This window comes from Halorussus litoreus (assembly GCF_003382685.1).
Classification (GTDB): Archaea; Halobacteriota; Halobacteria; order Halobacteriales; family Haladaptataceae; genus Halorussus; species Halorussus litoreus.
Genome location: NZ_QLVG01000038.1, coordinates 1 through 55303, shown reverse-complemented (window position 1 = coordinate 55303; position 55303 = coordinate 1). Strand labels below are relative to the sequence as shown.

General features: G+C 67.2%; 52 protein-coding genes and 1 tRNA gene. 18 read left to right on the top strand and 35 right to left on the bottom strand.

Translation table 11 applies throughout. The annotated features are described in order from the left end of the window. Nucleotides 1-816 precede the first annotated feature (816 nt). The 4 genes from DPQ64_RS12900 to DPQ64_RS12885 form a co-directional block, all read right to left on the bottom strand. Complete coding sequence (locus tag DPQ64_RS12900) at nt 817-1659, bottom strand: carbohydrate ABC transporter permease (protein WP_115864737.1); 843 nt, start codon at nt 1657-1659, stop codon at nt 817-819. Beyond that, nucleotides 1659-2600: a carbohydrate ABC transporter permease gene (locus DPQ64_RS12895; RefSeq protein ID WP_115864736.1), complete on the bottom strand. Its 942-nt coding sequence runs from the start codon at nt 2598-2600 to the stop codon at nt 1659-1661. Before DPQ64_RS12895 ends, DPQ64_RS12900 begins: the two co-directional genes overlap by 1 nt. Before the next feature lie 4 nt (nt 2601-2604). Further along, nucleotides 2605-4038: an extracellular solute-binding protein gene (locus tag DPQ64_RS12890; RefSeq protein WP_198662126.1), complete on the bottom strand. Its 1434-nt coding sequence runs from the start codon at nt 4036-4038 to the stop codon at nt 2605-2607. A gap of 201 nt (nt 4039-4239) precedes the next feature. Further along, on the bottom strand, nt 4240-5088 hold the full coding sequence (locus DPQ64_RS12885; RefSeq protein ID WP_115864735.1) for an aldo/keto reductase: 849 nt from the start codon (nt 5086-5088) through the stop codon (nt 4240-4242). A gap of 127 nt (nt 5089-5215) precedes the next feature. Here DPQ64_RS12885 and DPQ64_RS12880 point away from each other — a divergent pair, with 127 nt between their 5' ends. The 3 genes from DPQ64_RS12880 (at nt 5216) to DPQ64_RS12870 (ending at nt 7733) form a co-directional block, all read left to right on the top strand. Beyond that, complete coding sequence (locus tag DPQ64_RS12880) at nt 5216-6073, top strand: hypothetical protein (protein WP_115864734.1); 858 nt, start codon at nt 5216-5218, stop codon at nt 6071-6073. Between the two features lie 102 nt (nt 6074-6175). Beyond that, the gene (locus tag DPQ64_RS12875) at nt 6176-6706 is read left to right on the top strand and encodes a 50S ribosomal protein L16 (RefSeq protein WP_115864733.1); all 531 of its coding nucleotides are present in this window, start codon (nt 6176-6178) and stop codon (nt 6704-6706) included. A gap of 157 nt (nt 6707-6863) precedes the next feature. Then, nucleotides 6864-7733: an ATP-grasp domain-containing protein gene (locus tag DPQ64_RS12870; protein WP_115864732.1), complete on the top strand. Its 870-nt coding sequence runs from the start codon at nt 6864-6866 to the stop codon at nt 7731-7733. A gap of 565 nt (nt 7734-8298) precedes the next feature. On the opposite strand, the gene DPQ64_RS12865 is transcribed toward DPQ64_RS12870, so the two are convergent. Both DPQ64_RS12865 and DPQ64_RS12860 read right to left on the bottom strand, forming a co-directional pair. Further along, entirely contained in the window at nt 8299-8706 is a 408-nt protein-coding gene (locus DPQ64_RS12865) for an Hsp20/alpha crystallin family protein (RefSeq protein WP_115864731.1), read from the bottom strand. Between the two features lie 156 nt (nt 8707-8862). After that, nucleotides 8863-9876 (bottom strand): type II glyceraldehyde-3-phosphate dehydrogenase, encoded by a 1014-nt coding sequence (locus DPQ64_RS12860; RefSeq protein ID WP_115864730.1) that lies wholly within the window; start codon nt 9874-9876, stop codon nt 8863-8865. Nucleotides 9877-10044: 168 nt separating this feature from the next. Here DPQ64_RS12860 and DPQ64_RS12855 point away from each other — a divergent pair, with 168 nt between their 5' ends. The 3 genes from DPQ64_RS12855 to DPQ64_RS12845 all read left to right on the top strand — a co-directional run bounded on the left by DPQ64_RS12855 (nt 10045) and on the right by DPQ64_RS12845 (nt 12368). Further along, nucleotides 10045-10989 carry an aminopeptidase gene (locus tag DPQ64_RS12855; RefSeq protein WP_115864729.1) on the top strand — a complete coding sequence of 315 codons (945 nt, stop codon included), beginning with the start codon at nt 10045-10047 and terminating at the stop codon, nt 10987-10989. A gap of 6 nt (nt 10990-10995) precedes the next feature. After that, nucleotides 10996-11331: a CHY zinc finger protein gene (locus DPQ64_RS12850; protein ID WP_115864728.1), complete on the top strand. Its 336-nt coding sequence runs from the start codon at nt 10996-10998 to the stop codon at nt 11329-11331. Between the two features lie 296 nt (nt 11332-11627). After that, nucleotides 11628-12368, top strand: coding sequence for an SDR family NAD(P)-dependent oxidoreductase (locus DPQ64_RS12845; protein ID WP_115864727.1), 741 nt, complete (start codon nt 11628-11630; stop codon nt 12366-12368). Between the two features lie 35 nt (nt 12369-12403). Here DPQ64_RS12845 and DPQ64_RS12840 read toward each other — a convergent pair whose 3' ends face one another. The 4 genes from DPQ64_RS12840 to uvrA all read right to left on the bottom strand — a co-directional run bounded on the left by DPQ64_RS12840 (nt 12404) and on the right by uvrA (nt 18052). Then, nucleotides 12404-12847 carry a CBS domain-containing protein gene (locus tag DPQ64_RS12840; RefSeq protein ID WP_115864726.1) on the bottom strand — a complete coding sequence of 148 codons (444 nt, stop codon included), beginning with the start codon at nt 12845-12847 and terminating at the stop codon, nt 12404-12406. Nucleotides 12848-13121: 274 nt separating this feature from the next. Next, nucleotides 13122-14210: a geranylgeranyl reductase family protein gene (locus DPQ64_RS12835; RefSeq protein WP_115864725.1), complete on the bottom strand. Its 1089-nt coding sequence runs from the start codon at nt 14208-14210 to the stop codon at nt 13122-13124. A gap of 71 nt (nt 14211-14281) precedes the next feature. Then, on the bottom strand, nt 14282-14833 hold the full coding sequence (locus tag DPQ64_RS12830; protein WP_115864724.1) for a DUF7344 domain-containing protein: 552 nt from the start codon (nt 14831-14833) through the stop codon (nt 14282-14284). A 267-nt stretch (nt 14834-15100) separates the two neighbouring features. Beyond that, entirely contained in the window at nt 15101-18052 is a 2952-nt protein-coding gene (uvrA, locus tag DPQ64_RS12825; RefSeq protein WP_115864723.1) for an excinuclease ABC subunit UvrA, read from the bottom strand. A gap of 142 nt (nt 18053-18194) precedes the next feature. Between uvrA and DPQ64_RS18850 the strand changes: the two genes are divergently transcribed. Further along, a complete protein-coding gene (locus tag DPQ64_RS18850) occupies nt 18195-19148 on the top strand; it encodes a hypothetical protein (RefSeq protein ID WP_157971698.1) in 954 nt (317 codons plus the stop codon). A gap of 55 nt (nt 19149-19203) precedes the next feature. Then, nucleotides 19204-20217, top strand: coding sequence for an AI-2E family transporter (locus DPQ64_RS12820; RefSeq protein WP_157971697.1), 1014 nt, complete (start codon nt 19204-19206; stop codon nt 20215-20217). A gap of 16 nt (nt 20218-20233) precedes the next feature. Here the strand turns inward: DPQ64_RS12820 and ygfZ are convergent, their stop codons facing one another. Continuing rightward, nucleotides 20234-21349: a CAF17-like 4Fe-4S cluster assembly/insertion protein YgfZ gene (gene ygfZ, locus DPQ64_RS12815; protein ID WP_115864721.1), complete on the bottom strand. Its 1116-nt coding sequence runs from the start codon at nt 21347-21349 to the stop codon at nt 20234-20236. 741 nt (nt 21350-22090) lie between these two features. Beyond that, nucleotides 22091-22390: a DUF6432 family protein gene (locus tag DPQ64_RS12810; protein WP_115864720.1), complete on the bottom strand. Its 300-nt coding sequence runs from the start codon at nt 22388-22390 to the stop codon at nt 22091-22093. A 144-nt stretch (nt 22391-22534) separates the two neighbouring features. Between DPQ64_RS12810 and DPQ64_RS12805 the strand changes: the two genes are divergently transcribed. Further along, nucleotides 22535-23062 (top strand): PUA domain-containing protein, encoded by a 528-nt coding sequence (locus tag DPQ64_RS12805; RefSeq protein ID WP_115864719.1) that lies wholly within the window; start codon nt 22535-22537, stop codon nt 23060-23062. A 70-nt stretch (nt 23063-23132) separates the two neighbouring features. On the opposite strand, the gene DPQ64_RS12800 is transcribed toward DPQ64_RS12805, so the two are convergent. The 5 genes from DPQ64_RS12800 to DPQ64_RS12780 all read right to left on the bottom strand — a co-directional run bounded on the left by DPQ64_RS12800 (nt 23133) and on the right by DPQ64_RS12780 (nt 28931). After that, nucleotides 23133-23723 (bottom strand): hypothetical protein, encoded by a 591-nt coding sequence (locus tag DPQ64_RS12800; RefSeq protein ID WP_115864718.1) that lies wholly within the window; start codon nt 23721-23723, stop codon nt 23133-23135. Between the two features lie 4 nt (nt 23724-23727). Next, complete coding sequence (locus DPQ64_RS12795) at nt 23728-24483, bottom strand: DUF1028 domain-containing protein (protein ID WP_115864717.1); 756 nt, start codon at nt 24481-24483, stop codon at nt 23728-23730. Nucleotides 24484-24623: 140 nt separating this feature from the next. Then, nucleotides 24624-25094 carry a hypothetical protein gene (locus DPQ64_RS12790; protein WP_115864716.1) on the bottom strand — a complete coding sequence of 157 codons (471 nt, stop codon included), beginning with the start codon at nt 25092-25094 and terminating at the stop codon, nt 24624-24626. A gap of 172 nt (nt 25095-25266) precedes the next feature. Then, complete coding sequence (locus DPQ64_RS12785) at nt 25267-26841, bottom strand: S8 family serine peptidase (protein WP_115864715.1); 1575 nt, start codon at nt 26839-26841, stop codon at nt 25267-25269. A 356-nt stretch (nt 26842-27197) separates the two neighbouring features. Continuing rightward, the gene (locus tag DPQ64_RS12780) at nt 27198-28931 is read right to left on the bottom strand and encodes a S8 family peptidase (protein ID WP_115864714.1); all 1734 of its coding nucleotides are present in this window, start codon (nt 28929-28931) and stop codon (nt 27198-27200) included. A 224-nt stretch (nt 28932-29155) separates the two neighbouring features. On the opposite strand from DPQ64_RS12780, the gene DPQ64_RS12775 reads away from it, so the two are divergent. Further along, nucleotides 29156-29512, top strand: coding sequence for a cell division protein SepF (locus tag DPQ64_RS12775; RefSeq protein ID WP_115864713.1), 357 nt, complete (start codon nt 29156-29158; stop codon nt 29510-29512). Nucleotides 29513-29530: 18 nt separating this feature from the next. Here DPQ64_RS12775 and DPQ64_RS12770 read toward each other — a convergent pair whose 3' ends face one another. The 3 genes from DPQ64_RS12770 to DPQ64_RS12760 all read right to left on the bottom strand — a co-directional run bounded on the left by DPQ64_RS12770 (nt 29531) and on the right by DPQ64_RS12760 (nt 34557). After that, nucleotides 29531-30976, bottom strand: coding sequence for a DUF402 domain-containing protein (locus DPQ64_RS12770; RefSeq protein ID WP_115864712.1), 1446 nt, complete (start codon nt 30974-30976; stop codon nt 29531-29533). 462 nt (nt 30977-31438) lie between these two features. Then, nucleotides 31439-32914, bottom strand: coding sequence for an LVIVD repeat-containing protein (locus tag DPQ64_RS12765; RefSeq protein ID WP_115864711.1), 1476 nt, complete (start codon nt 32912-32914; stop codon nt 31439-31441). Nucleotides 32915-33579: 665 nt separating this feature from the next. Then, on the bottom strand, nt 33580-34557 hold the full coding sequence (locus tag DPQ64_RS12760) for an ROK family protein (protein WP_115864710.1): 978 nt from the start codon (nt 34555-34557) through the stop codon (nt 33580-33582). 167 nt (nt 34558-34724) lie between these two features. Between DPQ64_RS12760 and DPQ64_RS12755 the strand changes: the two genes are divergently transcribed. Next, complete coding sequence (locus DPQ64_RS12755; protein ID WP_115864709.1) at nt 34725-35144, top strand: universal stress protein; 420 nt, start codon at nt 34725-34727, stop codon at nt 35142-35144. A gap of 82 nt (nt 35145-35226) precedes the next feature. Here the strand turns inward: DPQ64_RS12755 and DPQ64_RS12750 are convergent, their stop codons facing one another. Next, the gene (locus DPQ64_RS12750) at nt 35227-35676 is read right to left on the bottom strand and encodes a universal stress protein (protein WP_115864708.1); all 450 of its coding nucleotides are present in this window, start codon (nt 35674-35676) and stop codon (nt 35227-35229) included. Nucleotides 35677-35855: 179 nt separating this feature from the next. Between DPQ64_RS12750 and DPQ64_RS12745 the strand changes: the two genes are divergently transcribed. Then, nucleotides 35856-36218 (top strand): NifU family protein, encoded by a 363-nt coding sequence (locus DPQ64_RS12745; RefSeq protein ID WP_115864707.1) that lies wholly within the window; start codon nt 35856-35858, stop codon nt 36216-36218. A 113-nt stretch (nt 36219-36331) separates the two neighbouring features. Here the strand turns inward: DPQ64_RS12745 and DPQ64_RS12740 are convergent, their stop codons facing one another. The 8 genes from DPQ64_RS12740 to DPQ64_RS12705 form a co-directional block, all read right to left on the bottom strand. Next, a complete protein-coding gene (locus tag DPQ64_RS12740) occupies nt 36332-36727 on the bottom strand; it encodes a DUF5611 family protein (protein WP_115864706.1) in 396 nt (131 codons plus the stop codon). Nucleotides 36728-36845: 118 nt separating this feature from the next. Next, a complete protein-coding gene (locus DPQ64_RS19630) occupies nt 36846-37946 on the bottom strand; it encodes a DUF7093 family protein (RefSeq protein WP_115864705.1) in 1101 nt (366 codons plus the stop codon). 471 nt (nt 37947-38417) lie between these two features. After that, a tRNA-Ala gene (locus DPQ64_RS12730) sits at nt 38418-38489 on the bottom strand. Nucleotides 38490-38571: 82 nt separating this feature from the next. Further along, nucleotides 38572-39198, bottom strand: a complete 627-nt coding sequence (locus tag DPQ64_RS12725) for a rhomboid family intramembrane serine protease (RefSeq protein ID WP_232820572.1) — start codon at nt 39196-39198, stop codon at nt 38572-38574. A gap of 173 nt (nt 39199-39371) precedes the next feature. After that, nucleotides 39372-39680, bottom strand: a complete 309-nt coding sequence (rpsJ, locus tag DPQ64_RS12720) for a 30S ribosomal protein S10 (RefSeq protein ID WP_115864703.1) — start codon at nt 39678-39680, stop codon at nt 39372-39374. Nucleotides 39681-39683: 3 nt separating this feature from the next. Then, nucleotides 39684-40949 (bottom strand): translation elongation factor EF-1 subunit alpha, encoded by a 1266-nt coding sequence (tuf, locus tag DPQ64_RS12715; RefSeq protein WP_115864702.1) that lies wholly within the window; start codon nt 40947-40949, stop codon nt 39684-39686. Between the two features lie 185 nt (nt 40950-41134). Further along, nucleotides 41135-42079: a homoserine dehydrogenase gene (locus DPQ64_RS12710; RefSeq protein WP_115864701.1), complete on the bottom strand. Its 945-nt coding sequence runs from the start codon at nt 42077-42079 to the stop codon at nt 41135-41137. After that, a complete protein-coding gene (locus DPQ64_RS12705; RefSeq protein ID WP_115864700.1) occupies nt 42076-42615 on the bottom strand; it encodes an amino acid-binding protein in 540 nt (179 codons plus the stop codon). The genes DPQ64_RS12710 and DPQ64_RS12705 overlap by 4 nt, the downstream gene beginning before the upstream one ends. 150 nt (nt 42616-42765) lie before the next feature. Here DPQ64_RS12705 and DPQ64_RS12700 point away from each other — a divergent pair, with 150 nt between their 5' ends. Together DPQ64_RS12700 and DPQ64_RS18845 are read left to right on the top strand one after the other, a co-directional pair. Next, on the top strand, nt 42766-43068 hold the full coding sequence (locus DPQ64_RS12700; protein ID WP_115864699.1) for a hypothetical protein: 303 nt from the start codon (nt 42766-42768) through the stop codon (nt 43066-43068). 33 nt (nt 43069-43101) lie between these two features. Beyond that, complete coding sequence (locus DPQ64_RS18845; protein WP_157971696.1) at nt 43102-43281, top strand: hypothetical protein; 180 nt, start codon at nt 43102-43104, stop codon at nt 43279-43281. A gap of 96 nt (nt 43282-43377) precedes the next feature. On the opposite strand, the gene DPQ64_RS12695 is transcribed toward DPQ64_RS18845, so the two are convergent. Further along, nucleotides 43378-45564 carry an elongation factor EF-2 gene (locus tag DPQ64_RS12695; protein WP_115864698.1) on the bottom strand — a complete coding sequence of 729 codons (2187 nt, stop codon included), beginning with the start codon at nt 45562-45564 and terminating at the stop codon, nt 43378-43380. A 251-nt stretch (nt 45565-45815) separates the two neighbouring features. Between DPQ64_RS12695 and DPQ64_RS12690 the strand changes: the two genes are divergently transcribed. Beyond that, entirely contained in the window at nt 45816-46586 is a 771-nt protein-coding gene (locus tag DPQ64_RS12690; protein ID WP_115864697.1) for a DUF5781 family protein, read from the top strand. 300 nt (nt 46587-46886) lie between these two features. On the opposite strand, the gene DPQ64_RS12685 is transcribed toward DPQ64_RS12690, so the two are convergent. Then, nucleotides 46887-48257, bottom strand: coding sequence for a PQQ-dependent sugar dehydrogenase (locus DPQ64_RS12685; protein WP_115864696.1), 1371 nt, complete (start codon nt 48255-48257; stop codon nt 46887-46889). A gap of 137 nt (nt 48258-48394) precedes the next feature. On the opposite strand from DPQ64_RS12685, the gene DPQ64_RS12680 reads away from it, so the two are divergent. The 3 genes from DPQ64_RS12680 to DPQ64_RS12670 all read left to right on the top strand — a co-directional run bounded on the left by DPQ64_RS12680 (nt 48395) and on the right by DPQ64_RS12670 (nt 51030). Further along, on the top strand, nt 48395-48721 hold the full coding sequence (locus tag DPQ64_RS12680; RefSeq protein WP_115864695.1) for a cupin domain-containing protein: 327 nt from the start codon (nt 48395-48397) through the stop codon (nt 48719-48721). 180 nt (nt 48722-48901) lie between these two features. Further along, on the top strand, nt 48902-49837 hold the full coding sequence (locus tag DPQ64_RS12675; protein ID WP_115864694.1) for an ABC transporter permease: 936 nt from the start codon (nt 48902-48904) through the stop codon (nt 49835-49837). After that, nucleotides 49834-51030, top strand: coding sequence for an ABC transporter permease (locus DPQ64_RS12670; RefSeq protein ID WP_115864693.1), 1197 nt, complete (start codon nt 49834-49836; stop codon nt 51028-51030). Before DPQ64_RS12675 ends, DPQ64_RS12670 begins: the two co-directional genes overlap by 4 nt. Before the next feature lie 202 nt (nt 51031-51232). Here DPQ64_RS12670 and DPQ64_RS12665 read toward each other — a convergent pair whose 3' ends face one another. The 4 genes from DPQ64_RS12665 to DPQ64_RS12650 form a co-directional block, all read right to left on the bottom strand. Beyond that, nucleotides 51233-51850 carry a 30S ribosomal protein S7 gene (locus DPQ64_RS12665; RefSeq protein ID WP_115864692.1) on the bottom strand — a complete coding sequence of 206 codons (618 nt, stop codon included), beginning with the start codon at nt 51848-51850 and terminating at the stop codon, nt 51233-51235. Nucleotides 51851-51852: 2 nt separating this feature from the next. Beyond that, nucleotides 51853-52281: a 30S ribosomal protein S12 gene (locus tag DPQ64_RS12660; protein WP_115864691.1), complete on the bottom strand. Its 429-nt coding sequence runs from the start codon at nt 52279-52281 to the stop codon at nt 51853-51855. A 288-nt stretch (nt 52282-52569) separates the two neighbouring features. Then, complete coding sequence (locus tag DPQ64_RS12655; protein ID WP_115864690.1) at nt 52570-54273, bottom strand: pyrroloquinoline quinone-dependent dehydrogenase; 1704 nt, start codon at nt 54271-54273, stop codon at nt 52570-52572. Further along, entirely contained in the window at nt 54270-55202 is a 933-nt protein-coding gene (locus DPQ64_RS12650) for a hypothetical protein (protein WP_115864689.1), read from the bottom strand. Before DPQ64_RS12650 ends, DPQ64_RS12655 begins: the two co-directional genes overlap by 4 nt. Nucleotides 55203-55303: the final 101 nt, after the last annotated feature.

Genomic DNA, 55303 nt, shown 5'->3' with positions numbered 1-55303 from the left:
CGGCACTCTCGAATCGCTTCTCTCTCGGCGCTGCGGTCGGTGCGACGGGTAACGCGCGCGGGGGACGAGTAAGCGTGGTCCGAAATCGGAGGTGTTCGTCACTGCGCGGGACGGCGGCCCGCGAGGTCGACGGGAGCGCCGCTCCCGTCCGATCCCAGCAATCTCCGATTGCTGGAGACAACGGAGCGAAGCGGAGGCCGAGGCTTGCGAGACGCCGCAGGCGTCTCGCTGCTCTGCGAACTGCGTTCGCGGACAACGCAGACGGCTGGGGAGGTTCGAGGCTGCGGTGCTGTTGCGGTGCGGTTGCGGCTATGCTCAAGCTGAAGCTAGCTTCACGATTTCATCTACTCTTTTCTCGACGAGTCGGAGCTAGCTATCGCTTGAGCCGAGGCGTGACCGCACAGCACCGCAACCGCGACCGTATCCGCACAGCACCGCAACCGCGGCCCTCACACCTCCCCAGCCTCTTGCGCTTCTCGCCCTCCACTCGGTTCCGGGCTGCGATGCTCGTCCACCGGCGGACAAACCGCGTCCGCCGAGCCTGCAGTCGTCGTCCGAGAGAGCTTCGCTCTCTCGTGATCACGAAAATCTCCGATTTTCGAACGACTTCGCTCCTGCAGACCTCGCGCGCTTGGGCGCGGCCACGAGAGGCCGCGACAGCACGCGCCGGAGTGGAGAGCAAAACTGGGCGTACGCCGATTCAGAAGGCCACATCAGCTGCATCAAGGCAAGCGTGAGAATCAGCGTTCGCTCGGCGAATCCACTCCGGAGTATCGGACGCGAGAAGCGTGAGAAAACCGAGAGAGTCCCCGACGACTACAGCGTGCTGACGGCGAAGCCCTCCAGCAGGTAGTCGTAGAGGAAGAAGATGAGCACCATCGGCGGGAGGCTCATGATCATCACGCCGCCGAGGATGAGCCCCCAGTTGGTCGTCGACATACCGATGAGGCTGGCGATGCCGATGGGGAGCGTCGAGAGTGCGTTCTTGTTCATCAGCAGGAGCGCGAAGAAGTACTCCTTCCACGACAGCGCCATCACGAAGATGACGGTCGCGACGATGCCCGGCAGCGACAGCGGCAGGATGATCTTCCGGATGATGGTGATCCTGCCAGCGCCGACGAGTCGCGCCGACTCGACGATGGCGGGCGAGATGTCGTTGAAGAACACCCGGAGCAACATCAGCGCGAACGGGAGCGCGAACGCCGTGTGCGTCAGCGCGAGTCCGAGCCGGGAGTTGGTGAGCCCGAGCTGCGAGAAGATGACGAACAGCGGGATGCCCAGCAGCACGAGCGGGAACATGTAGATGATGGTGCTGAGGTTGGTGACGTACTGCCTGCCCTTGAACTCGTAGCGCGTGACCGCGTACGCGGCGGGCGTGGCGATGCTCAGCGTGAACACCATCGCGAGCACGGCCACCACGAGGCTGTTGACGAAGTACTGGGTGAACTCGGTCGTCTCCAGCAGCAGCCGGTAGTTGTCGAGCGTGATGTTCGACGGGATGAGCTGGGGCGGCCACGAGAACAGCTCTTGGGACGGTCGGACCGACGACAGCACGCCCCATACCATCGGAATCATCAGCAGGACCGTCATGCCGATGACCAGCCCGTAGGTCGTCACGCGTTCGAGGTAGTGTCGCTGGCGGAGAGTGAGGTCGAACATTATGCGCTCGCCTCCCCGAACGAACGGAAGTAGATGGTGGTTCCGGCCGCGAGCACCACGAAGGTGAGGAAGGCGACCGCGGTGCCCTCACCGAGGCGGAGCCCGTCGAACGCGATGCGGTAGGCCATGATCGGGAGCGTCTCGGTCGCGTTGCCCGGTCCGCCCTGGGTCCCGAGCCAGATGATGTCGAACAGGTTGAACGTCCACAGCATCCGGAGCAGGATGGCGACGAACAGCACGCTCTTGAGCTGTGGGAGCGTGATCGAGACGAACTGACGGGTGCGCGAGGCCCCCATCAGGTCGGCGGCCTCGTAGTACTCGTCGGGAATCGTCTGGAGCTTCGCCAGCACCAACATGCAGACGAACGGATACAGCGCCCACCCGCTGATGAGGATGAGCATCGGCATCGCGTACGTGGAACTGCTGAACCACGCGATGGGTTGGTTGACGAGGCCGAGTTCGATGAACACGTAGTTGGCCGCGCCGTTCAGTCCGTTGAACAGCCACCGGAACACCAGTACGATCCCCACGATGGGGATCATGTACGGCGAGAGGACGAGCCCCGTCACGAACCGCTCGCCGAAGAACGAACGGTTGAGCACGAGCGCGGTGCCCACGCCGACGACCACGGTCACGGCGACCGAACCGACGGTGTAGACGATGCCGTTCTCCAGCGCGCCCCAGAACCGATCGGAGTTTAGCGTGTCGACGTACTGCTGCGCGCCGGCCCAGACCGGATCCGTCGCGAACAGGCTGACTTCTTGGAGGCTGAACACGAACCCGCGGAGGATGGGGTACAGGTACAGCACCATCAGCAGCACTGCGAGGGGCAGGACCAGCAGGAGCCCCATCTGGTTCTCGCTGAGATTGTCGAGCTTGTTCTTGGCCTGCGCTAACGCGCCAGTCGACGTCGCCGACGTTTGCTCGCTGACCTCTGACATGTGATTACTTGTATTCCTCGCGCATGCGGTCGGCCCACTTGGTCGCAGCGTCCATCGGGTCCATGTCTTCGAGCACCGCGTCCTGTGCCGCGCCGACGACCATGGTCTCGCTCAGCGCGCGACCGGTGATCGGGTTGACCGTTTCGGGGTTCTCGTTGACCGCGATGATGCGGCCGTAGTCCTCCGCGATGCCGACGAGGTCCCGGTAGAGGTCCTCGTACTCCTGCATGGTGTCGTTCTCCCACATCGCGTCCTCCTCGAGGACGCCCTTGACCATCGGAATCTTGGCGGTGGGGTTCGCGGTCAGCATGCGAGTGACGTTCTCGCGCTCGGTGATGTACTTGACCAGCCGCTTTGCAACTTTGGGATGCTCGGTCTCGCTGCTGACGCCGTACCCGGTCCCGGTCATCCGTGCGACCGGCTCGTTGCCCTTCGGAGCCGGAACGTGGGTGACCTGCACGTCGCCCTTCAGGTCGGGGTTGTAGCTCTCGATGTCGGCGGCCACCTGATTGGTGGAGTACCACGTCATCGCGTACTGGCCCTGGTACAGCGGCGGGCGCATGTCCGGGATCGAGGAGTTGTGCGCGCTCGTCGGACTGTACTGGTCCATGTCCTTGACGAACTGGAGCGCCTCGGCGGTCTCCTGGGAGTCGAACACGATGTCGCCGTCGGGGTTGACGACGCCACCGCCGTTCATCATGGTGAGCATCATCGGCCAGACGCCGTGGAAGTGGTTGCTCCCGAGGAAGACGGGATGGCCGTACTGGTTCTTGCTGGTGTTGGTCAGCTTCTCGGCCGCGGTCATGTACTGCTCCCAGTTGTCGAACGGGGGCATCGGCGCGCCCGCCTCCTCGAACATGTCGACCCGGTAGTTCAGCTTGATGACCGAGCCGTAGTGCGGGGCGAAGTAGTGGTCACCGTCGAGTTTGAACATGGCCTTCTCGTTCCAGTAGTCGACCCCGCGGTCGTCGACCACGTCGTTGATCGGCTGGAGCAGCCCTTCCTGGGCCGCGGTCACGTTGTTACCGGGCGACGCGAGATTCATCACGTCCCACGGCTCGCCGGCGGCCTGAGCCTGCGCGGCCTGCTGGGGCGCGTCGGCGAAGTCGACGCGGTTGTACTCGACTTCGACGTTGCCCTCTTGTTCCTCGAACTCGCTGAAGATCTCCTCGAAGACCTTCTGGACCGGCTCGTACGCCGAGTTGATGACGCGGATGGTCTTCGTGCCGCTACTGCCTGTCGTGGCGTTCCCGTTGCCCGTTGTCTCGCCGCTGCCGCCACCGCCGTCGCCGCCATCGCCGCCATCGCCGTCACCGCCACCGCCGAGACATCCCGCGAGTGCGACGACGGTCCCCGCACCCGTCGCCTCCAGGAAGCGACGGCGTGTTCTATTGGTCGAACTACTCCCGCTCGTTGACTGTTTGGTATCGCCAGCCATGACAGTTTCTCACTGAATATGCTATATAGGAGTTCTTCACCATAGAGCAGTGGTAAACGACCTTCCAGCCGTTGTCAAGCCGCAAACAAGCCTCGTAGCCGCCCAGAGCGAGCTATTTACTCGGTTTTCTGTTCTCTATTCGCTGATTCGGGCGGGGGATTCAGTCGACGAGCGAGCGGCCACCACGCTCGCCGAGCCGCCTCACGCGTCGAGTCGCTTCACGTCCTCGTCCGAGAGGTCGAGCCCGGACGCCGCCACGTTCTCCTCCAGATGGTCGACGCTCGACGTGCCCGGAATCGGGAGCGTCACGGGCGAGCGCTCGAGGAGCCACGCCAGGGCGACCTGTCGCGGGGTCGCGCCGTGGTCGTCGGCCACAGACGCCAACGCCTCGCCCGTCTCCCCGAGGTCGCCGCCGCCGATGGGGAAGTACGGGATGAAGCCTACGCCGGCGTCCTCGCAGGCCTCGAGCACGTCCTCGTGCTCGCGGTTGCCGACGTTGTACTCGTTCTGGACGGTCGCCACCTCGACGTGGTCGCGGGCGGTCTCGAACTGCTCGACGTCCACGTTGCTGATGCCCACGTGGTCGACCAGCCCATCGTCTTGCAACTCGCCGAAAGTGGTCACGGCCTCCTCGAAGTCGGCGTCGACGTTCGGGGAGTGAAGCTGGTAGAGGTCGATGCTGTCGACCCCGAGGCGGTCGAGGCTGCAGAGTACCTGATTCCGGAAGAAGTCCGGCCCGCCGTGGGGTATCCACTCGCCCCCGCGGTTCCGGAGGAGTCCGGCCTTCGTCGCCACCACCGCGTCGTCAGGGTCGAGCACCTCGCCGATGATGCGCTCGCTCACGCCCGGGCCGTACGAGTCGGCGGTGTCGACGAAGTCGACGCCCAGTTCGACCGCGCGCCGGAGCACCTCGCGGGCCTCCTCGGGGTCGTCGGGCCTGCCGACGATGTTCTCCCCGGTGAGCCGCATCGCGCCGTAGCCGAGTCGGTTCACCGTGAGTTCACCGCCGATGTCGAACGTGCCGCTCTCGTTTTCGTTGACTTCGACCATGCCGTTGGTGTCTCGCGGACCCCAATAGTCGTTCCGGCGACACCGGGCCTCACAAACGCATCATCGCCATTGGTAACTCACCCATCGGGGCGACGCTTTTGGCCCTCGCGGTCGAACGTCCGTCCGAATGAGCGACCCGAGGCCCCCGGCGGCCGCCCAGAACCCCCGCGTGCTCGGCTACCCCCGGTCTGCGGTGCTCGGCGACCTCGCGGGCGTCGCCGCGGTCGGGGGCCTCTTGCTCGCGATACAGTTCCTCCTGCCCGGGACGGTCCACGACAGCATGGCGTTCGACCACGCGGCGTTCGCGCCCGCGACCCTGCTCACGTCGGCGTACGTCCACGCGGGGACCGACCACCTGTTCAGCAACCTCGGCGGCTACGTCTCGCTGGCGGCCGTGACGTATCTGGTCTGTCTCAACGCCGACCGCCGGTCGTGGTTCCGCCGGACGGTCCCGCTGTTCCTCGTGGTGCTGCCGGTCGCGGTCAACCTCACGAGCTACGCGGTGTTGGCCGCCCGGTTCCCGGACTCGTCGCCGGTCTCTCGGGGATTCTCGGGCGTGGTCGCGGGCTTCGGCGGCTTCCTGCTCGTGGCGGTGGCGGTCCACCTCCGGGCGACCTACTCGCGCGAGACGGTGTTCTTCGTCGGCCAGTTCGCGGTCCTGCTGTTGCTCGGCGAACTCCTCTGGATATACGCGCCGCAGATCGGACTCGTGGAGGGCGGCGCGGTCGCGGTCGGGCTCGCGCTGACGGTGTCGGGCATCGTCTCGCGCGGCCGCCGGACCGCCTACGGTGACGCCCACTACCGACAGGTGGGGCAGGACCTGCTGTACGTGGGGCTGGTCCTCGCGCTGCTCGTCTGGCTGGTGTACGGACTGTTCCCGGCCGACCCCGTCTCGCAGGGGACGTTCACGAACGTCTTCGCGCACGGCGCGGGGTTCGTCGAGGGCGGCCTGCTCGCGGCGCTGACGTACGTGGTCGTGGAGTAACGGGCACCGTCGTAGAGTAGATGGCGCGAAGCTCCGGAACCCCGCCTTACCGCGCATCGAAGGGTTTATCCGCCGCGTGACCCTCAGATTCCGGTAATAACCATGTCCGAGAAACCCGCCTCGATGTACCGGGAGATCAGCAAGCCCGCGTACACTCGCCGAGAGTACATCACCGGCATCCCCGGCTCGAAGATCGCACAGCACAGCATGGGGAACCTCGAAGCCGACGGAGACGACTACCCGGTTCAGATCAGCCTCGTCACCGAGGAAGAGGTCCAGATCCGCCACGGCGCGCTCGAGGCCTCCCGGCTGTCGGCCAACCGCCACCTCATCAAGGAGCTCGGCGAGGGCAACTACAAGATGATCCTCCGGAAGTTCCCCCACCACGTCATCCGGGAGAACAAGCAGGCGACCGGCGCGGGCGCGGACCGCGTCTCCGACGGAATGCGACAGGCGTTCGGCAAGGTCGTCGGCACGGCCGCCCGAATCGGCGCGGGCGAGCGCATCTTCACCGCGTGGTGCCAGCCCGAGGAGGCGCCCGTCGTCAAGGACGCGCTCCGCCGTTCGTACAACAAGATCTCGCCGCCCTGCCGCATCAAGGTCGAGCGCGGTGAGGAACTGCTCGTCTCGTAACCAGTCGAATTTTCTTTCGATTCGTTCAGCCGGTCGTCGTCGATGGACCAACACCTCGTTAACGTAGCGTTCTGTAGGTCGATAGCAGCCGGTACGCTGGCGGTGGTCGGGCCGCCCAAGACGCACCTTTTTACTCGCACGCTCCCACCAAGCACCTATGCTGGACCTCGCGGTCGCCTACCGAGAGGAGACGTTCGAGCGCATCCGCGACCCCCTCGCCGAGCGGGGCATCGCGGTCCACCACGTCCCGAGCGAGGGCCGAACCGTCTCGCTCGCGGACCCGCCGTGGACTGGCGACGAGTTCGACGCGGGGTTCGTCTACCCCTCGCGAGCGATGGAGGGCGGCGTGCTCGACGCGCTGCTCGACGTGCCGTGGGTCAACGACCGCGAGGCGGTCCTCCGGTCGCGGAACAAGGCCGGGGTCATCGCCACGCTGGAGCGAGCGGGAATCCCCGTTCCAGAAACCGTCCTCGTCTCGAACCCCGCCGAGGAGGCCGACCTGCTCGACGCCTTCGACCGCTTCGGTTCGCCGGTGGTGGTCAAGCCCAACTCCACGACCCGGGGCGTCGGCGTGGCGAAGGTCGGCGACGCGGACTCGTTCCTCGGCGTGACCGACTACCTCGATCTGGTCCACGACTACCGCGCGACCGGCGACAAGTCGTTTCTGGTCCAGGAGTTCGTGCCCGAGGCCACCGACTACCGCGCGATGGTCGTCGACGGCGAGTGCGTCGGCGGCGTCGAGCGCAGGATTTCGAGCGACGCGAGTGAGAATCGCTGGAAGCACAACGTCCACCGCGGCGCGGTCGCGACCGGCGTGGACCTCCCGGCAGACCTGCGCGACCTCGCCGAGCGGACGGCCGACGCGCTCGATATCGACTTCCTCGGCGTGGATCTGCTGGTCTCCGGGGACCGCGCGGTGGTCAACGAGACCAACGCCCGGCCGACGGTCGACGCCGAGACGAAGTACGACGACGGATTCTACGACGGGCTGGCGGACCTGATTCGGGCGGTGGCGGAGCGCAGGTGAGGTAGTCACTACGGGGTAGCTCGACTGTGGTCTTCGGAACGGTCGCACTTGATGCCACACTTACCTCCGGCGCGCGGTGGCGCGACCTCGTGTCGCGCCAAATCGCGCGAGGTCTGCACGAGCGAAGCGAGTGCAGGCTCGGCAGTCGCAGCCCGCGCAGCCGAAGGCGAGCAGGACCGTCTGCCGGTGGCTGAGGACCGCAGCGCAGCGAGGACCGCAAGCGGTTGGGGAGGACGAGGTACGGTCGCGGTGCTGTGCGGTCACTCATGTGCCTCGGCAGTAGCTAGCTTCGTGTTCCTGATCACGTCCAATTTGAGACACGTGAAGCTAGCTACTGCCGCGGCCTAGGGGACACCGCAACCGCGAGCCTCACGCCTCCCCAGCCTCGTCGCTCACTGCGTTCGCTCCTCCCTCACGCGCGTTGCTCGCGCGCGCCGACCCTGAAAATTGGGAATTGTGCCGAGGACGGGAGGCCGAAGTAGAAGTCGAGCCGAAGACTCAGATTTTGGCCGAAAAAGACCGAAAACAGAGCCACCCTGTAGAAACCGACCCCGGTTCCGCCGAGTTACTGCACGTCGATGTCGGCCGACTCGTCGGACTGCTCGAACGTCACTTCGAGCACGCCGTTGTTGTACGTCGCGGTCGCGGAGTGCTCGTCGACCTGCGCCGGCAGGCGGACCCGCTCGTCGTACTCGCGGTGGTCGCTGGCCGCGCCGATGGTCAGGACCTCGCCGTCGCACTTGAGGTCGATGTCCTCCTTCACGACCCCGGGAAGGTCGGCGACGACCCGCACCACGTCGTCGGTCTGGTGAACGTCCACGTGGGTCTCCGAGCCGAATCCGGTTGGGCCGCCAGCAGGATTCGCGTCGCGTTCGACGCGCATGTCGAAGTCGTCGCCCATCATCTCGTTCATCATGCGCTCGATCTCGCGGAAGAGGTCGTCGAAGGGGTCGTCGCGGTCGTCTCGTCGCATGAACGGAGGTAGGGTGCAAGCCGGCAAAAGCCTTTGGCAGTCGGGGGTCGTTGCCGGACGCCCAAGACGGCCAGCCGTGAGACCGGTTCGAGTGCGACGCGTCGCCTGATGCACGAGCGTCGCGTCGATTCCAAAAAAGCAGTCCTCCACCGTCGCTCAGATGCCCATCCCGAGCGATTCGTTCGTCGTCGCGATGCTCTCGGCCGCGTCGGCCGCGTTCGTGACCGCCCGGATGGCGTCGACGTTCTCGGGCACCACGTCGCTCTCCTGGTGGATGGCCTGGAACAGGTAGAGGTCGTCGTCCTCTACGGTCACGGACTCGCCCCAGAGGCAGTTCTCCCAGATGTCCCCGCGCGGGCGGCCCACGTCCTGCGCGTACTCCTTGAGCTTGCCCGCGCCGTCGATGTCGAAGCGCTCGGGGATGACGAAGATGCGCGACTCGCCTTCGAGCAGGTCCCGGACCTCGTCGGCGTCGGGCGCCTCGTCGAGGGTGACGTTGACGCTGTGGACGTGCATCAGCGTCGCGGGCACCTTCAGCCCGAGCGTGTCGATGTCGAGGTCGGGGAAGATGGTGTTCACGTCCGGTCCGTGATGGGAGGGTAGCGTGATCGGATTCGGCAGGATGTCGTTGATCGGCCCGCGATCCGTCTGGGCCGGGTCGCCGCCCCGGCGGACCAGCGTCGTCCGGACCTTCTCGACGCCGTACTCCTCGCGGAGTGGCGCGATGAGCCGCGAAAGGCCCGTCGTGTTACAGGAGACGACGCGCACGTGGTCCGCGCCGTTGGCGTCCGAGAAGTTCGACCGGGCGTTGAAGCTGGTGTCGACGAAGTCGGCGGACTCGCCGCCCTGATACAGCGCGGGCGTGTCGTACGCCTCGTACATCTCGGAGTTCTGCTCACCGACGCCCGAGGGACAGGCATCGACCACTACGTCGCTGGCCTCGACCAGTTCCTCGACCATCCCGGCGAGTTCGATGCCCGCGTCGTCGAACAGCTCCACGCGGTCTTCGATGGCGGCGTACAGCGGGAAGCCCTTCTCGACGGCCTGCTCGGCCTCGAAGTTGGGTCGCGTCTTGGCGACCCCCGCGACCTCCATGTCCGGTTGGGCGCGCACGGCGTCCGCGACGCGCTTGCCGATGGTCCCGTACCCGTTGATTCCGACCCGTATCATGTGGCTGGATTTCCGATGCCGACGCGCATAATGGTTTCGGGGGCGCGCGACGGGAACTAACTCTCGTTCGAGTAAGTCGTTCGAGGTCACGGGTGGCTCGGCCGACCGGCGAGATTCGTCCGTTCCGCGAAGGGAAAGCCTAACCCCGACCCGGTCCACCACTCGACCATGAGTCTCAGCGACGCGGCCGAAACCGCCATCGAGCAGTGTCTCGCGCTCGATTCCGAGGAGTCGTGCTGCATCGTCACCGACGACAAGCGCCAGCCGATTGGCGAGGCGCTCTACGAGGTCGCCAGCGACGTCACCGACGACGCCAGTATCGTGCGGTTCCCGCCGGGCGCGAGCCACGGCGCAGAGCCGCCGGAGCCAGTCAGCGCCGCGATGGCCGCCAGTGACGTGTTCCTCGCACCGACGACCAAGAGCCTGAGCCACACCCGCGCTCGGAGCGACGCCAACGACGCCGGGGCGCGCGGCGCGACCCTGCCCGGCATCACCGAGGAGGTGTTCACCACGGGGCTGGACGCCGACTACGAGTCCATCGCCGCCCACTGCGACGACGTGCTCGCGCAGGTCGAGGACGCCGACGAGGTCCGGGTCACCTCGCCGCAGGGAACCGACATCACCTTCGCGCCCGGCGACCGCGAGTGGCACCTCGACACCGGTATCGTCCACGAGCCGGGCGAGTTCTCGAACCTCCCCGCTGGCGAGGTGTTCGTCAGCCCCGAGGACGCGAACGGCACCTACGTCGTCGACGGAACCATGATGCCCCACGGCCTGCTCGACGACGGCCAGACCCTCGAATTCGACGTAGAGGACGGGCAGGTCACCCGCATCTCCGACGACGAGATCCGCTCACTGGTCGAGGAGGCCGCCGAGGAGGTCGGCGACGCGGCGTACAACCTCGCGGAACTCGGCATCGGCACCAACGTCGCGGTCACGGAACTCGTCGGCTCGGTCCTGCTCGACGAGAAGGCCGGCGGGACGGTCCACATCGCGCTGGGCGACGACGCCAGCATTGGCGGCGACACCGAGGCACCCATCCACTTCGACGGCATCCTCCGGGAGCCCACAGTCTACGCCGATGGTGAAGAAGTCACGCTGCCCGAGCCCTGAACGACGATGGAGCGCGAGATCGGAGGTGTGCAGGTTCGCGGCGTCGAGGTGGACGCCGAGACGCGCTGTGCCCACTACGACACCGAGCGCGACGTGGTAGCGCTCAAATTCGCCTGCTGTGACGCCTACTACCCCTGCTTCCGGTGTCACGAGGCCGTCGAAGACCACGACCCGGAGCGACTGTCGGTGGAGAGTTCGGCGTCCGCGGTGCTGTGCGGTGCGTGCGGTGCGGAGCTGACGCCGCGGGAGTTCGTGAATGGGGATCACGAATGTCCGGACTGCGGGGCGGCGTTCAACCCTGGCTGTGCGGACCACTACGAGCGCTACTTCGCGTTCGACTGAGTTTTGGGTTCGACGTGATCGGTTTCTCCGCGATACCAGTAGGAGGAGTGTCATAGAGAGTTTCGAAAGCCCTCGGTCGCTCGACCGGCCGGGACTCGCTGTGCGCTTCCCTCGCTCCCTGCGGTCGTTCGGTCCAGTACTTACATCGTCCGGGCCGGGTCGAGCGCCCTCGCCCTTTCAGTCCGCCAGGGTGGTTGTTGTTCCGTCGACCGAAACCAGTCAGATGGTCGCGCTCGTCCGAACACGGCTATGCTACAGCCTCAACAACGATATGGCCCGAGTCCCAACTCCGGAGCGTGATACGACCAGACCTGACCGACCGGATCGCGCTCGTCACCGGGAGCGCCGGGGGCGCCGGTCGCGAACTGCTGTACGCTATCGCCGAGCAGGGCGCGTCGGTTGCGGTCCACTACCGGTCCAGCGCCGACGCCGCCGAGGAGGTGGCCGCCGAGGCTCGCGAGCGCGGTGCGCCCCGAGCGACGACCGTGCAGGGCGACGTAATGGACCCCGACGACGTGGACGCGATGTTCGACGCGGTCGAGGACTCCCTCGGCACGGTGGACGTGCTGGTGAACAACGTCGGCCCGTTCGCGCCCGACCACTGGGAGTCGATTTCCTTCGAGCAGTGGAACACCGTCCTGCAGGCGAACGTCAACGGAACCTATCTCTGCTGCAGGCGCGCCCTACCGGGAATGCGCGACCAATCGTGGGGCCGCATCGTGAACGTCGGCTACGCCAGTGCCGAGAAGGGCCTGATGAGTCCGAAGAACGCGCCGTACTTCATCGCCAAGCAGGGTGTGCTGATGTTCACCCGGATGCTCGCCAACGACACCCAGCACGACGGCATCACTGCGAACGCGGTGTCGCCCTACGTGGTCGAGAACTCCGACGAGTTCCCCGAGGAACTGCCCCGCGGCCGACCGGCCGGCTTCGAGGACGTGGCGCAAGCCGTCCTCTTCTTCCTCGAGGAGGACAGCGACTACATCAGCGGCGAGAACGTCGAAGTCGACGGCGGGTGGTTGCCCGAAGAGGTGTGAATCCGAGTCGAGACCGCGTGAGTCAGGTACGCGCGTCAGCGGTCCTCGGTGTCGTGCTCCGGCGACCACCCGTCTCGGCCCTCTTCCAGCGCGATGGCCTCGTCGATGAGCGACTCGTGACGCACCACCACGTCGGTCATCGTGAGGATGCCGACCAGTTCCATCCCGTTCACCACGGGGAGTTTCTTTACGTCGTGGCGGCGCATCTGCCGGACCGCCTTGCGGATCGTCGCGCGCTCGGTGATCGTCGTCAGCGAGTCGCTCGCCGCCTTCGTGACCGGGATCTCGGCGAGCGGGCGCTCGAAGCGATAGCCCGCCTTCAGCGCGTCGGACTCGGTGACGATACCGGACGGGGTGCCCTCGCGAGTGAGCACCACACTCCCGACGCCGTCGCGGAGCATCCGACCGACGGCCTGCCGGAGCGACGCGCCCGCGGGAACCGTCACCACGTCGGTCGTCATGGCGTCTCGAACGAGCATACTCGACCGTGGCGCGTGGGACACAACTTTGTTTGGGTCACCGGGAGGCGGTGTTCAGATACGCGCAGCTAACTCCTTGTTTCGAGCAGTGACTCAATCCACGCTCCTGGCGAACTGAAAGGGCAGGGGTGCTCGGCATCTTGGCGAGTGACGCGAGCCAAGGCTCGGAAGACGAGGGCGTAACCGCGGTACTCGTGCTCGAAGGCGTCGGCTATCGGGAGTATCGTGGGTGGGTTAGCGGGCTGGGGCAATGAATCAGGAGGTCGAAGCAGACTTACCCCGACAGCAGCTTCGACAGGTGCTCCTTCGAGAAGAACGAACTCGGCTCGTCCATGTGGACCCCGATCTCGCCCGAGAACGCCGACAGCCCCGCGTGCTGAACCCTCTCCGGCAGCGAGTAGCACTTCCGAATCCAGTGGCCCAGTCTGATTTCGGTGCTCAGGTCGTCGCGCCACGCCGCTTCGTAGTGCTGCAGGGTCGCGGGTCGCTCGGGGTCGATCTCCCGCGCGGCGTGGTCCGCAGCGGTCATGCCGTACAGGATCCCGCCCCCGGTGAACGGCTTGGTCTGGGCGGCGGCGTCGCCGATCAGGAACCCGCGCCGGCTCGTCACCGAGTCGGCGGGACCGACCGGGATCATCCCGGCGCAGAAGTTCACCGTCTCCACGTCGTACTCCTCGGTGAACTCGGAGAAGAGGTCGTTCGCGCTCGGGTCCGAACCCGGCGGGGCCGCGAGGCCGTACTCGACGCCCGCGTCGCCGCGAGGGATTCGCCACGCGAAGAATCGCGGGGCCGTGAGGTGAACGTCCACGTAGTCGCCGGGGTCGTCCTCGTCGCTGAAGGCCAGCACGCCCTGGAGCTTCTCGCCGGGGTCGGACAGGCCGAGTTCGTCACGCACTCGCGAGACGGGGCCGTCGCAGCCCGCGACCATCCGGGCCTCGAACGTCTCGGTGCCGTCGGGCGTGCTGGCGGTGACTTCGACCCGGTCGGCATGCTCTTCGACGGCCGAGACGCTGTGGTTCTCCCGGAGGTCCGCGCCGGCCTCGCTGGCAGCTTCGGCGAGCAGCCTGTCGAGGCCCACGCGGTCGATGACGTTCGAGACGACCTCGTGCTTGTAGAAGGGGTAGTCGTCGCTGTCGGGCCCGCCGACGTGGAACCGCGCGCCGTACACCTCGTTCTGGAGCAGTTCCTCGCGCGCGCCGTCGGGCGTGAACTCCCAGATGTCGGTGCTGACGTGGCCCGAGCAGGCGAGCGGTTCGCCGACCTCGCCGCGTTCGAGCACCAGCACGTCCGCCCCCCGTTCGGCCACTCGGCGGGCGAAACGCGAGCCCGCCGGTCCGGCCCCGACCACCACGAAGTCGTACATCGGTACGGGTTACGTCGCTACCGCCCAAGTATTCTCCGCTCCGGCGCGAACTCCACTTCGTTCGACGCCGCTCACTCGTCGGTCGGCGGCCCCTCCGAGCTACCGAGTCGTCGCTGGCGCAGGTAGTGGGTCGCCGCCGAGAGTGCGAACGCCGCGACGATGAGGACGCCCCAGATCTGGTCGGGGATGGCCTCGAACGGCGGAATCCCGAGGAGGTCGCCCACCACGAGGACCGCGCTCACCAGCGCGAGCCCGAGGTAGTAGCGGATCCACGGGAACTCGTCCTGCGGCTGAAGATACCCCTCCAGCTGGGCCGCGTTGCCCGACAGCTCAACCACACCGCGGTTCTGGTTGTAATCCACGATGCCCGCGTCCGCCAGCTTCGGGAGATGCGTCTGGTACAGCGAGGTGTAGACCGACTTGCGCTCGTTGGCCGACAGCCCCTCGACGGTCGTGTCGTTCTCCCACGCCGCCACCTGCTCGGCGAGTTCGCTCAGTTCGACCGGGCGATCCTGCTGTTTGAGGTAATGAAGCGTGTACCGCCGTCGCCGGTTCTTGAGGACGTCGAAGATCAGGTCCTCCGACAGCGTCTCCCCTTCCGGTGAATTTTCTGCCGAGCTCATGCTACCGAAACCGCTCAATCCCTTGTTGCGCCAATGCCACTGCCACCCATCGTAACACGGTGCGTGGATTTCTCCGGGTGCACACTTTGTTATCCAGTACTTAGCCGAGCAGGAATATCAAACACCGATAACGTTTCGTGGGTAACTCGGGAATTCCCGGCGTTAATCCGACGATACACGGATGGAAGGTGGCGTGGAACTCTCAGATTCGACGAACGAGCGCGCCCGCTCCGGCGCGCCGGAGCGGGCGCGCTCGTTCGTCGAGCTTCAGTCGTCGGTCGCGGGCGCGACGCGCTCGCGGTCGGCGCGCGGGCCGTCGAGGTCCACGTCCGGGAGCAGGTCCCGGAGGTAGCGCCCGGTGTACGACTCCTCTTTCCGGGCGACCGCTTCGGGCGTCCCGGTGGCGACGGTTTCGCCGCCGTCCTCGCCGCCCTCGGGGCCGAGGTCGATAACGTGGTCGGCGTTCTTCACGAGGTCGAGTTCGTGCTCGATGACGGCGACGGTGTTGCCCTTGTCGGTGAGCCGCTGGAGCACCTCGATGAGCTTGCGCTCGTCGGCCTTGTGGAGGCCGGTCGTCGGCTCGTCGAGCAGGTAGAGCGTGTCGCCGGTGTCCTTCTTGCCGAGCTCCTCGGCGAGTTTCACCCGCTGGGCCTCCCCGCCCGAGAGGGTGGTCGAGGGCTGGCCGAGGTTCATGTAGTCCAGCCCCACGTCCTTCAGCAGGCCGAGCCGACGGGCGATGCGCTGGTCGTGCTCGAAGAAGTCGTACGCCTCCTCGACCGACATCTCGAGCACGTCCGCGATGGTGGCACCCTTGTACGTCACGTCGAGCGTCTCGTCGTTGTACCGCGCCCCGTCGCACTCCTCGCAGGGGACGTACACGTCCGAGAGGAAGTTCATCTCGATCTTGACGTTACCCTGACCGCCACACTCCTCGCACCGGCCGCCCTTCACGTTGAACGAGAACCGGCCCCTCTCGTAGCCGCGCTGCTTGGCGAGTTTCGTCTCCGCGAACAGCTCCCGGATGTAGTCGAACACGCCAGTGTAGGTCGCGGGGTTCGACCGCGGGGTGCGGCCGATGGGCGACTGGTCGATGAGCCGTACCTTCTCGATGCCGTCGACGCCCTCGATGGCGTCGTGGTCGCCGGGGTCGACCGAGGTGTTGTCGTTCATCTCGCGGGCCAGCCCCTTGTAGAGGATGTCGTGCATCAGGGTGGACTTGCCCGACCCCGAGACGCCGGTGACCGCGGTGAACTGGCCGACCGGAATCTCCACGTCGAGGTCCTTGAGATTGTGCTGGCGCGCGCCGCGGACGGTCAGTGCCGTCTCGCTCTCGCGGCGCTCGTCGGGCACCGGAATCTCCTTGCGCCCCGCGAGGTAGTCGCCCGTGATCGAGTCCTCGCAGTCCTCGATCTCCTCGGTGGTCCCCTGGACGACGACCTCGCCGCCGCGCTTGCCCGGGCCGGGACCCATGTCGATGACGTTGTCGGCCTGCCGCATCGTCTCCTCGTCGTGCTCGACGACGAGCAGGGTGTTGCCCAGATCGCGGAGTTCCTTGAGCGTGTCCAGCAACCGGTCGTTGTCGCGCTGGTGGAGCCCGATCGACGGCTCGTCGAGCACGTACAGGACGCCGACGAGCCCCGACCCGATCTGCGTGGCGAGCCGGATGCGCTGGCTCTCGCCGCCCGAGAGGGTCGAGGCCTCCCGGTCGAGAGTCAGGTAGTCGAGCCCGACCTCCTCCATGAAGCCGAGCCGCGCGCGGATCTCCTTGAGGATCTCCTCGGCGATCTTGGTCTCGCGCTCGTCCAACTTCGCTTCCAGTCCCTCGAAGTGGTCGAGCGCGTCGCCGATGGACATCTCGTTGACCTCGGTGATCGAGGTGCCGTCGACGTACACCGACCGGCTCTGGTCGTTGAGCCGGGTGCCCTCACAGGCGGGACAGGTCGTGACCGCCATGTACTCCTCGATGTGGTCGCGAGTGCTGTCAGAGTCGGTCTCGACGTACCGGCGTTCGAGGTTGGGGATGACGCCCTCGAAGCGTTCGTCCTTCTCGCGGGTGCCGTTCTTGGTCGTCCACTCGAAGTGGACCGTCTCGCTGGTCCCCCAGAGGAACGCCTGCCGGACGTCCTCCGGCAGGTCCTCGAACGGGGTGGTCACGCTCACGCCGAAGTGGTCGGCCACGTTGTCGAGTTGTCGCCGGTAGTACGTCCGGTTGTAGCTCCACGGCTCGAACACGTCCTTCAGCGGCTTGCTCTCGTCGACCACCACGAGGTCCTCGTCGACCTCCTTGGTCTCGCCGATGCCCTCGCACTCCGGGCACGCGCCGTGCGGGCTGTTGAACGAGAAGCTCCGGGTCTCGATCTCCCGGAAGTCGATGCCGCAGTGCGTGCAGGCCAGATCCTCGGAGAACTCCACGACGAGTCGGTCGTCCTCGTCGTCGTCGGCCAAATCGCCGGTGGACCGTGCCTTCGCGCCGCCGAGTTCCGCGTCCGCTGGCGGGTCGGGCAGGACGACCTTCAGCGAGCCGTCGGCCTCCGACAGCGCGGTCTCGACGCTGTCGGTGATCCGGCTCCGGGCCTCCGGCGAGACGGTCACCCGGTCGACGATCACGTCGATATCGTGGTCGTAGTTCTTGTCGAGTTCGGGCCTGTCGAGCGTGAGGTCGAACGATTCGCCGTCGACCTCGACGCGAGAGTAGCCGTCGCTCACGAGGTCGTCGAACAGGTCCTCGAACGCCCCCTTCTGGTCGCGGACCACCGGGGCCGCGATCTTCGCTTTGGTGCCCTCGGGGAGTTCGAGCACGCGCCGGACCATGTTCTGGGCGCTCTGCTCGCCGACCTCCCGGCCGCACTCGGGGCAGTGTGGCGTCCCGATGCGGGCGTACAGCAGCCGGAAGTAGTCGTGGAGTTCGGTCACCGTCCCGACGGTCGAGCGGGGGTTGTTGGCCGCATTCTTCTGGTCGATGGAGATAGCCGGCGACAGCCCCTCGACGTTCTCGACCTGCGGCTTGTCCATCTGGCCGAGGAAGTTGCGCGCGTACGCCGACAGACTCTCGATGTAGCGTCGCTGGCCCTCCGCGTACACCGTCTCGAACGCGAGCGAGGACTTCCCCGACCCCGACAGCCCCGTCACCACGTTGAACGACTCGCGCGGGATGGAGACGTCGAGGTCCTTCAGATTGTGTTCTTCGGCCCCCCGGACGTCGATGTAGTCCTTGCTCATCTGGACACAGGTAGGAACGTGGGGGCTGAAACGCTGTCGGTTCGGGTCGAACTCGCCCGATACGCAGCCTCCGAGAGTATATAAAATAAATATCTATACTTGCGAAAGAAATTTGAATCAAGCGCGAATTGTCCCCTTCACGATGGTTCGAGACGACGACTCCGACAGCATCGGACGCCGACGACTCCTCCGCGGTGCGGCCGCCGGCCTGTTCGCGGCGGCGGTTCCCACTGGAACCGCGGCCGCGAGCGAGTCCGGAGGCGGTAGTTCGCCGGGCAAGAGCGAGGGACCGATCACCGCAACCGGCAAGCGAATCCACCGGTTCGAGCCCGACGGCGACGAGTACGTCCACCACGAGCGGTTCGTGAGCCAGGACCTCCGACCTCACTTCGGGCGTGCGACCGTCGAGTACGACCCGATTACGGTCGCCAGCGAGCGCGTCCCCGAGGACGTGCGGGAGTCCCGCGGAGCCAGCGTGATTCAGTACCGCGACACCGGAGTCTTCGGCACCTTCGAACAGCACGCCGCCGCCGAACAGCAGCTCCGGAGTCAGTTGAAAGCCGAGCGCGAGGAGAGCGGTCCCGAGGCCGACAGCCACTCGCCGTACTATTACGGCCCGCTGTACAACTACCGGTCCGGGAGCGTCGACGAGCGGACTGCGCCGATCAACGTGGCGTGGCGTCGCTACCTCGGCCTGTCGGCCAGCGAGGTCCGCTCGAAGATGGTCGAGGACGGCGACTGGGGCAACTTCGTGCCGTCGAGCGACCGGTACATCCTCTACTACGACGGGAGCAGCTACGTCTCCAAGAAGCAGGACAAGCACGTCAAGAAGTCGACCGGCGTGACCGCCCAGTGGCACGGCCGGCTCTACGACGTTCCGTCGGCCGACGATGACGACTACGCGGTCGTCTGCGGTGCCCACCACGACCCGTGGGACCACGGCCACATCACGGACCCTGACTGGCAGTTCGCCGACTCGCGCCGCGAGTTCCTCGACGCGTGGGAGTCGCTCGGCGTCTACTTCACCGAGAATCAGGACGTGTACAACGGCTCGGACTTCGGCTCGTCGAACGGGCTGCTCGGCATCATCTACTGAACAGCGACGCGAGAACGTCACTGGCCTTTTTCCACGCGGCTCACGTACTGGCGGTATGGATGCCGAGAAGGCGTTTGCCCTCCTCCTGCTGGCGGTAGGGCTGTACGCCTCGCTGCTCGTGGTGTGGCCCTTCTTCACCTACGTCGCGCTCGCGGTGCTGCTGGCGTACACCCTGTTCCCGCTCCAGCGCCAGCTCGCGCCCCGCATCGGCCCCCGAAAGTCTGCAGTCGTGCTGATGCTGGCGTCTACGGTGCTGTTCGCGCTCCCGCTCGTGCTGTTGCTCCGGGTCGTGGTCCAGCAGGCGGTCGCCGCGATAGAGAGCTTCCAGCGCGCGGACCTCGGCGCGGAGCTCGAATCCCTGCGCCAACTGTCCATCGAGTTGGCCGGGGTCGACCCGCTGGAGTACGTCGATCAGGCGTTACAGGAGGTGGCCGGAATCGTCCAGTCGGGGCTCGGGCGCGTCGTCGGGGAGGCGTCAGGCTGGCTCGGCGGCCTCTCGAAGGTCACACTCGGGCTCACGATATTCGGGTTCGTGCTGTACTACCTGCTCGTGGACGGCCGGTCGGCCGTGGCGTGGGTCCGCAGGGTGACCCCACTCCCACAGGCCGTGCAGGACGAACTGATCGCGGAACTCGACCGGCTCACCTACGCGGTGCTCATCACCACGCTGGTCATCGCGGTGGTGCAGGCCGTACTCACCGGGCTCGCGCTGTTCGCGCTCGGCTTCTCGAACGTGCTGTTCTGGACGGTGCTCGCGGTCGTGTTCGGCATCCTCCCGCTGGTCGGCTCGATGTTCATCTGGATTCCGGCCGCGCTGTTCCTCGTCGCCACCGGGCGAATCTTCCGCGGAGCGGCCCTGCTCGTCTACGGCTTCGGCGTGGTGAACCTCACCGACAACTACCTCCGGCCGGTTGTCGGCGGCCGGAGCGCGAAGTTGAATCCGGCCATCCTCGTGCTCGGGATGTTCGGCGGCCTGCTCGTGTTCGGCTTCATGGGCATCTTCGTCGGCCCCATCGTGCTGGGGTTCACACGTGCACTCGTTCGGGTGGTCGCGCGCGAGTACGCGTGAGAAAGTAATCTCGAATCTAGTACTCCGGAATCCGCGCCGAGCGGTCGCTCCCCTCGACGAACGGGAGCGCCGCACGCTCGGCCGGGACCTCCTCGCCCGCGACCCTGACAGTCAACTCGGTGTCCTCGATTCCGTAGTCCACCACCGCGAGCGCGAGGGGTTCGCCTTCGGTCGGGCTCTCGGCGGCCCGCGTCACCTCGCCGACCGCCTCGTCGCCCGCGAACACGGCCGCGCCCGAGTCGGGGACAGCATCGGGGCAAAGCCCCACGAGTCGCTGACTGGGCTGACCGCGGTTCTCCACGCGCGAAACGACCTCCTGACCGACGAAACAGCCCTTCTCGAAGTCCACGGCGTTCCGGAGGCCGAGGACGTTCGGAATGGTGCCATCGAGTTCGGTCTCGAACAGTGGCGTTCCGGCTTCGAGGGTGAGCGTGTTCCACGTCGAGCGGCCGAACGGCGCGGCGTTCAGCCCGTGGGTCAGCAGCGTGTCGTACACCAGTTCGGCGTTCGCTCGCTCCTCACCGGTCTCGTTGACGGTCGTCCCGGTCGCACAGACCACCTCGAACCCCTCCTCGCCGGTGAGCGCGTCGGTCCGGATCACGGTGACGCCGACCTCGGCCATCCGTCCGCGGACGAACGAGAGGTGGCCCTCGGGCGTCGATGCGCCGTTGAGCACGCTGGCGATCTTCTCGGTCGCCTTCGGGCCGTGGACGCCGAACACTCCGAACCCGTCGGTGGCGACCTCGATCTCCACGTCCTGGATGAACACCTTCTCGCGCCACTCGTCGGCGAGCGCCCCGGCCTCGCCCGGCGGGACGAACAGGAGGAGCTGCTCGCCCGCGTTGTAGACGTAGAGGTCCAACTCGACGCCGCCCTGCGGGTCGAGCAGCAGCGCGTAGGCTCCCTCGCCGTCGTCGGTCGGCACCCGGTTCGACACCACGTTGTCGACGTACTCCACCCGGTCGTCGCCCCGAACGACCACTACGCCGTACGGCATCTCGGTGACGCCGACGACGTTGCGGACCGCGCGATGGGCGCGCTCGGGCCGCCCATAGTGGTCGGGGATGCGCCGTTCGCCGACCGTGGTCCACTCTGCTCCGAGGTCGGTCTGCTGGCCCTCGATGACTGTCATTCTGCGTGGAATTCGGTTCTCGGCGGGATTAAAGGGTGGGAATCAAGCAGGGAATGGAGGTACTTCTTCACGACTGCTCTCGCTACTATCGAGAGTTAGTTCTGCGAATCGATTCTGATCTTTCAGCCCGGCGCTCGACGTTGAGCCTTCAGTCCGGCGCTCGATGTTAAATCTTCAGACCGGCGCGCGCGAGCAACGCGCGCGAGGGACGAGTAGCGCAGGTCGGAGCGAAGCGGAGACCGAGGCTTGCGAGACGCCTGCGGCGTCTCGCTGATCTGCGAACGCAGTTCGCAGACAACGCAGGAGGCTGGGAAGGTCTGAGGCTGCAGTGCTGTGCGGTTGCGGTCACGGCTATGCTCAAGCAATAGCTAGCTCGACTGTACTCGCCGTAACAGAGTAGATACTACAAAGCTAGCTACTGCCGAGGCACATGATTGACCGCAACCGCACAGCACAGCACCGCACCTCGTCCTCCCCAACCGCTTGCGTTGTCTGTGAACTGCGTTCGCAGAGCAGCGAGACGCCTGCGGCGTCTCGCAGGCCTCGGTCGCTTCGCTCCACTGCGCTACGCAGCCCTCGCACGAGATGGCGCGACACGAGGTCGCGCCTGCGCGCGCCGCGTGGAAAGGAAAACGAGCGCACGCCCAGTGAACCATCCACCGACGAATAGACTGGCAGAATCTCCAACAGAGAACGCGCCAGTGAAACAATCGCCACGAGAGTCGACCTGAACGAAACCTCCTACAGCGGCAGGCGTTCGATGATGCGGTCGACGAACGTGGGGTCGTCCTCGTCGCGCTCGTCGGCGTCCGGCACCACGCGGTCGTCGGGCGTGATGAGGGTCCGCTGGTCGCTGGTCGTGGCGTGGATGAGGCCGTCCTCCTTGAGGTTGCCCAGCGCGGTTTCGAGTTCGTCGATGTCGGCCTCGACCTGCGAGCGGAGTTCGAACACCGTCATCCCGTCGTCGTTCCGGTCGACGAGCGCGTCGAGTACCGCAACCTCCACCGCCTCGCGGTCCCGGTACTCACGCTTGGCCTTCATACGTCGTCGTACGACCGGCGGGGTTTTACCTTTATCTGATACGCCCGCCGCAACTGTCGAATTAACTCCGGGTCGCCACCCGGACGACTCCGATTCCGGCGCGAAGGCGGAAGCCTTACGCCCCGAAGCGACGCACGGTCCCGTATGGAAGTCAAGTCCCGCCACCACCTCCGGAGCGACGAGGTGGCCGACGTGGAGGACCGGCTCGCCGACCAGCTCGGGGTCGACCTCGACGCCGACACCTACGAACTCGTAGAGCTCGACGGTTCGGCGTTCGACGTCGTGCTCGTGGACGGCGAGCCCGCGGTGCTCTATTACGAAAGCGAGGCGAACGCCTCGGAGGAGTCGAACGGTGACGAATCGCGGGACCGCGAGCCGTTTCTGACGGTCCGCGGCGCGAACGACTACCCGCCGAAGACCCGCGTGGTCACGGTCGACGCGGGCGCGGTGTCGTTCGTCAGCGACGGCGCAGACGTGATGCGGCCCGGCATCGTCGAGGCCGACGACGCCATCGCGGCGGGCGATCTGGTCGCAATCGCCGAGGAGTCCCACGGCAAGGTGCTGGCGGTCGGCCGGGCGAAGACCGGCGGGGGAGACATGGTCGGCGACGAGGGGAAGGTCGTCGAGTCGATCCACCACGTCGGCGACGACCTGTACGAGTTCAATATCTAAACTACGACCTTTTGCTGCGCTCGGTCGAGGGTTGCTTGGGCCGCTCGCTCACGTCCGTTCGCTCACGGTGCTACTTCTCGCGCCACACCCACACCCCAAGCGCCGCCACGCCCCCGCCGAACAGCAGTCCCGGTCCGACCGAGACCACCGCCTCCGTCGGCACGATGCCGCTGACGGCGAGCGCGAGCGACACCGGAACGCCCACGGGAAGCGTGCTCGTGAGCAGGACGGCCCCGACCCGGGGCTCGACGCCGTCGACCAGCAGTCCCGCGCCGAGGACGGTCGCACCGACCAGCGCGGCCAGCGACCCCCACACCGCGAGCGTCCACCCGGCGAGGAGTCCAGCGAGGACGTAGGCCAGCGAGCCCGAGAACCCGGTGGTGAGTCCGGCCGCGAGGAGCGCGAACCCCGCGGTCGCCAGTCGACCCCACGCGTCGGCGGTCCGAGCGCGGTAGGCCGCCACGCCCGCGAGCGCGAGCGGGAATGCCGCGAGCGTGAGCAGGTCGAGCACTCCGTAACCGAGGACGGACGTCCCGCCGTCGGCCGCGAACCAGAGGAGCGGGAGCACCGCCCACGCGAGGCCGCCCGCGATTCCGGCGGCCCCAGCGAGAGTAGCGATTGCAACGCGGTTGGTCGCCGATTCGGGGCGATTGTCTGGCACGGCCCTACTCCGCGCCGTCGCTTTCGTCCGCAGCGTCCTGAATCCCGTCGTCCTCGACCTCGTCCATCTCGTCGTCCTCGTACGCCTCCTCGTAGCGCTCGCGTGCCATCTCGAACCCTTCCCCGGCCAGCTCGTACGTCTCGCGCAGGTCGGCGACCGGCGTTTCGGTGGCGTCCACGCGGAGGTCGTCGTAGTAGGGCTCCATCTCCCGGTCCTCGGTGGTCTCGACCAGCAGCGCCGCGCTTTGAACGTGAAGCTCCTCGCGCTTGTCCCCGCCCTCGGCGTGGCCGGCGTCGAGCGCGTCGATCAGTCGCTCGGCGAGCGGTGCGTCGCCGTCGCGGGTCGACTCGTACGCTTCCGCGACGGCGTCGACGACGGCTTCGCCGGTCAGCAGGTTCCCGGCCACGGTGTAGCCGTCGCCCTCGCAGTGACCGTACCAGTCCTTGCACTCCTCGCCGGAGAACGCGAAGGTTCCTTCCGAATCGACGCCGTGGAGTTGGCGCTGGGCCGACCCCTCGTCGGCGTTCAGCAGGGCGTCGAGCGCGTCGCCAATTGCGAGCCCGTCGTCGAGGTACTCGACGCCCTTCTGGCCGAGTTCGACGTTGACCAGACTCTGGGTCGCCACCGCGCCGTTCTCGCTGGCGAACGGACAGAGAGTGCCCACGCCCGGCAAGCGGGTCGTCACCGCAACGCCGAATCTGGACTGCTCGTCGCCCGCCTCGTCCTCGTACTCCTCGCGAACGCAGATGCTGAAGGTCATCGGCGGACACACGCGGCGACGGGGCAAAAAAGTCCGTTTCCCGGCGACTCGGGACGCCGAGACGGCCGTGTCGAACCAGAATCGTCGGCCCGGCCGCGTCGAAGCCGGGCCGTCGGACGGAGCGGCGTCTCCGGTCCGGTTCAGATGGTGAACGTCTCGACGGGGCTCGTGTCCGAACCGTAGCTGTTGCTGACGTAGGCTTCGACCTCGTACGTGCCGGGGTCGAGCGACCCGAACGAGTCGTAGCTACAGTTGTAGCCGTCACAGAACGTCCCGGTACTGTCGAGGGAGAGGTGGCGCGTGTAGTTCGGGAGGCCCTCGCCCTCCGGACCCCAGTTGAACCACGCGCTCACGCTGTCGTCGTCGCCCATCGACGAGAGGTACGAGGACACGTTCACGTGACTGCCGCTGACCGTCGGCCCGAAGATGCGACCGACCGACGGCGGGCTTCCGGTGCCACCGCCACCACCGCCTCCGCCGCCACCGCCGCAATCGGGGCAGTCTTTCGAGGCCGCTCCGGTATTCCCGAGCAACGAGAGGCCACTCGCCGCCGCGAGCGCCGAACCGGACATACGTAGCACGCTTCGCCTGTCGTGGTCTTTGTCCGTCATGCGAACTCTAGATGTTCACAGATAAGTTTAAATTTTTCTTCTAGATACTAGAATTAATCTGATTCTAGGTGCTCCGGCCTCGAATCGTGGGCGGTCTGGGCGGGTGGGCGGTCGGACGGGTCGTCGATGCGCGACGCGACGAGTCTGCGTCGGCCACTGCACTGGGATCGCGCTACTGCACCTCGACCGCGAAGTCGTTGACCTCACCGTACGCGCCGGTGGCGTCGGGAGCCTCGAAACCGTTCCAGCTCAGGCGGACCCGAACGAGGGTCTGGCCCGTCGCCGCGGCGCTGGGAACGCCGACTGTCGCCGTGTACGTCTGCGTGTCGTCGCTCTCGTCGGCGAAGATGCGGGTCTCGGTCGCGGTCGACCAGTCCTCGTTGCCGTCCCAGTCGACGTAGACGTTTGCGTAGTGGCTGTCGAACCCGCCGTCGGAGTAGTCGAGCGAAATCTGGAACGAGCCGCCCTGACTGACTGCGAGCGGGCCCGAGCAGGTGAAGTCCTCGTACGCGTTGTCGCCCGACCGCTCGACGACCTGGCCGTCGAGGTCCACGACGTCGACGTTCTCCGACCCGCTCCGCCCCGTTCCCGTGGGCCACAGGGTGGCGTCGAGACAGCCGCCACCGCCGCCACCGCCGCCGAGCGCGCCCTCCACGTCGAGCAGGCCGTGGCCCGACTCGTTGCTCGCGAGGCCGATGTTCTCGGCGGTGTTCTGGAGCGTCTGGCGGGCCTGAACGTTCGTGGCACCGTTGGCCATCAACTGGCCGGCGGCACCAGCGACGTGCGGGCAGGCCATCGAGGTGCCCGAGAGTACGTCGTAGCCGCCGCCCACGTAGGTGGATTCGATGCTACTGCCCGGCGCGGCGAGTTCGACCTGCGGCCCCGTCGAGGAGAAACTCGACAGCGAGTCGTCGCTCTCGGTCGAACTCACCGCGACGGCGTCGCTGTACGCCGCGGGGTAGCCCACGCAGTTCGAACACGGCCCGGAGTTGCCCGCCGAGGAGACGACGAACACGCCGTTGCTGTGGGCGTAGCTGACCGCGCTCTTGATCGTCGAGGAGCCCGAACTCCCGCCGAGGCTGAGGCTCGCGACGTCGTACCCCTGGTTGGCGACCCACTGGAGGCCGGCCGCGATGTCCGAGTAGGAGCCGCTCCCGTTGCTGTCGAGCACCTTGCCGGCGTGGAGCGTCGCCTCGGTCGAGACGCCCACGACGCCCTGGCTGTTGTCGACTGCGTCCGCGATGCCCGCACAGTGGGTGCCGTGGCCGTTGTCGTCGTCCCACGAGCCGGTGCCCGTGAAGTCCTTGCCAGTGCCCACGTTGGCCTGCAGGTCGGGATGGTCGGCGTCGATTCCCGTGTCGAGGATGGCGATGTCCGCACCGTCGCCCGTCTCGCCGTTCGCGTGGACCACGTCGGCGTCGACCCGGTCGACGCCCCACGGCAGCGTCTCGGCGTGAGCCTCGACCGTGCCGTTGCGCTCCACGAACTCGACGTTGCCGCGGTTCTGGAGCCCGCGCGCGGCGTTGGGCGACGCTCGAATGGTCATGACGCCGAGCGAGTCGAGTTCGCGGACCACGTCGCTGGCCGCGTTTTGCACGGCCTGCCGTGCGGGGTCGCCGCGGAACCCGACGTTGAGTTCGACCGGTCCGCGAGCGTTCGCGAGTCCGGCCACGCCGGTTGCCGCGACCGACCCGCCGGCAACCTTCAGTACGTTACGCCTCGAAACGCGGTTGCTATCGTCGGACATGCATGAAAATCATACAGTGAATATTACTTAATATTTTCTCTAGAAATTATGTCTATTAGGGGCTGAATCTCTGGAACAGCTCGTCGCGGTGCCGTCGTGGCTCGTCGCAGGTTGCCCGCGACGGCTCTGAGACGGTCGGCGACGAACTCCGTACGAGCGGAGGCGGCCCCGCAACCAGCGACGACACCCCTGCGATGGTCGGCGACAAGTTCCGTGGAAATCGATGCTCCGCTCGCGGATGCGGACGCTACTGGGCTCGCGGTGCCGACTGAAGCTCTCGACAGCACGCCCAACAAAAAAGAGTCGCGGTCGTCCGAACCGAGTCCGTCCCGGCCGTCGAATCGGGATTCCGGTCGTCAGGCCGTGACCGTCGTGGTCTGAGTCGCGGTGTTGCCGTTCGCGTCCGTGACGGTGACCGTCACGTCGTAGCTGCCGCTGCCTTTCTTGTCCTGAAGCCGCTGCGAACCCGAGGCGCTGGAGCCGCCGACCGAGAAGCTCGCCGAGTCGGCGGTCGAGCCCGACTGGGCCAGCGTGAGGTCGACCGAAGCGAGGTCGCCGTCGGCGTCCGAGACGCCCCAGCTGACCTCGAAGCGAGCCCAGCCGCCGTTGCTCCGGTTGTTGATGCTGAACGTGTCGATGGTCGGCGCGGTGTCGCCGCCACCGCCCGAGCTACTCGTCGTGAAGGTGCCCGCAGTGCCGGTGGCGGAGTCGCCGTCGCTGGCGTTCGCGACCGCGCGGAAGTCGTAGTCCGTACCGGCGTTCAGCCCGGAGACGGTGTCGCTGAAGCTCCCCGTCGCCGAGAGGGTCTGGGTGGCCGTCGTGTTGTCGAGCGTGGTGCCGCTCTCGCCGTACTCGAAGTAGACGTCGGCCGAGGACGCGCCACCGAGGTCGTCGAGGCTGCCGCCGAGCGTGGCCTCGGTCTCGGTCACGTTCGAGGCGCTGCCGGTCGAGACCGCGAGGGCGGGGTCGCCGCCACCGCCGCCGAGCGCGGCCTCCACGTCGAGCAGGCCCGCGCCCTGCTCGTTGCTCCCGAGGCCGATGTCCTCCGCGCTGTCCTTGAGCGCCTGGCGGGCCTCGGTGTTCGAGGCACCGTTGGCCATCAGCTGGGCACCCGCGCCAGAGACGTGGGGGCACGACATCGAGGTGCCCGAGAGCGTGTCGTAGCCGCCGCCCGTGTACGTCGAGTAGACGCTGCCGCCCGGCGCGGCGAGTTCGATCTCCGAACCGGTCGAGGAGAAGCTCGACAGCGAGTCGTCCTCGTCGGTCGAGGAGACGGCCAGCGCGTTGCTGTACGCCGCAGGGTAGCCCACGCAGTCGGTACAGGGGCCGGAGTTGCCCGCCGAGGAGACGACGAGCACGCCGTTGTTGTACGCGTAGTCGACGGCGTCCTGCAGGGCCGTAGAGCCGGAACTAGCGCCGAGGCTCAGGCTCGCGACGTCGTAGCCCTGATCCGCGGCCCACTCGATGCCGGCCGCCACGTCGGCGAACGAGCCGCTGCCGTCGTCGCCCAGCACCTTGCCGGCGTGGAGCGTCGCCTCGGTCGAGACGCCCACGACGCCCTGGCTGTTGTCGACCGCGTTGGCGATGCCAGCGCAGTGAGTGCCGTGGCCGGCACCGTCCTCCCACGAACCCTTGCCGCTGAAGTCCTTGCCGGTGCCGATGTTGGCCTGCAGGTCGGGGTGGTCCGAATCGATACCCGTGTCGAGGATAGCGATGTCGGCACCGCTGCCCGTGTTACCGTTGTCGTGCGCCACGTCGGCGTCGACCCGGTCGACGCCCCACGGTAGCGTCTGGGCGAGTGCGTGCACCTCGCCGTTCTCCTCGACGTAGCGAACGTGGGGGTTGTTCCGGAGCCCCTTCGCCGACGCCGCGGGCATCTTCGCCGTCACGATGTCCAGCGAGTCGAAGTCCCGGACGACCTCGTCGGCCTTCTCTTTGGCCGCCACGCGCCCGTGATCGGACGAGAAGCCGACGTTGACCTCGACCTGTCCCGACGCAGTCGCGAGTCCCGCGAGTCCGGCTGCCGCGGCCGAGCTCCCGGCCATCTTCAGCACGTTCCGCCTCGAAATTCCGTTACTATCGTCTGACATCCAAATTAGTCATGAGTCCGCTTGCATTTAATTATTTTCATTGTTATTATATGGTTGAAAATAGCTCGATTAGAACGAGAATGAAAGTTCGATCGGGCGGCCAGGAGTCGTTTAGTCGAGCAGTCAGGAGTCGGCGCCGGGAGGTCGCGCTGACGACCCGGAATCGGCGGTCGGTCGTCGCGTCTGACGTAAGAACTATACTCTCTCGCTCGGCCCATGTCCGTATGGGACTCATGAGTACGATTCTCGGCGACCGGGACGCCACGACCGCCGAGGACTACGTCGAACTCAACCTCGACGACTTCGACACCGCGTCGGGTGACGCCGCGATGAACGTCCACATCGCCGAGATTCAGGGCCAACAGGACGTGATCGCCATCAAGGACGCGGTGTACGACGGCGACCTCGTGGTCGCGGACATCACCCGGCTCCGCACCGAGGACACCACCGTCGACCGCATCACGAACGAACTCCAGCAGGTCGCCCGCGAGGTCGACGGCGACATCGTCCAGAAGGGCGACGACCAGATCCTCGTCACGCCGACCGGCGTGAAGGTCAGCCGCGAGAAACTGACGCGCTGAGCGCGACCGACGGCTCTTCTACTCCAGCGCCCGCGTGACACCGCCAGCCACGCTCCGCGCTTTCTCCGCTAACTCCTCGGAGATATGCCCCGCCGCGACGGCCTCGTCGAGTTCGTCGTCGTCCACGCGCTCGACACGGCCGTCGGGGAACTTCACCACGTCCACGTGGAGGTCGACGTACCGCGCGGCGTCTGGGAACAGCTCGACCGGCGTGCAGACGTTGACGTAGGTGCCCTTGGTTTCGCCCGCGTCGCTCCGGTACGCCGTGGGGTACCACCACCGTCCCTCGCGGAACTTGGTGACCGCGACGTCGCCCGCTTCGCGGTCGACCCCCAGCGCGTCGTAGGTTCCGCCGCCGGACATCGGCCGCTCGACGGTGACCTTCCCCTCGTCGGGGGTGCAGGCGGTCACCTCGCCGCGGCCGAGCGAGAAGCACCGGCCGTCGGGCTTGCCGTGGCTGATCTCGATCCGCTCGCCCTCGCTCGGCCCGAACTGCCGGAGCGCCGCGCCAGTGGGGAACTCGTCGTCCGAGTCGCCGAGCCCGCCGAACCCGGCTTGGAGGTCCTCGACGAAGTCGACCGCCGCGCTGGCGGACTCGTGGGCGGCCTTCACGCGATGGTGGCCCGGCATCGTGGTGGTCGCGCCGCGCCGGTCGGCGTCGAGGCCGAACCGTGACTCGCGGCCGAACCAGCACCACGTGGTCGCTTCGGGGTCGGCGAGTTGCTGGGGCAACTCGCCACGGTCCACATTCTCGGGCGAGTCCGGCGCGTCCGCGAGTTCGTCGTCGAGGCTCTCGGCCCGCTCGGCCGCCAGCGAAAGCGCGTCGTCCATCGCGTCGAGTCCGGCGTCGCCGGCGGCGTACTCCCAGCGGACGCCCCAGTCGTCGGGCACGTCGGTCGGTAGCATCTCGGTCGTGCGGGCGAGTTCGGTCCGGGTCGCCTCGTCGCCCGACGCGGTCACGCTGTCGACGCCCCGCGAGAGGCTGACGACGCCGCCGAACACCTGCCGCTCGCTGCCGAGTCGCGGCCGGTGGTCGGCCCACGGGGGCGCAGGCTCGTGGACCTGCACGCGCACGCGGTCGCCCTCGTGGATCCGCCGGTCGATCCGGCCGTACGGCAGGTAGCCCTCCCGCTCGCCGAGGGCCACGACCGCGCCGCCGCCGAGTTCGTCGGCCACGACGCCGTCGAAGATGGCCCCTCGCGGCGCGGGGTCGGGCCACCGGAAGGCGTCGATGCCAGTCCCCGCGAGGTCGTCGGCGACTGCTTCGACGGCGGTCGGGGTTCCCGAGATGCCGACGCCCTGCCGGTCGTCGGTGGTCGAGACGGCCGCGTCGTACTCCGTAGTCGGGAACTCGGCGTCGAACCGCCGCCGAATGGGCGGGGAGGCCTGCACCACGTCGAACGACTCGCGGAAGCGCTCGGTCAGCGCGGTGGTGTAGATGCCGCGGATTCGGACGTTGGTCATGGGTGAGCGTGATGGAGGAGGAGTGGTCGGCGGGCGCGCTCGGTGTTCATACGGGAGTCGTGGCGCGGCGGACCCTTCGGTGTAGCGATTCGGATACCGCTTTTGGAACGTAGAGTACTGTCCAGTGGGTCGGTGGTGGCTCTCGACTACCCCTCTCCGGTTGCGAATTCTCGGCTACTGATTTTTGATCCCGGCGCGCGCGAGCACCGCGCGCGAGGGCCTAGTAGCGCAGTGGAGCGTAGCGACCGAGGCTTGCGAGACGCGTCGCGTCTCGCAAGCCTCGTCCTCCGGCCTGCATTACGCAGGCCTCCGCGATTTGGCCCGGCGTGAAGCCGCACCCGCACGCGCCGGGCGTCTGGACGAGTTAGCTTAGGCCAAGTGAGAACAATCGGTACGAGTCGAGTTCGGGCTAGCATCGAAAACAACGCTCGGTTTGAAATTCGAGGCAAGACCGGCTAATTCTCAATCGCGGTACGCCGTCCACGCGCCAGCGCCGAGCAGGCCCGCAATCCCCGCGCCGACGCCGAAGCCCGGCGCGCTTCCACTGGAACCGGCGTCCCCTGCTGTCGTCGCAGTGTCCTCTTCGAGCGCCGCCTGCTCGGTGGTGGTCGGAGTCGTAGTCCCCCCGTCAGCACTGCCGGTCTCTCCCTCATCTCCATCCGTAGTCGTCAGACTGGGCGGGCTCTTCTGCTGGTCGCGCTCGATGGGGAAGGTGTAGAGCCCGGCCTCGCCCTCCACGCCGCCGAGGTAGTCGCCGATGCTGCTGGCGACGAAGAAGCGCTGGCTCGCGCGCTTGGCTGTCCAGAACGCGGTCTCGCCGGGCATGCGCCACCACGCCATCTCGTCGGGGTTCGCCGGATCGCTCACGTCGTGGATCTTCACGCCGCCCTGGTACCACGAGGTGAACAGCCGGCCGTCCACGAGGTCGAGGTTGTGCGAGGTGGTCCACGTCCCGTTCTGGGCCGGGTTCGGCGACGGCGGCGCGTCGATGGTCGCCAGTCGTTCGGGACTGGTCGCGTCCGAGATATTCCACAGCTCCACTCCGCCGGGGCCGCCCTCGCCGTCGACGGCCCACGCCTCGCGGTTCAGCGCGAGCAGGTCGCCCGAGTCGTCGGTCATCGCGTAGTGGACGTTGCCCGGCAGTCGGATGACGTGAGCGCGGGACCGCTTGCGCTCGACCGATTCGAGGTCGTCGAGCGACCGGCCCGCAAATCGCGAGACGAACGACGGACTCGTGGGGTCGCTCACGTCGAGGATTACGAGCCCCGCGTCCCAGTGGGAGAGGTACGCCCGGCCGTCGCGGACCCACACGTCGTGGACGGTCCAGAGACCCGTCGGTATCTCCCCCCACTGCTCGTCGCGGTCCGTCAGCGACCAGCGCGCGATCTCCTCGGGAGAGTCACCGCTCACGTCCACCACGGCGAGTGCGTTCCGGTCGGGGTAGTTCGCGGTGAGGTAGGCGACGCCCTCGTGGAGATAGCAGTTGTGGATGGGGTAGTCGGTCTCGTGGAACGCGACGCGCTCGGGGTTCTCGGGGTCGCTCACGTCGTACACCAGCACGCCCTGGAGCACGTCGGCCCGGATGGGGTCGGCCGGCCCCGCAACCAACAGCCGGTCGTCCTCGACCTTCACGTCCTGGATCAGCCGGAGCGGGCCGTTCTCGCGGTCGGCCAGCAGGTCGCGCTCCTCGTAGGCGACTTGGGGATCCTGATACACCCGCACGTCCACGACGGCGAAGCCGTCGGTCGCCGCGACGTACGCGTACTCGCCGTCCGGACCGACCACGGCCTCCTTGGCCTCCTCGATCGCCACGCTCGCAAACGGACTGTACGGCCCGGGATGCGCCCCGGCCGTCGTCGACCCCGCCACTGCTCCCGTTCCAACCGCCCCAATTCCGGCGGTCCCAGCGACCCCCCGCAGAAACTCGCGCCGTTGCATGGCGGAAATCACGGTCCCGAGGCGCATAAAAGGGCGGGCGAGCTCGGAACGCGGAATTGGCGTATCGGGACGCGGGAGACCGAATCGTAGCGACTTCTCACCAGCATCGTTTCGCGACTACTGATTTATCCACCCGGCGCGCGAGCAACGCGCGCGAGGGAGGAACGACCGAACGAAGTGAGGGAGTGACGAGGCTGGGGAGGTTCGAGGCTGCGGTGTCTGCGCGAACGGATGTGAGCGCAGGCTCGGCAGAGCTCTGCTCTGCCGGTGCGGTCGCGGTGCGGTTGCGGTCACGCCGAGGCTCAAGCAGTAGCTAGCTCGAATGCGCCCCAATCGGCAGTTGAAGAGAACACGAAGCTAGCTACTGCCGAGGCATATGAGAGACCGCACAGCACCGCGACCGCGCCTCGGTCCTCCCCAGCCTCCTTCGTTGCTCGGCCACCGTCGGAGCAAGCTCCGACGAGCCCTCGGTCGCTACGCTTCCGAGGACTCCGCTTCGCTCCGGCCTGCGCTACTCGTCCCTCGCACGGTTTGGCGCGACACGAGGTCGCGCCAGCGCGCGCCGGTCGGGAAATTAAAACCGGTTTACGTCAGCTGGGAGATCAGAATAGCTCACGCCAGTCGAGAAAAGCAGTGACCGCCCACCAGAACAACCGCTGTAGTCGCTACACCACGGACGCCGTCCGGTCACCAGTCCCGCCCGTCAGCGCGCTCGCGATAGCTCCCTTCAGCACCACGTCGTCACCGAGGTTCGTCAGTTGCACGTCCGGGACGTTGTTGAACACCAGTCCGTCGAGTCGCTCGCGGATGGGATCGACCACGAGTTCTTCGTTCTTCAGCGCGACCGCGCCGCCGACGTAGACCACCAACGGAGCGTACGCCTGCGCGACGTTGGTCACGCCGAGCGCGTTCCAGTGGGCCACCTGCTCAACCACGTGGTCGGCGAACGCGTCCTCGCCCGCGGCCTCGAACACGTCGGCCGCCGAGAAGTCGGGGGCCTCTAGCGGGAGGTCGGTGTCGAGGTCCCCGGCGTCCTCGGCGAGCAGGCGGGCGTACTCCGGGACGTTCTCGCCCGAGCAGTACGCCTCCCAGTGGCCCTCGCGGCCACAGCCGCAGGTGCGCCTGCCGCGGGGGTCCACGACCATGTGGCCCACCTCGCCAGCGTTGCCGTCCCAACCGGTGAGCACATCACCGTCGACGCAGACGCCCGCGCCGATGCCGGTCGAGATGGTCAGGTACACCATGTCGTCGGGGTTGCGGTCGCTGTAGAACCGCTCGCCGATGACGCCCGCGACGGTGTCGTTGTGGAGGTACACCCGGTCGCTGTCGACGAGTTGGCCGACCGGCCCCGTCAGCGGGATGCGGTCGATGGTGTCGGGCAGGTTGGCCGGGTTGTCGACCGCGCCCTCCGCGAGGTCGAGCGGGCCGATGGAGCCGATACCCGCCGCGCGGATGCGCTCGGGAGCCACGTCGGCGGCCGCGCAGGCCTCGCGGATGCACTCCAAGACGGCCTCCGTGACCGCGATCCCGGTCGGCCCGCCCGGCGTGTCGCGGCGATACACACTCACCACGTCCCCCTCGTCGTCGGCCACCGCCGCCCTGACGTTCGTCGCGCCGAGATCGACGCCCGCGTAGTACGCCATTCACCCGGGAACGACGGGCCGGCCGCACTTAACTACAGGCATTTACTCGGCAGCGAGTACGGGGCGGGGGCTCCCTGCGAATGCGCGCTCGAACAGGTAGCCGAGGGGTCGGACGGCCCGACGCGAGCGACCCGCCACTTTATCCACACTCTGACCGTAGCTAGGGCGTGATATCACGAATCCTCGTTCCGATGAACGACTCGGAGATGGCCCAGCGAGCGCTCGAGTACGCCCTCGAGAACCATCCGGACGCGGAGATCACCGTCTTGCACGTCGTCGGGGGAGCGTCGGCGATGGGCGGCGCAGCCACGGGACTCGCGCTCGCGGACGACCCCGAAGCGGCGGCCGAGGAGCGCGCGACGGAGGTGTTCGACCGCGCTCGGGAACTCGCCGCCGAACACGACGTCGAGATCACCACGGACGTTCAGCTCGGCAATCCACCCCGGGCGATCCTGAACCGGGCCGACGACTTCGACGCGGTCGTGATCGGGAGCCACAGTGGCTCGGTGCGCGACCGACTGTTCGTCGGGAACGTCGCCCAGAAGGTGTTCCGCCAGTCCCCGGTTCCCGTGGTCGTCGTTCGGTAGGTGACGTCCATCTGCCGACCGGGGGCTCGGGCGGCGCGAACTCGCGCCGCCCGAGCCCCCGGTCGTGTGTCGTGGACTGCGCTCACTCCGAGCGGACGAACGTGACCGGACTCGGCGAGTTGAGCATGACCTCCTGTGCCGTGCTCCCGAACACCGCCTTGCCGGTGGGCGAGCGCTTGCGCCCGCCGACGACCACCCTGTCCGCGTCGACCTCGTTGGCCAGTTTCACGATGCTGTCGCCGTGGGGACCGACCCGACCTCGCACGGTGTAGGTGACGCCGGCATCGTCGAGCTCCCGACCGAGTTCCCGGACGGTCGCGTGGCGGGTGGCCACTTCGTCGGGGGTGATATCGCCCATCGTGTCGTAGTCGAGCTGGGCGATCACGTCCTCGTACTCCTCGTCGGTGAACACGTGGGCCAGCACCACGGACGCGCCCGTCGGCCCCGCGACCTCGGCGACCGCTTCGGCCAGTCGCTCCGTGCGCTCGGCGTCGCCCGGCCCGATGGCGAGCAGGATGGTATCAAATGCCATGGAGACGCGTTCACGCTCCTGATATTAAGCATGTGCGGCCACGGAGGATTTTGCGCGCTGAGCGAGCGATATCTCGCTGAGGTCGCGCACGAGAGATTCGGATTTCGCGCGCCAAATGGTTGGATTTCGCACGCCAGGAACCCAAAGTCCTACCCTCCTGCGGTTCCTACCCTCGGCCAATGACCGAAGACGACGACTCGCTGAAGGCCCGCGTGGAGCGCTGGCTGGCCGGCCAGATGCCCATCATCAGCATGCACGGGGGCGAGAGTGCGGTCCAGAAGGCCGACCCCGACACCGGCGAGGTCGTCGTGGAACTCGGCGGCGCGTGCTCGGGGTGTGCTATCAGCCCGCGCACCGCACAGAATATCAAGCTCGACCTCGCGAAGGACTTCGAGGCGGTCGAGGACGTGACCGTCCGGGTCGCCGACGACGGCACCGGCGACTGGGACGTCGACCAGCCCGAGAGCGTGATGGGCATCGACCGCAACGAGGGCGGCCGGGGCGGCCGCGGCGAAGGCTCGCCGACGGGCGACTTCTTCTGAATCCGACCGAATCCTGAGAAGAGCCGAAAACGGGAGAGATCGAAGTCCGGGAATCGAGCGAAATCGACGACCGCCAGCGTCGCGCGACGCCGCGAAGTGACGAAACGTGAGGGTTACGAGACGCCGTCGGGCTTGTCGGCGTCGTCCTCGACCTTCCGCTTCAGCGAATCCCGTCGGGCCTTGGCGTCCCGGCCGGTGGCTTCGAGCAGGAAGTCGTTCTTCTTGTCGACCGCGTCGGCCGCGGCGTCGGCGTGGCCCTCGGCGATGACCTCCTCGGCGGGGCGCTCCTCGAAGTGGACCGCGAGCTTGTCCTTCTTGCCGCTGTACTCGGCGGTGCCGGCGAGGATCTGGTCGAAGACGGGGTTGTCGGGGTCACCGACCACGTAGAGTTCGTGGCCGTTGTGCTCTTCGGTCCCGGTGACCTCGCCGAAGTACTCCTCGATCTTGGCCTTCATGTCGGGGATGCGCTCGTCCAGATGCTCGCCGCGTCGCATCTTGTACTCCTTCATACTACTCCCCGTTTGGACAGGGTGTGATAAACCCTTTTCGCGTCGGTCTCACTCTTGTATCCGACGATTTCGTCGCTCGAATCCGACGGCAGAAATCGGTCCGGGAAGACGACATTCCTCACTCCGTCGCGAGGTAGCCCCGAGCGCACTCGGGGCAGATGTCGCCCGCTCGGAGCGACGATCCGGAGACGGCCTCGCGGTAGTCACACTCCGGGCAGACGAACTCCGCGTCAACGTCGGGGTCGTCGGCCGGGCCCGAGAGGCTGGGTGCCTCCGCGCCAGCCGAGATGCCCGAAGAGAGTTCGGGCGAGCCGCCGCCTGCGTCCTGCGAGCGCAGCGCGTCGCCCTCGGAGTTGACGAACTCGACCTCCTCGGCCTCCGACTCGTCGACCGCCGACGCCGACTCGGGGGTGAGCCCGCCGCCGAACTCCACGTCGGTGCTCGCGCCGCCGGGCTCGGCGTCGTACCCCTCGTCCTCCTGGCCCACCTCGGGCCAGTCGGCGTGCCCGCCCTCCTCGGCGTCGGCCAGGTGGGTCGTCTCGGCGTCGGGCCACTCGCCGGGCTGGCGGTCGTCGCCGTCGCTCCCGTCCGATTCGTCGTCGAGGATCACGCCGTCGTCGTCCGCGGCGGATGGGGCGTCGCCGTCTCGCTCCCCATCCCCGTCTTCCAGAGAAACGCCGTCAGCGGACGCTCCGCTGTCGGAAGCCCCGCTGGCGGAAGCGCCACCGGCAGAGGCACCTCCCGCGGAACCGCTGTCGGTGGAGCCGGTCGCACCCTCGGCTCCGGAGTCGGCCGAGGCCTGCGTCGCGGTGGTCTCGCTCACCTCGGCGGAGCCGGACGACCCCGCTCCGTCCGACGAGTCGGTCATGATCTCGGCCCCGTCGTCCTCGACGGTCACGTCGGGATCGGTCGAACCGCTCACGCCGGTGTCGGCGGAGCCGGTGGCTCCAGTCGCCCCGCCGGCGTTCGCGTCGGAAGCGGTGTCCGCATCCGGGACTGTGCCCACGTCGGGGTCGGTCTCCGCCGACTCGAGGTCGGGTGCGGGCGACTCGAGGGCGGTGACCTCCTTGTTCTCGCTGAGGACGTTCTGGTCGCCGCACCGCTCGCACTCCTCGAACTCGCGGACCGTGACGACGACCTCGCTTCCCTGCTCCTCGCGTTCGCGTTCGATTTCTGCCTCCCCGTAGCTGTGGCCGAGGAGCGAGCACCTGAGACTCATCGTGCTTTGTCTTACGTTCAGGGGTGGTAAAGCCTGTGTTTCGCCGTACGACGGGCGTCTGACGGCGGTTGGCTGGAGCGGTGCGAGTAGCGGCGAGGGTACGGTAGGAGTTTTGTTACTACTGCGGGCTTGAGAACGAGATGATAGGACGAAGCTATCCCAGCATCGGCGACGACGGTTCGATACGTCACTAATAGGCTGGCGAAAGTCGAGGACTTCTCGATTACTAAGAACTTCGACCGGTTCCGGAGCAGTGCTGTCGCGGTCGCGGTGCTGTCGGGTGAGCGTCGTGTCCTCGTGAGCGAAGCGACCGAGGTCCTCGAAAATGTCCGATTTTCGGGATGTGGCGAATCTTCGATTCGCAACAGCTCGTCAGACCGAAGGTCTGACGGTGTTTTTGGGCGAGCTTTTACGAGCGAGAAACCGGAGAGCCGCTGGCTCTGCGGTTTCGAGTGCGGTAAAAGGTCGTAGTGGACTCGCTGGGATTTGAACCCAGGGCCTCTTCCTTGCGAAGGAAGCGATCTACCGCTGATCTACGAGCCCGCGAACGCAATAAGCCGTAGCGCCCGCACTTATTAGAAGGTTATGTTTCGGGCCGACTTCTGACCTGCGTCACCACGCGGTCTTACACGTCCAATAGCTTCGCCCGGCCGGCGACCGAGCCGAGCACGAAGCCCGTGAAATGTGCGACCAGCGCGACGCCCGGCGCGGCGGTCGCCATCGTCACCGCGACGGCGAACGCGAGCAAGATGGCGACCTTCGCACGGCTCCCGAGGGGAAGCCAGCCCAGCACCGCCTCGGTCAGGGGGTTGCCCGCGAGCAGGTAGCCCACCAGTCCGAACACAGCGCCGCTCGCGCCGAGAACCGCGCTGCCGGGGCCGACCAGTCCCGAGACGACGACCTGCGCGAGGCCGGCCAGCATGCCGACCGTCACGAAGAACGCGTGGAACCGCCACTTGGTCGTCACGCTCTCGACCGCGAAGCCCACGACCACGAGGACGATGGCGTTCGAGACGAGGTGAGGGACGCTCGCGTGGGCGTAGACGCTCGCGAGCAGCGTCCACGGCCGTGCGGAAATCGGCGGCCCGAGAACGAACAGTCCGGCGGCAAGTGCCTGCGAGATCATCCCCACCAGCTGCTGGGCGACGAACACGACGACGATCAGTACCAGCGTCTCTAGGGTGGGGCTCCGACCACCGCCCGCGTTCTCCTCACGCGGGAGGTCGGCCTGCATCGGCTGGGCTGGAGCCATCGCGTCACCGTCCTCCTCGGGGCGTCACCGCTCTCCGGCGCGTGGTCCTGTTCCTCGACTGGCGCACGCACGTCAGTTCGGACGGGACGGGCAAAAAGACCCCGGCAGTAAACGCGTGGCTGCTCGGAGCGAAGAAACGGAGAAAGACGACTCGCTCGGCAGGTCCGAGCGGTTCAGTCCTCGAGGACGATCTCGATGGAGACGTCGTTCGGGACCTGGATGCGCATGAGCTGACGGAGCGCGCGTTCGTCGGCGTCGATGTCGATGAGACGCTTGTGGACGCGCATCTCCCAGTGCTCCCACGTCGCGGTCCCCTCGCCGTCGGGGGACTTTCGGGTGGGTACCTCCAGCGTCTTGGTCGGGAGCGGGATGGGCCCGGACAGCGAGACGCCCGTCTTGTTCGCGATCTCGCGGACGTCGTCGCAGATGTCGTCTAAGTCCTCGGGACTGGTTCCCGCCAGTCGGACGCGTGCTTGCTGCATGCGTTATCGCTCGTTGACGCTGAGGACCTGACCGGCCGCGATGGTCTGGCCCATGTCGCGGATGGCGAAGCTGCCCAGCTCCGGAATCTCCGAGGCCGGCTCGATGGAGAGGGGCTTTTGCGGTCGGACGGTCACCTTCGCGGCGTCGCCCGACTGGATGAAGTCCGGATCCTCCTCGGCGACTTCACCGGACGAGGGGTCGATCTTCGCGTCGATGGACTCGATGGTACACGCCACCTGTGCGGTGTGGGCGTGGAACACCGGGGTGTAGCCGTCGGTGATGACCGACGGGTGCTGCATCACGACGATCTGGGCCGAGAACGTCTCGGCGACGCTCGGCGGGTCGTCGGCGGGACCACAGACGTCGCCACGACGGATGTCGTCCTTGCCGACACCGCGGACGTTGGTACCGACGTTGTCGCCGGGTTCGGCCTGCGGGATCTCCTCGTGGTGCATCTCGACGGACTTGACCTCGCCGCTCACGTCGCTGGGCTGGAAGCTGACGTTGTCGCCGGACTTCAGCAGACCGGTTTCGACACGGCCGACGGCCACGGTCCCGATGCCCGAAATCGTGTACACGTCCTGGATGGGCATGCGGAGATCGGCGTCGGTCGGCGGCTCGGGGGCTTTGAGGTTGTTGAGGGCCTCCAGCAGGGTCTCGCCCTTGTACCACGACGTGTTGTCGGACGCTTCTGCGATGTTGTCGCCCTCGAACGCCGAGATCGGGATGAAGCCAGCGTCCTCGGTGTTGAATTGAACCTGCTTGAGCAGGTCCTCGACCTCGGAGACGACCTCCTTGTACTTGGCTTCCTCGTAGTCGACGAGGTCCATCTTGTTGACGCCGACGATGAGTTCGTCGATGCCGAGCGTCCGCGCGAGGAACACGTGCTCTTGGGTCTGGGGCGCGACGCCGTCGTCTGCTGCGACGACGAGGACGGCGTTGTCGGCCTGGGACGCGCCCGTGATCATGTTCTTCACGAAGTCACGGTGGCCGGGACAGTCCACGATAGTGAAGTCGTAGGCGTCCGTGCTGAACTCCTGGTGGGCGATGTCGATGGTGACACCGCGCTCACGCTCCTCGGCGAGGTTGTCCATGACGTAGGCGAACTCGAAGCCGCCCTTGCCCTTCTCCTCGGCCTCTTCTTTGTGCTGTTCGATGACGTGCTCGGGTACGCTCCCCGTCTCGTAGAGGAGTCGCCCGACCAGCGTGCTCTTTCCGTGGTCGACGTGGCCGATGATGGCCAGATTCTGGTGTTGTTCGTCGCTCATTTGTATCTCACGCGCAGACGCGCTGTGTCGGTATCTTTTGGCAGAAACGGTTAAAACCATTTCGATACGGTGCGCCAACCACCTCGACGCCCTCTTGCGGTTGTTGGTACACCGTGCCACGATTCGGTCGCGAGAGGCGGCCCCTCGAAGCTGCCCAATCGGCGACTCAGCAGATCAGCCGGGACTCACTTGGAGAGCCGGTTCACGTCCGCGAGGACGGCGGTCGCGGTCTCGGGTCCGCCAGCGCCCCGACCGCTGAGGTTGAGTCGGCCGGCGTGGTCGGTCTCCAGCTGGACGATGTTGCGCGTGCCCGTCACCGCCAGCGTCCCGTTCTGGGGGACGAGTCGCGGTCCGACACGGACGCCGTCCGGGGTCGCCTCGCCGATGAGCCGCACGGTCCGGCCGTCCTCGGCGGCGAGTTCGAGCGCGTTGCCGGGTAGGTCCGCGATGCCCTCGACCTCGGCGTCGGCCAGCGAGTAACCGCCGTCGTTCAGGACGTTCGCGAGGATGGCGCACTTGAGCGCCGCGTCGGTCCCGTTCACGTCGAACGAGGGGTCGGCCTCCGCGACGCCAAGGTCCTGGGCCTCCGCGAGGACGTGCTCGTACCCCAGTCCCTCGGCGGCCATCCGCGAGAGGACGAAGTTCGCGGTCCCGTTGAGAACGCCACGCGCGGCGGTGATCTTCCCGGGGCCGTAGTCGTCGATGGTCGAGAGCACCGGGATCGCGCCGCCGACGGTGGCCTCGAACCGGACCGACCCCTCGCTGTCGCGTTCGAGGTCGCGTAGCTCGTCGTACCGCTCGGCCACCGGCCCCTTGTTCGCCAGCACGACGTGGCGGTCGCGCTCCAGCGCGGTCCGAACGTGGCCGAAGCCGGGTTGGGCGTCGTCGAGCGTGGTCGGCGTCGCCTCGACGAGTGCGTCGTACTCGGCGTCGAGCGCGTCCGCGGGCGCATCTGCTCCCACGCGCCCGGACTCGTCCTTGCGGGCGAGCGCGTCGGCCACGTCGATTCCGTCGGGGTCGACCGCGGCGCTGGTCGAGTCCGCAAGCGCCGTGACCGCGTGGTCGTACTCGCCCGCGAGGTCGGCGACCGACCGGCCGACCGCGCCGGCACCGAGGATGGCGAGCTTCACGCGGCACCCTCCAGTTCCGTCAGCGGTTCGACTACCTTCAGCTGCTTGCGCTCGGCCACCTCGCGAACCGCCGCGACGACCTCGGCGGTCTTGCCGGTCTCGGCGTCCAGCCGGAGCCGCGCGCTCGACACGTCGCTGGTGCCGCCGGGCGCGGACAGCGACAGGTCGGTCACCTGCGCGTCCGATTCGGACTCGATGGCCGACAGCGTCTCCGAGAGGTCGGTCTCGACGACGTGGCCCACGAGCAGTAGCGTCACCGACTCGCCGTAGCGCTCGGCCCCGGCCTGGATCACGTTGACGCCCGCGTCCCGGAGCGCGGACACGATGGTGTCGAACCGGCCGGGCGGGCATTCGAGGTCGACCTCGACGGGGATGTGGCCCCGCGGCGTCAGCGAACCCCGCTCGTGGAGGATCGAGAGCAGATTGCCGCCGTTGTCCGCGATCGGTTCGAGCGCCCGCAGGAGCTCGCCCGGTTCGTCCACCAGTTCGAGTCGGACCGTGTAGGCCCGGGGAGTGGTGCTGGCGTCGTCGCTCATTGCTGTTCCCCTCGCGCCCGGTCGCGTAAAAGGTTTCAGACGGTCGCAATACTGGCCGACGAACCGGCGAGGGGTCAGGAAGCCAACTCGCCCCAACAGTTGATGGAAAACCGAACAGTTTTGAGAGATACACGTCCAGGACCGGACAGCATGTCTTTCCACATCCTCCGAGACGACGGGGAGTCGGCGTGGGCCCCGCAACGGGACCTCCTCGCGTGGCTGCTCGGTCTCGTCGTCCTGAACGGTCCTGGACTGTACTGGCTGTACGTCCTCGTCGACGCACTCCAATCGACGCAGTCGAGAGCCTACTGGTTCGCGCCGACGCCGGCCGGCGGGACGAGCGTCTTCGGCCAGAACGTGGGCGCGCTCGTTCTCTTCGTCCTCTGGACAGGCATCGTCCTGTCACTGTTCTACCGGCCGGTCTCGGAGACGCTGGGCGACGTCCGAAGCTGAGAATCCTCCGCGTCCATCGATCACTTCCCCGGGGTGACGAGTCACTCCTCCGCGGCGACTTCCGGACTCGGGCGCGGACCCGTCGCTGGCGGACACGAGCGCCCGGACGCCCGCGACGAGGCCGACCCAGAGGACGACGATGAGCGCGAGCAAGAGGGCGAGCACGAGCGGGGACACGGCTCGGGAATGCGGGGACGGTGGCGCACGCCTTGATTATGCGCAGCCTACGCCTGCCCGAGATGCCGACGGCTCGGGGACACCGAAAATAATGGGAAAACCGCGGCGGCGCGAGCGGGACGGTCCCGTCGCTCAGAAGTAGTCGATGGCCTCGGCCAGTTCGAGCTTCATGCCCTTGCGCTCGCGGATCTCCATGATCTTGTCGCGCTGGAGGTTGTCGGCCATGAACTCGAAGCCGGCGTTCTCCGTGTTCCACGACGCGCGACCCTCGGTCGCGCTCCGGATGTCCGACGAGAAGCCGATCATCTCGTCGACCGGCGCGATGCCTTCGACGACCATCAGGTCTCCCTCCTGGTACATGTCGTCCACGCGGCCACGACGACCCTGGATCTCGCCGGACGCCGCGCCCATGTGGTCGTTGGGCACGTCGATGCGGACGTTCTGCATCGGCTCCATCAGGCGGATCCTGCCCATGATGAGCGAGTTGTGGACCGCGTTCCGGACCGCGGGGATTACCTGGGCCGGACCGCGGTGGATGGTGTCCTCGTGGAGCCGCGCGTCTTCGAGTCGGAGCAGGACGCCCTGCACCGGCTCGGCGGCGAGCGGACCGTCGTTGAGCGCCTCCTGAAGACCCTCGACGACGAGCTCCATCGTCTCGTTGAGGTGCTGGATACCCTTCGTGTCGTCGATGAGGATGTTCCGGCCGTGGATGTGCTCGACGTTCTGGCTGGTGTCTTTGTCCATGCCAGCCTCCTGGAGCGCCTCGCGGCGCTCCTGCTCGGGCATGTCCATGCTAACTTCGCCGAGCGCCAGCTTGTCGACGATCTCCTGGTCGAGGGGCTCGGCCTGGATGTAGAACCGGTTGTGGCGGTTCGGAGAGATGCCCTCGATGGTTTCGGTCGCCTCTTGGATGGCCTCGCGGTAGACGACGATGGGTTCGCCGGTGTTGACCGGGATGCCCTGGTTGCGCTCGATGCGCTGGGTGATGACCTCGAGGTGGAGCTCACCCTGTCCGGAGATGAGGTGCTCGCCGGTGTCCTCGTTGATCTCGATCTGGATCGTGGGGTCCTCCTTGGACTGCTGGCGAAGCGTCTCGATGAGCTTCGGCAGGTCGTCCATGTTCTTGGCCTCGACGGACTTGGTGATGACCGGCTCGGAGATGTGCTCGATGGACTCGAACGGGGTCATCTCCATGCTGGACACCGTCGAACCCGCGATGGCGTCTTTGAGGCCGGTGACCGCGGCGATGTTACCCGCTGGCACGCGGTCGACCTCCTCGCGCTCGCCGCCCATGTAGATGCCGACGCTCTGGACGCGGTTCTTCCCCGCAGTACCGGAGACGTAGAGTTCCTGGCCCTTCTCGAGCGTGCCCGAGAAGACGCGGCCCGCGGCGATCTCGCCCGCGTGGGGGTCGATGCCGATGTCGGTCACCATCAGGACGACCTCGCCGTCCTCGTCGACGAGGCGCATCTCCTCGGCGAGGTCCGACTCGTCGTCACCGCGCCAGATGCGCGGGATACGTCGGGGCTGGGCGGCGACCGGGTTCGGGAAGTGGTCACAGACCATGTCGAGCACCACGTCCGAGAGGGGCGTGCGCTCGTGGAGTTCGAGGCGCTTGTCGGCGCGCTCGAGGTCCATGATGTCGCCGAAGTCCATCCCGGTGCGCTGCATCGACGGCATCGAGACGCCCCACTTGTAGAGGGCCGACCCGAACGCGACCGTGCCGTCCTCGACGGAGACGGTCCAGTCGTCGATGTCGTCCATGTCCTCGGTCATGCCCCGGATGAGCTCGTTCACGTCGTCGATGACGTTGAGCAGCCGGCGCTGCATCTCCTCGGGGCCCTCCTGGAGCTCCGAGATGAGGCGGTCGACCTTGTTGATGAACAGCGCGGGCTTGACGCCCTCGCGGAGCGCCTGCCGGAGCACCGTCTCGGTCTGGGGCATCGCGCCCTCGACCGCGTCGACGACCACGAGCGCGCCGTCGACGGCGCGCATCGCGCGGGTCACGTCGCCGCCGAAGTCGACGTGGCCCGGCGTGTCGATGAGGTTGATGAGGTGGTCGGTGTCCTCGTACTCGTGGGTCATCGAGACGTTCGCGGCGTCGATGGTGATACCGCGCTCCTGCTCGTCCTCCTCGGTGTCCATCATCAGCTGCGTCGCTTCTCCCTGGTCGGCGATCATGCCCGCGCCAGCGAGAAGGTTGTCCGTCAGCGTCGTCTTGCCGTGGTCGACGTGTGCGGCGATAGCGATGTTCCGGATGTGCTCCGGTTCGTCCATCAATCGCTCGCACTGTTCGACGATCTTCTTTCGTCTACCCATTATGGGTCTTCTACCCGAAGGAAGTTGAAAAGCGTAGTGTTTCGCCGCGAGAGACCGTGTGAGCGAATGACGAGGTGGATTACGTCCGGAACGAGGGCTCAGCCGGTCGTCGTCGTGGACGCGCGCCGAGCGGCCCGTGTTGCTTTCGCCCGATTTGAGGGCGGTAAAAGATCGCTACGTAGTGCAGAATCCCCGGCGAGAATCCTGCCCGGCGCAAGAGTCATACCCTCAGAGGTCTGTTAGTGGTACGCATGGAGGTTCACGTCCACGGTCCCGGTCCGGCCGCGCCGTTTCTCCGCGCCCGCGACCTCTTCGAGACCGAGTACGACCTCGACTCGCCAGTCCGCGTCCGCGTCCGGGAGAATCCCGACGAGCGCACGTGGACCGCCCACCCCGACGACCACGTCCTGAACATCTCCCGGCAGGTCGCGACCAGCGCGATGGCCCGCGAACTCACGCTCCACGAGTTCGCCCACATGGCCCGCCACGAGGAGTCCCATCCCTCCCACACCCAGTCCATCGAGGAGGTCCTCTTTCTCGCGCTGTCGGGCAAGTCGGTCGAGCGCAGCCGGGTGACCCACTGCTATCAGATCGCCAACCACATGAAGGACATCTACGCCGACGACATCACCCTCCGGGTCGGCCCGACCGACAAGCTCGTCGCCTTCCTCGAATCCGAACTGGCGACCGCGGTCGCCGATCAGCCGCCGCAGGGCGGAGCCGAGACCGCGTGGAGACGCGACGGCCTGCGGCTCACCGGGACCGCCGACCCAGAGATGACCGCGGTCAACGCCGCGTTCGCGCTCGCGCTGGTCGAGCGCCACGACCTCGTGGACTCGGACCACAGACTGTACGACCTCGCGCACGCGGCCGCGGACGACGCGAGCGAGGTCAGCCTCGCGGGGTTCAAACACCGGTTCGCCTCGCTCGGTCCCGATCCGGAGGAGAGCGAGTACCGCCGCGCGCTGGTCGACGCGACCCGCGAGTACGCGGTCGGCGGCGGGGAGCAGGCCGCGGATTAAATACGACCGTTTAAGCACGACCTTTTAAGCACGACCTTTTGCTGCGGTCGCAGTGCGCCGGTGTCGATTCTCGACACCGGCGCACTGCTCCCTGGCAAAAGCTCGACCAAAAAACCACGGCGTCACCCCGTCCCTCGCTTGGAGATGCGCGAGGCGCATCTCCAGCGCTCGGTCGAGGGTTCCTTGGGCCGCTCGCTCACGTTCGTTCGCTCGCGGTACAACCGCTGGTGCGCTCTGGGCCAGTTGCGCTTCTCGGAACTGCAATCGGAATGTCACACTCGTCGAACGACGAAGGATGACCTACTCCGCGAGCGTCAGCCGGACCAGCACGTCGTCGCGCTCCCTCGGGAACGGCGAGTCGGACTTCGGTCGGCCGTCCCGGTTCGACGTGATGGCGTAAAGATCGCCGTCCGGGCCCTGCTCGACGTGGCGAACGCGGCCGAGAACGTCCTGCAACGTCCGGTGGGAGGTCGCCGCGAGCGCGTCGTCGTACCACGGAGCGTCGAACGACTCAGCGCCCTCGCCGCTGCTGCGGGGAAGTTCCTCGCCCTCGCGGTTCAGCGTCACGAGGTTGACGTGCTGGCCGATGAGCGTCCCGACGACGAGGCGGTTCTGCCACCGCGGTACCGCGTCGCCGGTGTAGAAGACGCAGCCACAGATGCCCCACGACTCCTCGCCGGTGTTGACCAGCGGGTGGGCGTACCCGTCGTCCTCGGAGTACTCGTCGCGATAGCGCACGTCTGGCCAGCCGTAGTTCTCGCCAGCCCGGAGCAGGTTCACCTCGTCGTAGCCGTCCGGCCCGTGCTCGGTGATCAGGGTGCGGGCGTCGGGCAGCCACGTGAGGCCCTGCGGGTTCCGGTGGCCGTACGTGAAGACTCTGGGATCGCCCTCCGTGGGGTTGCCCGGCGCGGGCTCGCCGTCCGGCGTGAGCCGGAGAACGCTCCCCGGGAGTGCGTTCGGGTCCTGCGCGAGTTCCTTCTCGCCCGCGTCGCCGACCGTCACCCAGAGGTAGTTCGCCGGGCCGAACGCGATCCGGCCCCCGTTGTGGATGGCGTCGCCGGGAATCCCGTCGAGCAGCACCTGCTCGGTCGCGGTAGGGTCGTCGGCGGTCACGTCGAACCGGACGACGCGGTTGCTCTTTGGCTCGCCGTCGGGCTGAGTGGTGTAGTAGGCGTACACGTACGGCACGAGGGGGTAGCCCGGGTGGACCGCCACGCCGAGCATCCCGCCCTCGCCCCCCTCGATGAACCACGACCGCTCGTCGGTGCCGGGCGGCATTGCCTCGGCGTCGAGCACGCCCTCGGGCGCGGTCACCTCGCGCACCTCGCCCGACTCGAACCGGAGGACGCGGCCGGTCCGCTCGGTCAGGAACAGCTCGCCGGTGGACGCGAACGCGAGGTCCCACGGGATCTCGAGATTTTCGACGAGCACCTCGACCTCCACCTCGGCAGGGAGCGGCGGGTCGGTCGGCCCCTGCCAGTCGGGGTCGTACCCGTCCCACGCCGTCTCGTCGTGGGTCAGGTCGTGCTCGTACTCGGGCGTCCGGGTCGTCTCGGTCACCGTCTCCGTCGGCTGCTCGTCGAGTCGGGACGCGGCGCAGCCCGCGAGGCCGGTCGCGCCCGCGACCGCACTCGCGAGGAAGACTCGACGCGTCGTCGGGGACTCGTCCATGGCCGGGTTTCTTTTAGGCATACCTAAAAGCTGCTGGTTCACGCCGAGCCGCGAACGCGACGTGTCGGTTCGATTCGATACCGGAATCACGGGACAGAGGCCCGAGTTATTTGGAGCCGGCGACCGTTCGGTCCGGTATGTCGTACACCAAGGTCGACTACGAAGACGTGGAACCGGTCGGCGACGGACTGCACTTCCTCCGAGACCAGCTCGACTGCGAGAACGTCGGCGTCTCCGTGCTGGAGGCCGACCCGGGCTGGACCGGGATGGAGCACGACCACGCCGAGGACGGCCAGGAGGAGGTGTACGTCCTGGTCGACGGGGCGGCCACCGTGACGGTCGAGGGCGAGGACGTGGAACTGTCGACCGGCGACGCGCTCCGGATTCCGGCAGACGCGACCCGCCAAATCCACAACGGCGACGCGGAGAGCACCTTCGTACTCGTCGGCGCGTCCGGCGAGTAATCCGACCAACTCCGGGCGAAGGTCGGCCGACCTTCGCCCGGAGTTGCTGGCGAGTCGAGTCGCCGAGGCGTCGGCGACTCGACTCCAAATCGAGGACGCCGGATGGCGGAAATTTTATGTCGGGCGACGGAAAGTAACCGACAACATGGCACTAACTAACAGTTATCTCACGGAGGAGCCATGAGCCGGAAACGGTACGTGGCGTATCGGCTCGCGTGGACTGCGGTGGGCGCGTGGGCCGTGCTCACGCTCATCTTCATCGTGTTCGATCTCGTCCCCGACCCCGGCCAGTACAACATCTTCAACGGGATGTCGGCCGAACAGTACCGCGAGATGCGGGGCTACGACCAGCCGCTGCTCCAGCGATACCTGAGCTGGATGGTGGGCTTCCTCACGCTCGACCTCGGGACGACCATCTACGGCAACTCGGTGTCCGCCGAACTCGCCAGCGCGGCGAAGGTGACGCTGACCTACGCCGTGCCCTCGGTCGTCCTCGGCGTGACGGTCGGCGTGGGTGCCGGACTCCTCGGCGCGGTCGATCCCGACGGGAAGGCCACGCGACTCGTCAAGGGCATCTCGTACGTCGGGTTCGCCATCCCGACGTTCATCGCGGCCGACGCGATGTTCTTCTTCGCCCAGGAGCACCTGCAGGTGTTCGGCGTCCAGTACGACTCGGAGGTGGGGCTGTACACGATCCGTAACCTACAGGCGCTGCTCCTGCCCGCCATCGTCCTCACGGTGAACGTGCTCGCGGTCCAATTGCGCTACGCCCGGACCGAGTCGACCGAGGTGCTCCAGGAGGACTTCGTGCGCACGCTCCGCGCGAGTGGGGCCGGCACCCTCACGCTGGTCAGACACGTGCTCAGGAACGTCGCGTCGTCGCTGATGGCGCTGTTCGTCTCGGAACTCGTCGGCGTGGTGTTCGTCGTGCTCGTCGTCATCGAGGTCATCTTCGGCGTGCCCGGGTTCGGCACGCTGTTGTACGACGCCATCCACGAGCGCGACATCGGTCTCATCCTCGGAACGACCGTGCTCCCCATCGTGCTCGTGATGGTGGGGAACCTGATACAGGACGTCGCCCACGCGATCATCGACCCGCGGGTGGAGGCAGAATGAGCGGGATCGGACCGACGGCCGACGAACTGGCCGACCGCGACGGGCGGCGAGTCGGGTTCGCGACCCGCGATCGGATCTTCCTCGCCGTCCTGGCCGCGCTGGCCGCCGTCTTCGCGGTCGACTGGTTCGGCGTGTATCAGGCCGACGCCCACCTCCTCGACAGTCAGCTCAGGGGCCTCGACTGGCTGTTCCTGTACGCGCTCGCGGTGGTCGCGTTCTACGTCGTCGCCCCGCTGGCCGCCGACCGGGAGCGAGCGCTGGGCTACTGGCGACAGATCCGCGAGAGCCGCTGGGCGACCGCGAGCGTCGGCGTACTCGTCGTGTGGCTCCTGTTCGCCATCGTCGGCCCGGAGGTGCTCGACCCCGGCGAGCCCCTGTACGGCTCGCCCGGCAGGGGCGGCGTGATGATCGGTCAGCCCCCCATCGGGTTCAGCGTGGTCGAGACCGCCGTCCACGACTGTGCCGGCCGGATGGCCAACGGTCGGTGTCACGGCACGTGGCACTACCCGTTCGGGACGAGCATGGCCGGCGAGGACGTGATGGCGATGACCGCCATCGGAGCCAGAGTCGCGTTCCAGATCGCCACGATCACGGTCGCCATCATCGTCCCGCTGGCGACGGTCGTGGGAACCATCGCGGCGACCTACGGCGGGAAGGTCGACGAGTTCCTGATGCGGTACGTCGACGTCCAGCAGTCGATTCCCGCCTTCTTCGTCATCATCCTCTCGCAGGAGGCCATCAGCTACGTCACTCAGGGTTGGGGCGGCAGCCTCCTGCTCATCGTAGTCGTGTTCGGCCTGATGAGTTGGGGCGGAGTCGCCCGCATCGTCCGGGCCGAAGCCCTCGAGATCACCCAGCGCGACTACGTCCGCGCGGCCAAGAGCGCGGGCGCGAGCCGGTTCGACGTCGTCCGGACCCACGTCGTGCCGAACGCGTTGCCCGCGGTGCTGACCGCGGTCACCGTCCAGATCGGCTGGCTCATCCTGCTCGAAGCCACCCTCGCATACCTCGGGTTCTTCCCCGCCGACTACCAGACCTGGGGGTACGTGATGAAGACTAACATGGGCGGCGCGTACCCGACGACCAACTGGTGGGCCGTGCTCTACCCGGCCGCCTTCCTCGGGCTGGTGGTCGTCTCGGTGCAGGTGCTCGGCGACGCGCTCCGGGACGTGACCGACCCGCGGGCGGAGTGACGACCTCCGTATCCCCTTCGTTGCGCTGATTTTCCCTTCTCGAAACGCTTGGTACTCGGCATCTCTCGGTACCCGGCGTTTCGGCTGCGAATCGGCTGTCGCGAGCGCGACAGCCGATTCGCAGCCGGGCCACTCTGTCCGGGTCACAGCCGTGACTGTGGGATCTGAATCCGCGAGAACGGGAGAAGAATACGTCGAGAGTTCAGCGAGCCGCGGCCGCGACGCGCTCTTTCTCTTCCTTCTGGTTGATGGCGTACGTCTGGACGTCGTAGTTGGCCGCGCCGGCGAGCTGGTCGGCAAGCGCCTCGCTGGCGTCGGTCGTCGTCTTGAACGACGAGCTGTGGACGCCCTCCGCGAGGAACTTCAGCGCCTGATCGACCCGGCGCTGGGGAGCCACGTCGACCGCCTTGGGGACCGAGATGCCGCCGTACTTCAGGCGGACGGTCTCCTCGCGCGGTGCGGCGTTCTCGACCGCGGTGACGAGCACCTGAACCGGGTTCTCGTCGGTGCGGTCGTGGATCTGCTCGAACGCCTCGCGGGTGATCTGCATCGCCTGCTGTTTCTTGCCGGTGTTCTCCTCGGTCTGCATCAGCCGGTTGATGAGCCGCTCGACGATGGACACCTCGCTCTTCTGGAACTGCTTGTTGGCGTGGCGGCCCATCGTGTGGGCGACCGGCGTGACCGTGATGTAGCGCTCGGTCGAGGGGTCGGCGTACTCGATGTCGGTGACCTCGTACTCGCCGAACAGCTTCGCGACGGCCGTCTCGTCGTCGTCGGTGCCCGCGGGTCGGTCGGGTTCGGGCTGGTCTTCTGCCGCCATGATTATCGCACCGGTTTCTCGGCGTTCCCGCGGACCAGTTCCTCGAGGCTTACGCCGTTGACTTTCTCGACCTTGTAGTTGACCGCGGAGAGGTCGCCCATCGCGCGACCCTTCGCGCCGCCGATGCCCGCGATGGTGACCTCGTCGTGCTCGTCGATGAACGAGATGGCACCGTCGCCCGGCAGGAAGGCGGTGACCTGCTTGCCGTTCTTGATGAGCTGCACTCGGACGCACTTCCGGATGGCCGAGTTGGGCTGTTTGGCCTCGATACCTACCTTCTCGAGGACGATACCTCGACCCTGGGGCGCGCCTTCGAGGGGGTCGGACTTCTCCCCGAGACCGCGCTCGCGTCGGGCGTAATCGGAGTCGGACCACCGATGGGTCTGGCGGTCCTTCTTCAGTTTCCGAGCCGCGTACTTACCGTTCGCCATGTGGCGTGGGCTACCCGTCGGAGCTACTTAAGCCTCCCTCTTTCGTGGCGCGAGACGGCCGCAGATACCGCGATAGCACCCGATTACGGAATCTGAGCGCGTCTCGGGAGAACCACTGTGCGCGCCGCTTAGGGTCGGTTCGGTCGGCAGAACCGCTCGTCGCGGCAGGACGGCACGGGGACCGCGAGATAGAAGACGCGACGCCCGGCGACGACCGGCGAACCGAACGGCGAAGCGAACGGCGACGGCCAGCGAAACGGAAGGCGACGACCGGCGAAGTCGAGGCGACTACTCCTCCATCGAGAACACGCCGACCGTGTTGCCGGCCCGCGGACTCCGGAGTCCGCCGCCGCCGGCCTGCACCGCGACGTACTGCTTGCCCACGACCGGGTCGTACCAACTCATCGGCGAGGCGTTCACAGAGGCGTCGAACTGGTGTTGCCACAGCCGCTCGCCCGTCTCCGAGTCGTAGGCGATGAACTCACCGGCACCGTTGCCGGTGAAGGTGAGCCCCGTCGCCGTGCTCATCGACCCGCCCATCGAGAGGCTGTCCCACGTGTCCTGCCAGACCACTTCGCCGCTCACGGGGTCGACCGCCGAGAAGTACGCGGGCTGGCCGTCCCAGCCGTCGGGTGCCGGGCCGGGGTCGTCCATCGCCGGATAGACGGTGAAGTTCCCGCCGAGGTACTGCGAGGGGTACTCCCAGTCGTCGACCTCGTCCCACTGGAACAGGCTCGGGTAGTTCATCGCCTTCACGTGGACGTTACCCGTCACGCGGCTGTACGACATCGGATTCCACTCCGACCCGCCGTCTGCCGACGGCATGATCCACGGCGTGCCCTCGTAGGTCTCCTGCGGGAGCGCCCACATATTGAGGTGCTGGCAGAACTCCCGACTGCGCTCGTACAGCTTGCCGTCCCCGGCGTCGAGCAGGTAGTTCCAGCCGGTCTTGCCCGGATGGGTGACGAGTTTGCGCTGCTCGCCGTCGACCTCGTCCTCGAACAGGATTGGGGGCGTCGAGGCGTCCCAGTCCCACCAGTCGTGGGGCACCTCCTGGAAGTACCACTCGACCTCGCCGGAGTCGGTGTCGAGCGCCACCACGGAGTCCGAATAGACGTTCGGCCCGGGCCGGACCGCGCCGTTCACGTCCGGACCGGGGTTGCCGACGTTGGCGTACAGGGCGTCGGCGTCCGGGTCGACCGTGATCGTCATCCAGTTGGTGGCCGCGCCGTTCTGCCACGAGTCGCCGATCCACTCGCTTCGCGGGGTCATCCACGTCCGCCACTCGCGCTCGCCCGACTCGGCGTCGACCGACTCGATGAACCCGCGGACGCCGTACTCGCCGCCCGCGCTCCCGTTGAGGATGCTGCCCCGGTAGACGACGGGTGCCCACGTCGCGGAGTAGCCCTGCCCGGTCGGCGCGGAGTCGTACCACCACCGCTGCTCGCCGGTGTACCGGTCGATGGCAACGATGCTGGCGTCGAGTGTCGTCATGTAGAGCGTGTCGCCGAGTACGGCGACACCGCGATTGTTCGACCCGCAGCAGTAGATGGCCGCGCGCTGGTCGGGATTGTTCTCGTCGGGCGCGTACCGGTAGGTCCAGATGACCTCACCCGACCGGGCGTTGATCGCGCGCAGCACACCCGGTCCGTTCGTCTGGTACATGATCGGCGGGTCCGACGGCACGACGACCGGCGTCCCCTCCAACTGGCCGGTTCCCTCGGTCTCGACCGTGTACTCCAGCGAGAGGTCCCCGACGTTGTCCGGACCGATCACGTCGGCGGTCGTGAACCGCTGCTGGCTGTAGCCGTGGCCGTACATGAGCCAGCTCTCGGGGTCGTCCCCGGCGTCGAGCAACATCCCTTCGGTCACGTCGAACTCCGGAATCTGCTGTTGGCTCTGCCTGACGGTCGTCGGCCCGTCGGCGAGATATTCGACCATCATCCCGTCCTCGGTGCGCGTGACTTCGGCGTGCGGTCTGTCGGTACTCATGCGGTCTCACCTCCCATCGGCGCGCGGTCGGCGTCCGAAACGCGGAACAGGTCCTCGGCGAGCGCCTCCTGACCGCGGATGGCGATAGCCGACCCGCCCGCGAGCGCGGCCGAGAGTTCGCTGTCGGTCAGTTCCTCCGGTCCGGCGAGGTCGTGGGCCGCGGTGGCGAACAGGTGAGCCCCGCCGAGGATGCGCTTGACGTCCCAGATACCCCGGTCGAGCAGCTCCTCGGTCAGGATGGCCTCGCGCTGCCAGAGGTGCTGGTCGAGTTCGTCGATCCAGAGCAGCCCGCCGCCCAGTGCGCGCTGGTGAAGTGGTGCCACGTTCGACGGGTCGAACCCCTCCGGATCGGCCGGCAGGCTGGCCGTCGACACCCACTGGGCGAGCCGGTGGTTCTCGGTGACCGCGTCGACGACCACCGCGGTGCGTTCCTCCTCGGTGAACCCGAGTTCGGCCAGCGCCGTGATGGCGGGTTCGGCGCGGACGAGCTGTGCCGCGGTCGAGCGCACGTGCTCGGGCGTGAACTCCGGCAGATTGCGCTCGGCCGACGCGAACAGCCCCACCTCCGCGAGGTGGTCGTAGGCCGCCCACACCGGTTCGGTCAGCTCCTGATACGCGGTCCCCGGCTCGTCCGGAAACCCCGCCGCGCGGAGCGCCGGCAGTTCGGCGACGGCCGATTCGATGCCCGACACCGCGGCCGAGAGCTGTCCGGCGTCGAGCCCACCTGCGAGGTCGGCCCGGATGGCCTCGCCCATCGTCGCGAACTCGGCGGTCGACTCCGCGCTGACCGCGCCGCGGATATCCGAGAGCGAGAGTTCGCTCGCTGCCCCGACGCCCCCAGTCACGCCGAGCACCTTCAGGAAGTTTCGCCTGTCGCGCTCGTCGACGTCCGGTACACTGTCAGATACGCGTGTTCGATTGTGTCCCATTCCCAATCCCCACGGGAAACACACTGTTGTCGGAAAACTACTTTTCCCTCGGGAACGACCGGTAACAGGCTAAAATTTCGGGAACAAGGTATCAGAGAGAG

What these genes read in the sequence shown, in the direction of transcription:
- DPQ64_RS12900 (WP_115864737.1), bottom strand. Translation starts at nt 1,659, where the DNA reads ATGTTCGACCTCACTCTCCGCCAGCGACACTACCTCGAACGCGTGACG.
- DPQ64_RS12895 (WP_115864736.1), bottom strand. Translation starts at nt 2,600, where the DNA reads ATGTCAGAGGTCAGCGAGCAAACGTCGGCGACGTCGACTGGCGCGTTA.
- DPQ64_RS12890 (WP_198662126.1), bottom strand. Translation starts at nt 4,038, where the DNA reads ATGGCTGGCGATACCAAACAGTCAACGAGCGGGAGTAGTTCGACCAAT.
- DPQ64_RS12885 (WP_115864735.1), bottom strand. Translation starts at nt 5,088, where the DNA reads ATGGTCGAAGTCAACGAAAACGAGAGCGGCACGTTCGACATCGGCGGT.
- DPQ64_RS12880 (WP_115864734.1), top strand. Translation starts at nt 5,216, where the DNA reads ATGAGCGACCCGAGGCCCCCGGCGGCCGCCCAGAACCCCCGCGTGCTC.
- DPQ64_RS12875 (WP_115864733.1), top strand. Translation starts at nt 6,176, where the DNA reads ATGTCCGAGAAACCCGCCTCGATGTACCGGGAGATCAGCAAGCCCGCG.
- DPQ64_RS12870 (WP_115864732.1), top strand. Translation starts at nt 6,864, where the DNA reads ATGCTGGACCTCGCGGTCGCCTACCGAGAGGAGACGTTCGAGCGCATC.
- DPQ64_RS12865 (WP_115864731.1), bottom strand. Translation starts at nt 8,706, where the DNA reads ATGCGACGAGACGACCGCGACGACCCCTTCGACGACCTCTTCCGCGAG.
- DPQ64_RS12860 (WP_115864730.1), bottom strand. Translation starts at nt 9,876, where the DNA reads ATGATACGGGTCGGAATCAACGGGTACGGGACCATCGGCAAGCGCGTC.
- DPQ64_RS12855 (WP_115864729.1), top strand. Translation starts at nt 10,045, where the DNA reads ATGAGTCTCAGCGACGCGGCCGAAACCGCCATCGAGCAGTGTCTCGCG.
- DPQ64_RS12850 (WP_115864728.1), top strand. Translation starts at nt 10,996, where the DNA reads ATGGAGCGCGAGATCGGAGGTGTGCAGGTTCGCGGCGTCGAGGTGGAC.
- DPQ64_RS12840 (WP_115864726.1), bottom strand. Translation starts at nt 12,847, where the DNA reads ATGCTCGTTCGAGACGCCATGACGACCGACGTGGTGACGGTTCCCGCG.
- DPQ64_RS12835 (WP_115864725.1), bottom strand. Translation starts at nt 14,210, where the DNA reads ATGTACGACTTCGTGGTGGTCGGGGCCGGACCGGCGGGCTCGCGTTTC.
- DPQ64_RS12830 (WP_115864724.1), bottom strand. Translation starts at nt 14,833, where the DNA reads ATGAGCTCGGCAGAAAATTCACCGGAAGGGGAGACGCTGTCGGAGGAC.
- uvrA (WP_115864723.1), bottom strand. Translation starts at nt 18,052, where the DNA reads ATGAGCAAGGACTACATCGACGTCCGGGGGGCCGAAGAACACAATCTG.
- DPQ64_RS18850 (WP_157971698.1), top strand. Translation starts at nt 18,195, where the DNA reads ATGGTTCGAGACGACGACTCCGACAGCATCGGACGCCGACGACTCCTC.
- DPQ64_RS12820 (WP_157971697.1), top strand. Translation starts at nt 19,204, where the DNA reads ATGGATGCCGAGAAGGCGTTTGCCCTCCTCCTGCTGGCGGTAGGGCTG.
- ygfZ (WP_115864721.1), bottom strand. Translation starts at nt 21,349, where the DNA reads ATGACAGTCATCGAGGGCCAGCAGACCGACCTCGGAGCAGAGTGGACC.
- DPQ64_RS12810 (WP_115864720.1), bottom strand. Translation starts at nt 22,390, where the DNA reads ATGAAGGCCAAGCGTGAGTACCGGGACCGCGAGGCGGTGGAGGTTGCG.
- DPQ64_RS12805 (WP_115864719.1), top strand. Translation starts at nt 22,535, where the DNA reads ATGGAAGTCAAGTCCCGCCACCACCTCCGGAGCGACGAGGTGGCCGAC.
- DPQ64_RS12795 (WP_115864717.1), bottom strand. Translation starts at nt 24,483, where the DNA reads ATGACCTTCAGCATCTGCGTTCGCGAGGAGTACGAGGACGAGGCGGGC.
- DPQ64_RS12790 (WP_115864716.1), bottom strand. Translation starts at nt 25,094, where the DNA reads ATGACGGACAAAGACCACGACAGGCGAAGCGTGCTACGTATGTCCGGT.
- DPQ64_RS12785 (WP_115864715.1), bottom strand. Translation starts at nt 26,841, where the DNA reads ATGTCCGACGATAGCAACCGCGTTTCGAGGCGTAACGTACTGAAGGTT.
- DPQ64_RS12780 (WP_115864714.1), bottom strand. Translation starts at nt 28,931, where the DNA reads ATGTCAGACGATAGTAACGGAATTTCGAGGCGGAACGTGCTGAAGATG.
- DPQ64_RS12775 (WP_115864713.1), top strand. Translation starts at nt 29,156, where the DNA reads ATGGGACTCATGAGTACGATTCTCGGCGACCGGGACGCCACGACCGCC.
- DPQ64_RS12770 (WP_115864712.1), bottom strand. Translation starts at nt 30,976, where the DNA reads ATGACCAACGTCCGAATCCGCGGCATCTACACCACCGCGCTGACCGAG.
- DPQ64_RS12765 (WP_115864711.1), bottom strand. Translation starts at nt 32,914, where the DNA reads ATGCAACGGCGCGAGTTTCTGCGGGGGGTCGCTGGGACCGCCGGAATT.
- DPQ64_RS12760 (WP_115864710.1), bottom strand. Translation starts at nt 34,557, where the DNA reads ATGGCGTACTACGCGGGCGTCGATCTCGGCGCGACGAACGTCAGGGCG.
- DPQ64_RS12750 (WP_115864708.1), bottom strand. Translation starts at nt 35,676, where the DNA reads ATGGCATTTGATACCATCCTGCTCGCCATCGGGCCGGGCGACGCCGAG.
- DPQ64_RS12745 (WP_115864707.1), top strand. Translation starts at nt 35,856, where the DNA reads ATGACCGAAGACGACGACTCGCTGAAGGCCCGCGTGGAGCGCTGGCTG.
- DPQ64_RS12740 (WP_115864706.1), bottom strand. Translation starts at nt 36,727, where the DNA reads ATGAAGGAGTACAAGATGCGACGCGGCGAGCATCTGGACGAGCGCATC.
- DPQ64_RS19630 (WP_115864705.1), bottom strand. Translation starts at nt 37,946, where the DNA reads ATGAGTCTCAGGTGCTCGCTCCTCGGCCACAGCTACGGGGAGGCAGAA.
- DPQ64_RS12725 (WP_232820572.1), bottom strand. Translation starts at nt 39,198, where the DNA reads ATGGCTCCAGCCCAGCCGATGCAGGCCGACCTCCCGCGTGAGGAGAAC.
- rpsJ (WP_115864703.1), bottom strand. Translation starts at nt 39,680, where the DNA reads ATGCAGCAAGCACGCGTCCGACTGGCGGGAACCAGTCCCGAGGACTTA.
- tuf (WP_115864702.1), bottom strand. Translation starts at nt 40,949, where the DNA reads ATGAGCGACGAACAACACCAGAATCTGGCCATCATCGGCCACGTCGAC.
- DPQ64_RS12705 (WP_115864700.1), bottom strand. Translation starts at nt 42,615, where the DNA reads ATGAGCGACGACGCCAGCACCACTCCCCGGGCCTACACGGTCCGACTC.
- DPQ64_RS12700 (WP_115864699.1), top strand. Translation starts at nt 42,766, where the DNA reads ATGTCTTTCCACATCCTCCGAGACGACGGGGAGTCGGCGTGGGCCCCG.
- DPQ64_RS12695 (WP_115864698.1), bottom strand. Translation starts at nt 45,564, where the DNA reads ATGGGTAGACGAAAGAAGATCGTCGAACAGTGCGAGCGATTGATGGAC.
- DPQ64_RS12690 (WP_115864697.1), top strand. Translation starts at nt 45,816, where the DNA reads ATGGAGGTTCACGTCCACGGTCCCGGTCCGGCCGCGCCGTTTCTCCGC.
- DPQ64_RS12685 (WP_115864696.1), bottom strand. Translation starts at nt 48,257, where the DNA reads ATGGACGAGTCCCCGACGACGCGTCGAGTCTTCCTCGCGAGTGCGGTC.
- DPQ64_RS12680 (WP_115864695.1), top strand. Translation starts at nt 48,395, where the DNA reads ATGTCGTACACCAAGGTCGACTACGAAGACGTGGAACCGGTCGGCGAC.
- DPQ64_RS12675 (WP_115864694.1), top strand. Translation starts at nt 48,902, where the DNA reads ATGAGCCGGAAACGGTACGTGGCGTATCGGCTCGCGTGGACTGCGGTG.
- DPQ64_RS12670 (WP_115864693.1), top strand. Translation starts at nt 49,834, where the DNA reads ATGAGCGGGATCGGACCGACGGCCGACGAACTGGCCGACCGCGACGGG.
- DPQ64_RS12665 (WP_115864692.1), bottom strand. Translation starts at nt 51,850, where the DNA reads ATGGCGGCAGAAGACCAGCCCGAACCCGACCGACCCGCGGGCACCGAC.
- DPQ64_RS12660 (WP_115864691.1), bottom strand. Translation starts at nt 52,281, where the DNA reads ATGGCGAACGGTAAGTACGCGGCTCGGAAACTGAAGAAGGACCGCCAG.
- DPQ64_RS12655 (WP_115864690.1), bottom strand. Translation starts at nt 54,273, where the DNA reads ATGAGTACCGACAGACCGCACGCCGAAGTCACGCGCACCGAGGACGGG.
- DPQ64_RS12650 (WP_115864689.1), bottom strand. Translation starts at nt 55,202, where the DNA reads ATGGGACACAATCGAACACGCGTATCTGACAGTGTACCGGACGTCGAC.